Genomic DNA, 57,671 nt, shown 5'->3' with positions numbered 1-57,671 from the left:
TAGAGAGGTAGGTCATGGTAACTTAGCACAACGTGCTTTGAAAAACATGATCCCTGCAGATTGTCCTTATACTATTCGTTTAGTATCTGAGGTATTAGAGTCTAACGGTTCTTCTTCTATGGCTACTGTATGTGCTGGTACTCTAGCATTAATGGATGCAGGTATTCAAATTGAAAAACCAGTTTCAGGTATTGCAATGGGACTTATCTCTGATGCAAAAACTGGACGTTGGGCTGTATTGTCTGATATCTTAGGTGATGAGGATCACTTAGGAGATATGGACTTTAAAGTTACTGGTACTAAAGATGGTATCACTGCATGTCAAATGGATATTAAGATCGAAGGATTAGCTTATGATATCATGGAGCAAGCGTTAAAACAAGCTCATGATGGTCGTATGCATATCTTAGGATTATTACAAGAGACTATCGCTGTGCCTAATCCTACTGTTAAACCTAAAGCTCCTAAGATTGTTACTGTTACAATTCCTAAAGATTTTATCGGTGCAGTTATCGGACCAGGTGGTAAAAATATCCAAGCGCTTCAAGCAGAAACTGGTACTACTATCGTTATTAACGAAGAAGGTGATTATGGTATCATCGAAGTATTAGGTACTGATCAAGCAGGTATGGATAGAGCATTAGCTGCTATTAGTAATACTACTTTCTCTCCAGTAGAAGGTGAGACTTACCATGTTAAAGTGGTTAAGATGCTTGACTTCGGTGCAGTAGTAGAATTTGTACCAGGTAAAGAAACTTTACTTCACGTATCTGAATTAGATTGGAAACGTATTGAGAATGTATCTGACGTTCTTAAAATGGGAGATGAATTAGATGTTAAGTATTTAGGTATAGACCCTAAAACTAAAAAAGCTAAAGTATCTCGTAAAGCTTTAATGCCACGTCCTCCTAGAGAAGAGAAAAAAGACGCGGCTCCAAAACAAGAAAATAAATAAGAGTAATTCTTTTTATTATATAAAGGACATCTAGTAATAGGTGTCCTTTTTTTGTATTCATTTTTATGAGATAGCTAGTCTGTGGGGGACTATATTAGATATATGTTAGTATATTCCGCTTCTTATTTTCATATCTATATTGTAAATTGCTGATTATTGTCATTGTGACAGTTGTGTTTTTGCGTTTAATAATGGTGTTTTTTGGTTAAGTCATTAATTTGTATTATATTAGCAATTAACGTTAATAGGGGGTGGCGTGCTTATATATTTCTAGCACGTGTATTCAACTCCTATCCAAATTCAAGTTTGATATACTTGACCTTATTTTCAGCATATAATTATGCTGCCTAATGTACATCGCTTATTAGATGTATCTATTATAGAATACGAACATGTGGTATTCTATCTCGGCTGAGCAATCAGTGATAATCATTTTATTAATTTCTTCACTTTATAGTGAGGACAAATTCGTTATGTAGTTATGTTAAATTTAAAAGTTGGAATTATTGGTGCTGGTCCGAGTGGATTAGCCATGTTACGTGCGTTCGAGTCAGAACAAAAAAAAGGTAACCCTATTCCAGAGATTAAATGTTATGAAAAACAAGATAATTGGGGAGGAATGTGGAACTATACTTGGCGTACAGGTGTAGGGAAATATGGTGAACCAATACACGGGAGTATGTATAAATACTTATGGTCTAATGGGCCTAAAGAGTGTTTAGAGTTCTCTGATTATACTTTTATGGAGCATTTTAAACAGCCTATATCTTCATACCCACCGAGAGAGGTGTTATTCGATTATATCCAAGGGCGTATTAAGCAGAGTAATGCAAGAGATTTTATCAAGTTTAATACTGTGGCTAGATGGGTAGATTACCTAGAAGATAAGAAGCAGTTTAGAGTAATATTCGATGACTTAGTAAAGAATGAAACTTTTGAGGAGTACTTCGATTACTTAGTTGTGGGAACGGGACACTTCTCAACGCCAAATATGCCTTATTTTAAGGGAATAGATAGTTTCCCTGGGACTGTGATGCATGCACACGATTTTAGAGGCGCAGATCAGTTTATAGATAAAGATATTTTATTAATAGGAAGTAGTTATTCTGCTGAGGATATCGGTGTACAATGTTTTAAACACGGTAGTAAATCAGTTACTATTTCGTATAGAACCAATCCTATTGGGGCTAAATGGCCTAAGGGGATTGAGGAGAAACCCATTGTAACCCATTTCGAGGATAATGTGGCTCACTTTAAAGATGGCTCTAAGAAGGAATATGACGCAGTAATTCTGTGTACGGGGTACCAACATAAGTTCCCGTTCTTGCCAGATAATTTAAGGTTAAAGACAAAGAATAACTTATATCCAGATAATCTGTATAAAGGAGTTGTGTTCAATGAGAATGAACGACTAATCTTTTTAGGAATGCAAGATCAATATTATACGTTCAATATGTTCGATACGCAAGCTTGGTTTGCTAGAGATTATATGTTAGGGCGTATCACTTTACCTAACAAAGAAACTAGGGATAAGGATATCGCTAAGTGGGTAGAATTAGAAAAAAGATCTGTAACAGGAGAGGAACATGTGGATTTTCAAACTGATTATATCAAGGAATTGATAGAGCTGACAGATTATCCTACTTTTGATCTAGATAGAGTGGCAGAGATGTTTAAAAGTTGGTTAAATGATAAAGAAACTAATATTCTAAATTATAGAGATAAAGTATATACTTCTGTGATGACAGGTGTCACTGCAGAAGAGCATCATACACCATGGATGAAGGAGCTAGATGATAGCTTAGAAAGGTATCTGGATGAGGTAGAGGTAGATGAGTTAGAATTAAGTAAAGAGAATTACTACTAAGATAAAAGAGTTATATTTTTTATAAAATAAAGTTAGCGCTACAGGATTTTGATTTTGTGGCGCTTTTTTTGTGTAGATAATATGAGGTTAAAAAATATTTTTAAAAATGTTGTAACCTTTTAGTAATAGTGTACGTATAACTAATGTGTGAAGAGCACATCATAGCAAAAATAAGGATAGAAATAATATGAGACAACTTAAAATTACCAAGCAGGTAACGAATCGTGAGACCGCTTCTCTAGATAAGTACTTGCAAGAAATTGGTAAAGTAGATTTAATTACTGCGGATGAGGAAGTAGAGTTAGCGCAACGAATCAAAGCAGGAGATCAAAGAGCACTAGAGAAATTAACGAAAGCAAACTTACGTTTCGTAGTATCGGTGGCAAAGCAATATCAAAACCAAGGATTGACATTACCCGATTTAATTAATGAAGGAAACTTAGGTCTGATCAAAGCTGCACAGCGTTTTGATGAGACACGAGGATTCAAATTCATTTCTTATGCAGTATGGTGGATTCGTCAGTCTATTTTATCAGCTTTAGCAGAACAATCTCGTATCGTACGTTTACCATTGAATAAGATCGGTTCTATTAATAAAATTAATAAGATGTATGCTTTATTAGAGCAATCTAATGAACGTCCACCTTCAGCAGAAGAAATCGCTGTAGAACTTGATATGACTGTAAATGATGTAAAAGAGAGTATGAAAAACTCTGGTCGTCATTTATCAATGGATGCTCCGTTAGTAGAAGGAGAAGATTCTAACTTATACGATGTATTGCGTTCAGGTGAGTCTCCTAATCCAGATAGAGAGCTTATTCATGAGTCTCTTAGAACAGAAATCGAGAGAGCATTAGAGACTTTGACTCCTAGAGAAGCTGACGTTGTACGTTTATACTTCGGTTTAGGTGATCAACATCCTATGACATTAGAAGAAATAGGAGAAACATTCGATCTTACTAGAGAGCGTGTTAGACAGATTAAAGAGAAAGCTATTCGTAGATTAAAACATACGTCTAGAAGTAAAATTCTTAAGACATACTTAGGATAATATAGATTAGAAGCGTTACTATTTAGGTAACGCTTTTTTTTATACCTTAGGTTAGCGTATATTTGTATTGTGAGAAAGTTTTTGTTTATAATCATATCCTTATTAGTATTTAGACCAGTAGTGCCGTTGGTAGACTACCTGGTAGACTATGATTATATCGCTACTTTTTTATGTGTGAATCAAGACAAGCCTGAGATGCATTGTAATGGACAGTGTTATCTAATGCAAGAATTAGCTAAGATAGCTAAGGAAGAGCAAAAGAAAGATGCTGTTAAGCAGGTATATACTATTGCTTTTGTTTTGATGTATGTTGATTATAAATCTGAACTACCTACTCCTAATTTTGATATAAAAGGAGTACATAAGGTTTATGATAGATATAATAATTTGTATTCCTCTTTATTTAGCCGTCAGGATCTACGTCCTCCCCTCGTTTAATTAGTATTTATAATGTGATTATTTGATCGTCTATCTATAGTAGTGCGGTCAGTGAGCTTATGTATAATATTAATTAAAGATTCTTATGTCTACTAAGATTATAAAATCCTTTCCAATCAGTTATTTTACACAGGATCAGTCTTCATTTTTTATTAAGTCAATAAGTGCCTTAGGCAATGCTTATCCTTTGTTAAAAGATAGTTTTAGGGCTAACTTTTACATGATTGTCTTTGTGTATAGAGGGAGTTATGCTATTAAGATTAATGGAGTTGACTATGTAGATTATCAGTCAAGTGTTTACTTTATTAAACCAGGTGATATTGTACAGATGCAGTTCAATACTGAATGTACAGGTATGTTCATCGGTTTTGAGGATTCTTTTTTTTCTCAACGCTATCATGAGAATATCTTGCGTTATTTTGATTTCTTTCAATTAGATAGTGCCTCTCAGCAGATAGTGAGTGAGAGTGTGCGTACTAAGGTTGTGTTATTGGTAGATATGATGCTGGGTGAGTACAGTACAGATAGAGTGTATCGAATGAAGGTTTTACGCTCTTACTTAAATATATTGCTATGTGAGTTACAGAGTGTTGATGAAGGAGATCAGCATTTTTCGATAGAGTATAATAAGGCTGGTTATAACGATCGTATTCTCGCTTTTATGGATTTGGTCGAAGTTCACTTTAAAGAGGCTAAAACACCTTCTTTTTACGCCGAGAAGCTATGTGTGACTCCTAACTATCTCAATAAACTTTGCAAACAAGAGCGAGGGATAACTGCAGGACAATTAGTTCGTCAACGCATTGTGGTAGAAGCAAAGAGATTGTTGCAGTTTAGCACATTTAATGTCAATGAGATTGCGCAGGAATTGTGCTTTGATAGTACGTCTTACTTTGTTACATTCTTTAAAAAACAAGAAGGGATTACACCAGATCATTACCGCAAGTCATTTTCTTGAATATAGGCATAAAAAAACGAGACTTAATAGTCTCGTTTTTTATTTCTTAGTGTTGGTACACTACATATTTTGTATCACCTTCAGTTTCTACTTTAGTAAGATTGTGAGAAGCAAGTCCTTTCATTGCTTTATCCCATTTCTTACCACTTAAAGAAGCTTGTTCTTTTAGAGAACCTAATTCTACTTTATTGTCATTGTTTTCTAATATCTGAATAATGATTTTCTCTTCATCTGATAATTCTACTGAAGGAGCTGTTTTCTCTGGTCTCATTTGAGGGAAGAATAGCACCTCTTGGATAGAAGGATTATTGGTTAAGAACATAATTAAACGGTCCATACCGATACCTAATCCTGATGTAGGAGGCATACCATACTCTAATGCACGTAAGAAGTCTTGGTCGATAAACATCGCTTCATCATCTCCACGATCAGCTAAAGCCATTTGAGCTTCGAAGCGCTCTCTTTGGTCAATAGGGTCATTAAGCTCAGAGTAAGCATTCGCAATCTCTTTACCACAAACCATTAGCTCAAAACGCTCTGTCAATTCTGGATTATCTCTATGAGCTTTTGTCAATGGAGACATTTCTTTTGGATAGTCAGTAATGTATGTTGGTTGGATATAGTTTCCTTCACATTTCTCTCCAAAGATTTCGTCGATAAGTTTTCCTTTACCCATTGTTTCATCTACTGGAATACCCATGCCTAAAGCAGCTTGACGAATCTCATCTTCTGATTTACCAGTGATATCAAATCCTGTAAACTCTTTAATAGAGTCAGCCATCGTGATACGTTTGTAAGGAGCTTTAAAGTCGATTTCGTGTTCTCCGAAAGTAGCTTTAGTAGTTCCATTAACAGCGATAGCACAGAATTCTAATAAACGCTCTGTAAACTCCATCATCCAGTTATAGTCTTTATAAGCTACATAGATCTCCATAGCAGTAAACTCAGGGTTATGTGTTCTGTCCATACCTTCGTTACGGAAGTTTTTAGAGAACTCATACACACCATCAAAACCACCAACGATTAAACGTTTTAAGTACAATTCATTAGCGATTCTCAAGTATAGAGGAATGTCTAATGCATTGTGGTGAGTGATGAATGGACGAGCAGAAGCTCCACCAGGGATAGACTGTAATACAGGAGTTTCTACTTCCATATAACCAGCTTCGTTGAAGAACTGACGCATAGCGTTGAATAACTTCGTACGTTTAATGAAGATATCTTTATTTATTGGATTTACCACTAAATCAACATAACGCATTCTGTAACGCAATTCTGGATCTGTAAAAGCGTCAAATGTATTTCCTTCTGCATCTGTTTTTGGTAATGGAAGTGGGCGTAAAGATTTACTTAATAGTTGTAATCCTTGTACACGTACTGTTTTTTCTCCTACTTGTGTAGTGAATAACTCTCCTTCGATACCAACGAAGTCACCTAAGTCAATAAGTTTTTTGTAAATCTCATTGTAAAGAGTCTTGTCCTCTCCTGGACATAACTCATCACGATTGATATATAACTGAATCTTCCCTTCGCTATCTTGAATAGTTGCAAAAGAAGCTTTTCCTTGAATTCTTGAAGACATTAATCTACCAGCCACGATAACCTTCTTACCTTCTTCAAAATCGTTCTTTATCTCCTTCGATGTATGGTCTACTGGAAATAGATTAGCAGGATAGGGATTCACACCAAGCTCTTGTAACTTGCTCAGCTTTTCTCTTCTGATGATTTCTTGTTCTGAAAGTTGCATAATAACTGTAAATTAATTTAAAAGGCAAATATAGTTAATCTTTGAAAATGCGACAATTAGTATTCGCTATAAAACGACTTAATTTGCAATACTTTGTAATAAAACGAGGTAGGTCTCATCATTTTAACTTCATTAACGAGGGAGTTGACTAAAAAATGCCGAAATTTGTATCAGACAAAATTATTTAGCCATGAGTTTAGGAAGAGTATTATTATCTATTTTTTTACCACCTTTAGCCGTTTTAGACAAGGGATGTGGATCTATTTTGATAGTGACACTGTTGACTATCGCAGGTTGGGTACCAGGGGTTATTGCGGCATTAGTCATACTAAATAATCCTAAATACAATAAATAACAAACAACACAATGAATAAACAAGTAAAGCTTATTGATTTAGGCGAGAAAGATTATAAAGATACTTGGGATTACCAAGAAGAGATATTCCAATCTATTTTAGATGTCAAAATTAGAAATAGAAGAGAAGAGCGTACAGACGATACAGATAACTATTTACTATTCGTAGAACATCCACATGTTTACACATTAGGAAAAAGTGGAGATGTACACAATATGCTTTTAAACGATGAACAGTTAAAGGCAAAAGGTGCTACATTCTATAAGATTAATAGGGGAGGAGACATTACTTATCACGGACCTGGTCAGGTAGTAGGATATCCTATTTTAGACTTAGAGAACTTCTTCACAGATATACATAAATATTTGCGTTTATTAGAAGAGACTATCATTTTAGTTTTAAAAGATTACGGAATAGAGTCTGGTAGAAGTGAAGGAGAGACAGGAGTATGGTTAGGCGTAGGAACACCTTTTGCACGTAAGATATGCGCGATGGGAGTAAGAGCCTCACGTTGGGTAACGATGCACGGTTTTGCCTTAAACGTAAACTCGGATTTAGGTTACTTTGACAATATTATCCCTTGTGGTATTCGTGGTAAAGGAGTTACTTCTCTGAATGTAGAACTAGGTGTAGAGCAGGTAGATGAAGATGAGGTAAGAGCTAAGATTATCCAATATTTCTCAGAATTATTCGAAGCAGAAGTTATTGAACAATAAGCAATATACGTCCCAAGAGCCTTCGCTGTTGGGATTTTTTTTATCTTTGTACAAACAACACAATTATATGAAAAATACGATTATAGCACCTTCAGTATTAGCAGCAGACTTTGCTAATCTTCAGAGAGATATTGAAATGGTGAACAACAGTCAGGCAGATTGGTTCCATATTGATATTATGGATGGAGTATTTGTGCCAAATATTTCTTTTGGAATGCCAGTATTAGCTGCTATTAATAAGCATGCTAAGAAGACATTAGACGTTCACTTAATGATAGTAGACCCTGATCGTTATATTAAGACGTTTAAGGAGCTAGGAGCAGATATCTTGACTGTGCATTATGAAGCGTGTACACACCTACACCGTACGGTACAAGCTATTAAAGCTGAAGGTATGAAAGCTGGAGTAGCACTTAACCCTCATACGCCTGTAAGTGTATTAGAAGACATCATTCAAGACTTAGATTTAGTACTTATCATGAGTGTTAACCCTGGTTTTGGAGGACAGAGCTTTATTGAGAACACGTATGAAAAAGTGTGTAAACTAAAAGCAATGATAGAGGCTAAAGGAGCGAAGGTAATGATAGAGATAGATGGAGGAGTTAATAATAAAAATGCAAAAGCTTTAGTAGATGCTGGAGTAGATGCATTAGTAGCAGGTAACTTTGTGTTCAGTGCTGCTGATCCTATCGCAACTATTGCAGACTTAAAAGAAATTACTTCTAAGTAAGAAGTTTAATTAAGAGATATAAAAAAGGCTTAGTGTACTGAATACACTAAGCCTTTTTTTGTTATTATTGGTAAGGTAAAAAATAAGAGGCTGTCTTTTTGGACAGCCTCTTATATAATATTGAAATAAGATAAGGTATTACATCATACCTGGCATACCACCACCCATAGGCATAGCAGCAGCGCTGTCATCTTTAATGTCTACTAATGCACACTCAGTGATTAAGATCATACCAGCTACAGAAGCAGCATTTTCTAAAGCTACTCTAGTTACTTTCTTAGGATCGATTACACCAGCGTTAAGCATATCTACATACTCGTTCGTTTTAGCATTGTATCCGAAGTTTTCTTTTCCTTCTAATACTTTAGAAACAACTACAGAACCTTCTAATCCAGCATTCTCAACAATAGTTCTCAATGGAGCTTCTACTGCTTTAGCAATGATAGCGATACCTGTTTCTTCGTCAGCATTCTCTGCTTTAATGTCAACTAAAGTATTTTTAGCTCTTAATAAAGCTACACCACCACCAGCTACGATACCTTCTTCTACAGCAGCTCTAGTAGCGTGAAGAGCGTCATCTACGCGATCTTTCTTCTCTTTCATCTCTACTTCAGATGGAGCACCTACGTATAATACAGCTACACCACCAGCTAACTTAGCTAAGCGCTCTTGTAACTTCTCTCTGTCATAGTCAGAAGTAGTAGTTTCCATTTGAGCTTTGATTTGGTTGATTCTGTTTTTGATCATTTCAGCCTCACCATCACCACTAACGATAGTCGTATTATCTTTATCGATGCTAACTCTCTTACAAGTACCTAGCATTTCTAAAGTAGTATTCTCTAATGTATACCCTTGCTCTTCAGAGATAACCACACCACCTGTTAAGATAGCGATATCTTCTAACATAGCTTTTCTTCTATCTCCGAATCCAGGAGCTTTAACAGCAGCGATTTTTAACGCTCCTCTTAATTTGTTTACTACTAATGTAGATAACGCCTCTCCATCCACATCTTCAGCGATGATTAATAGAGGTTTTCCTGATTGAGCGATTGGCTCTAATACTGGTAAAAGTTCTTTAAGAGAAGATACTTTCTTGTCGTATAATAAGATATATGGAGTATCTAATTCTACTTCCATTTTCTCAGAGTTTGTAACGAAGTATGGAGATAAGTACCCTCTGTCAAACTGCATTCCTTCTACTACATCTACATAAGTCTCAGTTCCTTTAGCTTCTTCTACAGTGATAACACCTTCTTTACCTACTTTTTCGAATGCTTGAGCGATTAACTCACCGATGAAGTCATCGTTATTAGCAGAGATAGATGCTACTTGTTTGATTTTATCCATAGAACCACCTACTTCTTGAGATTGTTTTCTCAAGTCTTCTACGATGATTTCTACAGCTTTATCTATACCACGTTTTAAGTCCATTGGGTTTGCACCAGCAGCTACGTTCTTAAGTCCTTCTTTTACGATAGCTTGAGCTAATACAGTAGCAGTAGTCGTACCGTCACCAGCTAAGTCATTCGTTTTAGAAGCAACCTCTTTCACCATCTGAGCACCCATGTTCTCTAATGTGTTCTCTAACTCAACTTCTTTAGCTACAGAAACACCATCTTTAGTTACTGTAGGCGCACCAAATGATTTACCGATGATTACGTTTCTTCCTTTTGGTCCTAATGTTACTTTTACTGCGTTTGCTAAAGCGTCTACTCCGCGTTTTAAACCTTCGCGAGCTTCGATGTCGAATTTAATATCTTTTGCCATTTTATTCTTTTGGATTTAGTTGTTAATGATTCAATTTTAAACGATTGCTAAAATGTCGTCCTCTCTCATGATTAGATAGTCTGTACCTTCTAATTTTAGTTCAGTACCAGCGTATTTACCGTATAGTACAGTATCTCCTACTTTTACTGTCATTTCATGATCTTTAGTACCATTTCCTACAGCTACTACAGTACCTCTTTGTGGTTTTTCTTTTGCTGTATCAGGGATGAATAATCCTGAAGCAGTTTTAGTTTCAGCTGGTAATGGTTCGATAAGAACTCTGTCTGCAAGTGGTTTAATATTTACTGCCATAGTTTTATAGTTTATGAAATTGAATTATTATTTTTAATTATTATAGATAATCAAAAGGCATAAAGTGTGCCAAAGCTAAAAAGTGACAATATAGGCAAAAAAAAATGCCAGCTTGACAGCCGGCATTTCGTGTATTGTTTAAAGCTAAAATTATTCAGCTTGATTTTGAGTCTCTTGAGTTGGAGTAGTCTCTTCTGTTGTCACAGGAGCCTCTTGCGTAGCAGGCGCTTCTGGTGTCAGATTTTGAGTAGGTACTACTGCGTTTGGATCTAATAATTTAGAATCTCCAGCAGCTCCACCACTGAAACTAGTAGATGATAACAGAATTAAGATGATTAATGCTGCACCTAATGTCCAAGTACTTTTATCTAAGAAATCATTTGTGTTTTTAACTCCTCCAGCTACAGTAGACCCACCGAAAGAAGAATCTAATCCTCCACCTTTAGGATTCTGTACCATAATTACTACGATTAGTAAAAAACATACAATTGCGATTAAGATTAAAAATATTGTAAATGTGTTCATGGTGTTAACTATTATGTTGTTGTAACGCTTTTATATCTAATATTTGGTTTGCAAAGAAACTACTTTTTTCTGGATATTTCAAAATTAATATTTCATAAGCTTGTATTGCTTTCTGATATTTCTTTTGTTCTAAGTAGATTTTTGCCAACGTTTCTGTCATTAAACTACTGTTCTCTTGTACCGAAGTGTCAATGTTTGCAGGGGTTACGGTTGGTTTCTTAGTAGGAACTATCTTGGGGTTAGTTTCTATAAATTTATCTATTAATTCTATTTTTTTTTGTTTTTCGATATCTGATTTTTGTTCTAAATCTGTTAAAATAGAATCATTTTCTCTGTCTATCGGCTTTATTTTAGATAATTGTAACCACTCTTGGAAAGACAATTTCTCGTTTTCTGAGAAGTTTAATGGTTTTCCTATTTCTAATTTCTCTTCTAGCTTTTCTATTTCTTGCTGTACAGTTTCTCTTTCTTCTAGCGTAGTGACGATAGGATCCTCTGTGATGACCTCTTCAGGCTCTATAACGACTTCTGTAGGTGTTTCTTCTACAGGATCTTGTATTTCTTCCTTATCGTCTGTCTCGTGGAAGGTGATAGACTGTAGCAAGCTCTTAATAGCCGTAGAGGTTAGCTTAGGTTCTGGAGCCTCTTGTTGAGGTTCTTCTTCTGTTGGTATTTCAGCCTCCTCAGCAGCTGCAGGCTCTGTTATCTCTATCGCGATAGGAGTATACGTAGCGAACTCTGGAGAAACGATGAAATCAAAAAGAATATCTCTGTCTAGCGTATGTGCAGCAGTCTTCTTTAACTCTAAGTTATATTCTGTACTTTCTTGTACATATAAGCTCTTCAAATAAAGACTTCTCACAGACTGGAAGTACGGATACTTCTCTATGAGTTGCTTTAGCTGAGGACTGTCACTCTCTTGGATTTGCTGAGGTTGACGAAGCAATATGTCTAATTCGTTTAGAGTCAAGATATTTATTTTTATATAATTACCACTTAGCTAATGATTCATTGAACACATCCTGTGTGATACGCTCATAGATAGTCTCGATAGCTGTGTTAAGACTAGCCCCTGCCAGCTGTACGTTCGCATCATAGTCATAGTAGAATGAGAATCTCTTTTCGAAGTCGTCATCAGGTTTCTTCTTGTTGAAGAAACGCACATTCACAGACACATATAGTCTGTTCTGAGCCGCTCTTTGATCAGCTGTAGCAGTCATCGGACTGATACGGTATTCTACGATTTCTCCCTCATAGACTAAGTCAGCATCAGCATTAGTAAGACTTAAACTAGTTTGGTTTTGGATAAGATCTTGTAAGGACATTGTGAAGGTACGCTCTATACCAGGCTCTACTAAAGGAGCATTATTCTGGAATGAGTTGACCTGAAATGAACTAGCATCTATCTTACCTGTTCCCGTAAAGTTATAATATTTACAGCTAGTAAAAAATAAAGATATAAATATTAGAGCAAATAATTGTTTGATTCTCATGTCTATAAGTCGTATTGTTTTATTTTTCTATACAATGTTCTCTCTGAGATGTTTAATTCTTTAGCAGCAGCCTTTCTCTTGCCGTTATGTCTCTCTAGTGCTAGTTTGATTAGCTTTATCTCCTGATTTGCTAAGTTTAGAGGTTCATCATCTACTGTCTCTGCCTCTAGATAGTTAGAAGTATCTTCATCCTCATCTACTGTCTCGTGAAAACCTAGATTAGCATTAGGAGATACCGGAGTATCCATAGCGATGATATCTAGATTAGTACTAGGTGGAGCCATCAGTTCTGGTAGCTCAGTCTTCTTCGTACCATAGATTTTTTGGATAAGAGATTTATTGGTTTCGGATACTGTCCCTTTATCGTGTTGCAGTAGCTCTAGTGTTAGCTTCTTTAGATCAGTTAAGTCACTCTTCATGTCGAATAGGACTTTGTACAGTATCTCTCGTTCATTGCTGAAGTCAGACTCTGCCTTTGGCCCATTCACGATAGAAGGCAACTGTCTGTCATGGTTAGGTAAATACCCTTGAAGTACAGGTAGAGAAATATCTCTATTGGTCTCTAATACCGATATCTGTTCTGCCACGTTTCTTAACTGACGGATATTACCATTCCAGCTATAGCGCATAAGGTATGCAGCTGCAGCAGGCTCTAGCTTTATCGGAGGCATCTTATACTTATGTGAGAAGTCAGAAGCAAACTTTCTGAACAGTAGGTGGATATCTTCGCCTCGCTCGCGTAGAGGAGGTAAGGTGATCTCTACCGTACTCAGTCTGTAGTATAGGTCTTCTCTAAACTTGCCCTTATTGATAGCATCCATCATATTGACATTAGTCGCAGCGATGATGCGTATATCTGTTTTTTGGACTTTAGAAGAACCTACTTTTATAAACTCTCCATTCTCTAACACACGCAATAGTCTTACCTGAGTAGTCAGAGGTAGTTCTCCCACTTCATCTAAGAAGATTGTACCGCCATCTGCCTCTTCGAAGTAACCTTCACGAGTGCTTATAGCACCCGTAAAAGCCCCTTTTTCGTGTCCGAATAACTCACTGTCTATCGTCCCTTCTGGGATAGCACCACAGTTCACCGCGATGAACTTACCGTGCTTTCGATGAGACATAGAATGTATAATCTTAGGAATACTTTCTTTACCCACACCACTCTCTCCAGTGACTAAGACTGAGATATCAGTAGGAGCTACTTGTATAGCTTTTTCCAATGCACGGTTTAGTTTGACATCGTTACCGATAATTTCGAAGCGTTGTTTTATGACTTGAAGGTTTTCCATTCTTATATTTTAAATATTGCTATTTACTATCCTTGCATAGGAGAGTATCCTACCGCTTTACCGATTAATGTAGCAGAAGTACAGTCAGCGATCTCTACCATCACGAAGTCTCCTACGTTATAGTGCTCCTTAGGGAATACTACTGTAGTGTTCTGAGAGTTACGCCCAGACCACTCGTCTTCATTACGCTTAGATGTTTTCTCGATAAGCACTTCTACTGTTTGACCTACGAAGCGTTTTGTACGCTCAAGGCTGATTTTGTTTTGTACAGCGATGATCTCTGTAAGACGGCGTTTTTTAACCTCTTCTGGCACATCATCCTCTAACTTACGAGCAGCTAATGTACCTGGTCTCTCAGAGTAGGCGAACATAAATCCGAAGTCATATCTCACGTGCTCCATTAGTGATAATGTATCCTGGTGATCCTCTTCAGTCTCTGTAGGGAATCCAGTGATCATATCTTGTGATAACGAGATATCTGGTATCAATGCATAGATCTTATCTACTAGTTCGATGTATTCTTCTCTAGTATGCTGACGGTTCATCTCCTGTAAGATACGTGTACTTCCAGACTGTACTGGTAAGTGGATATACTTACAGATGTTCTCATGTCTAGCGATAGACTCTATCACCTCGATATGCATATCTTGAGGATTAGAAGTAGAGAAACGGAAACGCATCTTAGGGAATGTAGTAGCACACTGATCTAATAACTGAGCGAAATCTACAGCTGTCGCTTTCTGCATATCGCTAGCTTTATCGAAGTCTTTTTTAAGACCTCCACCATACCATAGGTAGCTATCTACGTTCTGACCTAGTAATGTGATTTCTTTAAAACCTCTCTCTTGTAAGTCTGTGATTTCTTCTATGATACTCTGTGGGTCACGGCTACGCTCACGACCTCTAGTGAATGGTACCACGCAGAATGTACACATATTATCACATCCTCTAGTGATAGATACGAATGCTGTCACCCCATTACTCTGTAGACGCACTGGAGAGATATCACCATAAGTCTCATCTTTAGATAAGATCACGTTGATCGCATCTCTACCTTCTTCTACGTCTTTAAGTAAGTTAGGAAGATCTTTATAAGCATCAGGACCTACTACCATGTCCACGATTTTTTCTTCTTCTAAGAACTTTGCTTTAAGACGCTCAGCCATACACCCTAGAACACCTACCTTCATACCAGGGTTCTTTCTTTTTACTTGGTTGTATTGGTCTAAACGTTTGCGAACAGTTTGTTCTGCTTTATCTCTGATCGAACAAGTGTTTACTAACACTAAGTCCGCTTCTTCTAAGTTGTCTGTTGTATTATACCCTTCGTTAGATAGGATAGATGCTACAATCTCACTGTCAGAGAAATTCATTTGACAACCGTAGCTTTCGATAAATAGCTTCTTGTTGTTGTCTTGTTTTTGTTCTAAATGTAAGCTTGTACCTTGTTTATTTTCGTCAATTACCTTTTCCATAAGATACTTTAAGGATGTTTTACTTTAAGGGACAAAGATACTTTTTTTTGTCTAACTGACAAGATGACAGTGTTAGTTTTAAAGTTTTTTTGTACCCCATTTTATTTAACGCTATAGAATACCTTTTTTGCTCATAATCTTTGAGTTGTAATTCTAAGTTGTTGAGTTGATTATTACAGAATGGATACTAATGAACTGATTTGGCGTTTATGGCTCTATAATCCCTTTTTGACCTCGTATGCACTTTTGTTTTGATTTTATTTTGTTGATATTCAGTGTGTAGTGTTGTTTTGGTTTATTTTCGTTCGGAAGCTGTTCGGAGATAGTCAGTGTTTACTTGGGATGAGAGGTGTTTTCTAAAAGCGAACCCTATCTCTACCCGAACCATCTACTACCAAAATAAAATGGAATACAAGGAAATTTCTAATAATGATACGATGAATAGTGGGGCATATATATAAAACTATAAATATTAAACAAAACATATAAACCTCAGTTCAATTAAAAAGATTTTATGCACGATTCTAAAATAATGTTGTTTTTAAATGATATAAATATGTGTACTTCGCTTGCACTTCTTAGGGGATTCCTAGGAGTTTTCTAGGGCTTTCCTTGCCCAGAAGGCATCTTTGTCGAAGAAAGGTGCAAGAAACCCTCAAGTAATCCCCTAGTAGATCAGAACGAAAATATCTTTAGTTAACTAGTATATGCTGATGAGCTAAAAATAGTTTTTTACGTACACGCCTTTAAAAAACACTAAGTCGTTGTATTTATAATGTTTAAACTAATACTGTTTTTGCTTATTAAGTAATTATTTAAAACAATTGATTAATAGAACTAAGGTTATAAATAAAAAGTGATTTTAAAAAAATGGAAATTGTTTAGTTGTTAAACAGAACATTCACTATTGACTTTTTTACTTCTAAAGGTTTAGAAAACTTTAAGCATTGTGCGAAATAAAAGAGGTATAAAAGCATTGAGAGAGGTAAAAATTAAAAAATTTAGAGAATTGTTATTAAATTGTGTAATTTCTTGATTTTGTTTGTAAAAAAAATCAATATATCGGTTTATTACTAGAATGTTGGTTTATTTTACGAATAACTAGGTAATTATTACAATTTTTATATGCTGGCATATTAGTTAAAAGAAGCATTAATAAGTAGTGGCACGGATATATTCAAAAAAATCATATATTTTTGCTTCACAAAATAATGAAGTATGGCAAAGAATTTAGTGATTGTTGAGTCACCTGCAAAGGCAAAAACCATTGAAAAATTTTTAGGACAGGATTATCAGGTAGAGTCTAGCTATGGACATATAGCGGATCTGCCTTCTAAAGAAATAGGAGTAGATGTAGAGAATAACTTTAAGCCTAAATATGAGGTATCGAGTGATAAGAAGGCGGTAGTTAAGAAGTTAAAGGATCTTGCGAAGAAAGCTGAAATGGTTTGGTTAGCATCCGATGAGGACCGCGAGGGAGAGGCTATTGCATGGCACTTAGCGGAAGAACTAAATTTAAAGAGTAATAATACAAAGCGTATTGTATTCCACGAGATTACAAAAAATGCTATTTTAAAAGCGATAGATAACCCGCGTCAGATAGACTATAATCTAGTGAATGCACAACAGGCTCGTCGTGTACTAGATAGATTAGTGGGGTATGAATTGTCTCCAGTACTGTGGAAAAAAGTAAAAGGAGGATTATCTGCTGGACGTGTACAGTCTGTGGCTGTACGTCTTATCGTAGAGAGAGAAAGAGAGATTAATGACTTTAAGGTAGAGTCATCTTACCATATATCAGCAGAGTTTAAGACTGCTGAAGGAAAAACATTAAAAGCTAAACTGCCTAAGAACTTTGCAACTGAGAAAGAGGCAAGAGACTTTTTAGCAGTTAATATTGGAGCAGCGTACAGAGTAGCAGATTTAGAGACTAAACCTGCTAAGAAATCACCTGCAGCTCCATTCACCACTTCTACACTACAACAGGAAGCGGCTAGAAAGCTTCACTACTCAGTAGGTCAGACGATGATGTTAGCGCAGCGTTTATACGAGAGCGGACTGATCACGTATATGAGAACGGATAGTGTGAACTTATCTAAAGAGGCAATGAGTGCAGCAGCAGCTGAAATCACGAAGTCTTACGGAGCAGAATATTCTAAACCACGTACTTATACGACTAAGAGCAAAGGAGCTCAAGAGGCGCACGAGGCTATCCGTCCGACGAATATGGCTCTGCACAGTGCTCCTGTAGATAGAGATCAGGCTCGTCTATATGATCTGATCTGGAAGCGTACTTTGGCATCTCAGATGAGTGATGCTCAGTTAGAGAGAACGAATGTGCGTATAGAAGCAAATAAGTTTAAAGAGTTATTTGTGGCTACGGGTGAGGTATTGCTTTTTGAAGGATTCTTAAAAGTGTACTTAGAAGGGCATGATGATGAGGATGAAGAAGTAGAAGGAATCTTACCAGCATTGAGAATTGGAGAAGGATTAGAACAAAATGCGTTAGTAGCTACTCAACGTTTTACTAAGCCTGCTGCTAGATATACAGAAGCGTCATTAGTGAAGAAGTTAGAGGAGCTAGGTATCGGTCGTCCGTCTACTTATGCACCTACTATTTCTACTATTATCGCTAGAACGTATGTCGAAAAAGGAGAGACTGAAGGTAAAGAGCGCAACTATAAGATGATGATGCTTAGAGGTGCTGAGGTGAAAGAGAAGGTGCTGACAGAGAAGACAGGATCTGATAAAGGGAAGTTAGTACCTACAGATATCGGTATGATCGTGAATGACTTCTTAGTGAAGAACTTTAAGACGATCTTAGATTATAACTTCACTGCTAAGGTAGAAGAGGACTTCGATGAGATCGCGGCTGGTAATGAGGATTGGGCTAAGATGATGAGAGAGTTCTACGATCACTTCCACCCAACAGTGAAAGATGTAGAAGAGAACGCAGAGCGCGAGTCTGGAGAGCGTATATTAGGTATCGACCCTAAGAGTGGACGTACAGTATTAGTGCGTTTAGCTAAGTTTGGTCCTGTGGCGCAGATCGGTAATCCTGAGGATGAAGAGAAGCAATATGCTAGCCTTACTGCTGAGCAGAATATCGGTACGATTACATTAGAAGAAGCACTAGCATTATTCCTATTGCCAAAGGTATTAGGAGAATATAAAGGAGAAGAAGTAGAGGTAAACAATGGTAGATTTGGTCCTTATGTGAGAGTAGGTAAGTCATTTATCTCTCTGCCTAAAGGAGAAGAACCTGCTGATGTGACGCTAGATAGAGCATTAGAATTAATCAAAGAGAAAGAGCAAGCAGATGCTCCTATCGCTACATACCAAGGGCTGCCTGTGCAGAAAGGTGTGGGACGCTTCGGACCATACTTAAAGTGGAATGGTATTTTTATCAACGTGAATAAGAAGTATAACTTCGACAATCTATCTCAAGCGGATATCAACGAGCTAATCGAAGATAAGATTCAGAAAGAGAAGGATAAGGTAATTCACGATTGGGCAGAAGAAGGTATCCGAGTAGAGAAAGCAAGATGGGGTCGTTCTGTAATCTTAAAAGGAAAAACGAAGATAGAGCTAGGTAAGGATGTGGATGCTGCAGCGTTATCTCTAGATGAGGTAAAGGCAATGATCGAAGCAAAAGCGCCTGCTAAAAAGACAGCTGCTAAGAAAACGACAGCTAAAAAAGCAACTACTACTGCTAAGAAAACAGCAACTAAGAAGACGACTAAAAAATAAGAAAGAATGATCTACGAACTGCTAAGACCGATAAATAACGAATTAATCACTTATATAGATGGTTTACAGAGTCAGTGTATAGGGAAGAAAGTAACGTTCTTCTCTGGTGGTTCTTTTGAGAATGAAGGTCGATATAATATTGCTATTATAGGTATTAGCGATAATCGAGGTAATGGTGAAGGAGTGAGTATAGTAGATATCACTAAAATAAGAAAGGCTTGGTATTCGTTATATCCTGGTAACTGGGGTGTGAATATTATAGACTTAGGAGATGTAGTAGCGGGTGAGAGATTAGAAGATACTTATTATTTAGTGAAGAATCTAGTAGCTGATCTAGTGAGACAAGGGGTAATCCCTATATTCGTAGGAGGGTCTCAGGATATGACCTATGCGATGTATAGAGCATATGATGCGCTAGAGCAGTCTGTGAATCTAGTGTCTATAGATGCTAAGTTAGACCTTTCTAAGACAGAAGGTGATGTGGCAAATAGTTATCTGACGCGTATTATACTAGAAGAGCCTACGAATCTGTTTAATTTTTCTAATATTGGGTATCAGACTTACTTCAATGCACAAGAAGAAATAGACTTAATTGCAAGTTTATATTTTGAGGCGTATAGAGTAGGAGAAATATCTGGTAATATAAAATTAGCTGAGCCAGTACTTAGAGATGCTGATATCGTAAGTATCGATATGACTTCTGTTAAGTCTGCTGATTCTGGTAATTTTGAGTTCTTTAATCCGAATGGATTTGATGGAAGAGAGATATGTGCCTTAGCTAGATATAGTGGGTTAAGTGATAGAGTTTCATCTTTTGGAATATTTAATTATAATAATAATAAAAATGAAACGTTATTAATAGCACAAATCCTTTGGTATTTTGTGGAAGGTGTTAATTATAGATCGAATGAATACCCTTTTGTCAGTAAGGCTAGTTATATGAAGTATATCGTGCCGATAGAAGGATATGACGACTTGATATTCTATAAGAGTGATATCTCTGAACGCTGGTGGATAGAGGCTTCTATAGAAACGATGGATGCCGAAAGAAAAGTGTTGTTGCCTTGTAGTTATGAGGATTATGAGCTGGCTATAAGCCAAGTTATACCTGAAAGATGGTGGCGAACAATAAAAAAAAGTGTAGTATAAAAATTAATTTAACAAAAATAAATAATTAAGTTAAATTAATTTTTAGCTTTGTTTTGTGAAATAAAAAGAAAAAAAATTACTTGTAAGTATTTTATAGTAGTACATAAAAACCTAAAATTATATGAAGAAGATCATTACGTTAGGAGCAGTTTTAGCTTTGATGACCAGTTGTGGAACTGGAGATCGAGGTGAATTGATGCATGGTGAGGCTGGAAAAAGATGGAGCAGTGAGAAACCACAAGGGATGTCACTTATTCCAGGAGGTACTTTTACCATGGGTCAAGCCAATGAGGATTTCTTAGGAGCCCAAGATGCACCAACAAAAACAGTTACTATCGGTTCATTTTATATGGATGAAACTGAAATTTCGAATAACCAATACCGTAAATTCGTAGAATGGGTAAAGGATTCAGTTGTTCGAACTAAATTAGCTATTGCAGCTGATGAAATGGGTGTGGCTAAAGAATCAGGTGGTATCGGTGCGTATGCATTCTTAGATGCCGAAGAGGATTTAGAAAGAATGACCCCATACCAACGATATATGTATGAGAACTATTACAGCCTTCAGGTGAGTGATGATATCTACTCTGGACGTCGTTTAAATAAAAAAGTTCCTTTAGTGAAAGATACTAGAAAGTATCCAGACGCTAACTATGTGGAAGTAATGGATTCATTATATATCCCAGCTAGTGAGACGTATAATGGTATGACTACTTTCGATAACTCTAAGTTGAAGTTTAAATATTCTTATGTAGATGTAGATGCAGCTACTAGAGATAGATCAACAGAAAATAGAGGGAAGAGAAATAGACACTTAAAAACGGAGACGCTATTAATCTATCCTGATACAACACGTTGGATTAAAGAATTCCAATATTCTTATAACGAACCAATGCACAATGATTACTTCTGGCACGAAGCTTTTGGTGATTATCCTGTAGTAGGGGTAAACTGGCACCAAGCTAAAGCATTCGCTGCATGGAGATCAATGTATAAAAACATTTATCTGAAAGATAATAAGATGACTCTTGAGATCAATGAATTCCGTTTGCCAATGGAAAGTGAGTGGGAGTACGCTGCTAGAGGTGGTCTAGAAGGAGCTATGTATCCTTGGGGTGGACCTTATGCAACGGATGAGAAAGGATGCTTTATGGCAAACTTTAAACCAACTCGTTTTGATTATGCAGCAGATGGAGCTCTTTATACAGCTAATGTTCGTTCTTACCCTCCTAATGGATATAACTTATACAATATGGCAGGTAACGTAGCAGAGTGGACTAGCTCTACTTATGATGCTTCTAGTTACGATCACATGTCAGCTTTAAAGCCTAGAAATAGACCTAGCGAAAGCCCACTAAAAGTAGTAAGAGGTGGTTCTTGGAGAGACCCAGCATATTTCTTACAAGTTGCTACTCGTGATTCTGAGTACGCAGATTCAGCAAGAAGTTACATTGGATTTAGAACAGTACAATCTGTGTCAGGTTCTTTATCACGTGTTAACCAAGCAAAAATGGCTCGTTAATAATCAAACAAAAAAATAAAAGAAGAAAAAGGCTATGGCAATATCTAAAAAAGTGATGAACTTCTGTTATGGAATGGGAGCTTCAGTAGTAATCATCGGTGCATTATTTAAAATTACGCACATGGAATTTGGACCTTTTAATGGTAACAATATGTTAACTGCAGGTCTATTAGTAGAGGCGTTTATTTTTGCAATCTCTGCATTCGAGCCAGTTGATGAGGAATTAGATTGGGCAAAGGTATATCCAGAATTAAAAGATGGGAAAGCTAGAGAAGTAAAAGTGGCTAAACAAGCTGTTGTAGAGCCTCAAGATACAGAAGGGATGCTTTCTAAAAAATTAGATCAGATGTTGAAGGATGCTAAAATTGATGGAGAGTTAATGAATAGCTTAGGAAATAGTATTCGTAACTTCGAGGCTGCTTCTAGAGAGATGGGGCCTTCTGTGAATTCTGTTGCTTCAACACAAAAATATGCGCAAGAAATGACATTAGCTGCTCAACAGTTAGAGTCTCTAAATAAAGCTTATAAAGTACAATTAGAAAGCGCAACAGCGAATGCTGAAATCAATAAGGCAGTAGCTGAAAACAATGCTCAGTTAAAAGAGCAAATGCAAGCATTAACAAACAATTTAGCGTCATTAAACAACGTTTATGGTGGAATGCTTTCTGCTATGGGTGGTGGAAGAAATGCTAATTAGTTTATAATTTTTAAAATATTATAAGGTAATGGCTAAACAAAAACTGACCCCAAGACAAAAGATGATTAACCTGATGTATCTGGTGTTTATCGCGATGATGGCACTTCAGGTATCTACAGAGGTTTTATCAGCTTTTGGTGTAGTGAACGAGAAGTTCGAGGCAGCTAATGAAGGTGCAAAAGCAAATAATGAAGGTTTGCTAGGGGCTTTAGAGAAGAAAGCTGAGGAAAACCCAGCTCAATTCGCTGACCCTGCAAAAAAAGCAAAGCAAGTAGAGAAAATTACGCAAGAGTTCTATGACTTCGTGGGTAAATATAAAACTCTAATTACTAGCGAATTTGAAGGAGAACGCACAGAGAATGGTAAGTTACCTGCTGAGCGTATGAATAAATCTGATATTATCAATGATGCTTGGTTCACAGGTGATAATTATTCAGCAGAAGGACAGGCTTTTATCGATGGTATTAATAAGTACAAAAAAGCACTTCTTGATATCTTAGAAAAAGATGCTAAGTTCCAACCTATCGTATTAGATATAAATAGTAAATTTAATCTAAACGATGTTAAAGATAGCCAAGGAAAAGATAGAGCTTATTTAAATTATAACTTCTATGGTTTCCCAGCTATTGCTTCTTTGACTAAGTTATCAACAATGCAAAACGATGCAAAAATAGTTGAGGCAGAGATTTATAACAGCTTAATGGGTAATACACTTAGTAAAGCTGCATCTATGAAGAACTATCAAGCAATCGTAGTAGCTGATAAATCTACTCTTTTTGCTGGTGAAACTTATAAAGGTAAAGTTGTCTTAGGTCGTTATGACAAATCAACTGTTCCTACTAAAGTAGTTGTTAATGGTCAAAACATTGATTTATCTAAATCATTAGTTGATGGACAAGTTAACTTAGGGTTTACTGTTGGTAACGTAGGTGAGCACCAAATCGGAGGTAAGTTTACTTTCGTAGAGGATGGTCAGCCAGTAGAGATTGATATTAAAGGTAGTTATGTAGTAGTACCTAAACCGAACTCAGCTAATATATCTGCTGATAAGATGAACGTAGTATATCGTGGTGTTTCTAACCCTATGACTATTTCGTTTGCTGGTATCGCTAATGATAAAGTACAAGCTTCTGCTCCAGGACTTACAAGTCAAGGAGGTGGTAAATATACACTAAGACCACAATCAGGAAGAGAAGTAGTTATTAATGTAACAGGGACTTTACCTGATGGACAAAAAGTATCTGATAGAAAAGTTTTCCGTATTAAAGATATTCCTTCTCCAAGAGGAACAGTACGTGGGGAGTTCAATGCTAAGGGACCTAAGTCTAACTTAGAGATTGTGACTATCGGTGCTAAATTAGAAGACTTTGACTTTGATTTAAATCTTACAGTTACTAGTTTTGTATTGCAAATACCTGGACAACCTAGTATCGTTGTTCCTGGAAATAGAATGAATGAAAGAGCAAAAGCGGCTATTCGTAGAGCTCAGTTAGGTGACGTGGTAGTAATTTCGGATATTAAAGTGCGTTTAGAAGGTGCAGGAGACTATGCATTGAAAAAAACATCACCATGTACGTTTGAGATTATGTAATTTCACTTAAATTTATAAGAAGAAAATTTTGAAGAATATGAACTTGAAGAATTTTTCACTATATATAGTGTTTACGCTGTTTTCAATAGCATCATTCGCTCAGACGAATCTATTGAATGCAAAATCTGCTGCTGATATTGGTATTATGCCAATCTCGGAGATTCTAATCAAAGCAGAAGGACCAATACCTTACGGACACGTTCGTGAGAAAGATATCTTATTCGGTATTAAAGTATGGGAGAATATTTCATTAGCTGAGAAAGCGAATGAGATGTATCTATATCCTATTGATGAGTATTCATCTGAAGGAAGAAAACCTCTGTTCCAAGTTTTAATCGATGGTATTAAATCTGGAGAGATTACTGAAGTGTATGATAATAGTGATTTTAAAAATCAACGTACATTAAAAGATATTCAAGACTCTTTCGTGAGAGTTGATACTACAGATGCTGGTATCGAGTATTACAATGCTGGAGAAGCTATTCCTGAGGAATATATTCAGAAAATAGAGTTAAGACCTTCTGACGTTAAAGAGTATCACATCATGGGTATGTGGTATTTCGATAGAAATGAAGGACAGCTAAAATATAGATTATTAGGTATTGCTCCAGTAGTAGCAGACTTGTATACTAAAGGATCAGCTAATGAGAACTATGTAGAGTTATTCTGGATATTCTTTGCTGATGCTCGTAATACATTGTTCCAAAACTATGCATTCAATGCTAAGAACCCACTTAATCCTATCAACTTTGACCATTTGTTAAACTCGAGAAGATTCAGTGCTACTATTTATAAAGCAGATAACCAATACGGTAATCGTAAAATTGATGATTACATCAAGAGTAATGATTTAAAACGTTTATTTGAGGCAGAAAGAATTAAAGAATTGATTCGAAACCTTGAAGATGATATGTGGAATTACTAATTTTGTAGTTTCTAATTTATTAAGCTCTTATCTATTAGAATAGATAAGAGCTTTTTTAATGGCTTTAAGTATGGTAGATTATATTGTAGTAGGTACGGGTTTGGCAGGAATCTGTTTTACAGAAAAACTAGCTAGTGAAGGAAAGACCTTTGTGGTGATAGACAATGAGAAGCGCTCATCTTCACTAATGGCCGGTGGAATGTATAACCCTGTTGTATTAAAGCGTTTCACGGATGTGTGGAAAGTAGGAGAACAATTAGATATTGCTTTGCCTTTTTATGCAGCATTAGAAAGAAAGTTAGGAGAGAAGTTTATCTTTGAAATGCCTTTGTACAGAAGATTGTTATCTGTTGAGGAGCAGAATAATTGGTTCCATGCAGCTGATAAACCTAATTTAGAAAAGTATTTATCGCCTAAGTTAGTTCGTAATGAAATTAATGGAGTGAAGTCTCCTTTTGGTTTTGGTGAAGTGAATTATACAGGTTATGTCGAAACTAAAACCTTGATTAAGGCTTATAGAGCTTATTTGAACGAAATCAAGAGTTATAGACAAGAGGATTTTGATTACGATTGTTTAAGTTATACAGAGGATGAAGTTAGCTATAAGGATATAGTGGCTAAGCATATTGTTTTTGCAGAAGGTTTTGGGATGTTACAGAATCCATTCTTTAAAGATTTGCCTTTAGATGGTACTAAAGGTGAGGTGCTTTTGGTGAAGATTCCAAATCTTAATATAGATATTATATTGAAGGCAAATGTATTTTTAATCCCAGTAGGTAATGATCTATATAAAGTAGGTGCTACTTATGATTGGGAAGATAAAACAGATACGACTACAGAAGAAGGGTTAAGAGAGTTATTAGAAGGATTGAGAGATGTTGTTGACTTAGACTTTGAAGTAGTAGCTCATAATGCTGGTGTGCGTCCTACTGTAAAAGATCGTCGTCCATTGTTAGGAAGAAGTCGAGAGTCTGCGAGAATCCATGTGTTGAATGGATTGGGAACTAGAGGGGTGTTATTAGGCCCTTTCTTAGCAGAGAAATTATATAATAATATAGAAAAGGCTATGGAGCTAGAGGAGAATATCTCTATTCATAGATATAAGAAGTTTAAATTTTAGTACAATCTAAGTATGTTAAATATACACAATCTATCAGTTTCTTTTTCTGGTGAGTATTTATTTGAGAATGTGACATTCCGCATCGGTGCAGGTGACCGTGTGGGGTTAGTTGGGAAGAATGGAGCTGGTAAGTCCACTATGTTGAAATTATTATCAGGAGATTTAGAGCCTGATACTGGAAGTATGGCTGTTGAAAAAGACCTCCGTATCGGATTCTTAAGACAGGATATTGATTTTATACCTGGTAGGACTGTACTAGACGAAGCTTATCAAGCTTTCGTAGAAATCAAGAAGGTAGAAGCAGATCTTGAAAAGGTTAATATTGAATTAAATGAACGTACAGACTATGAGTCTGAAAGTTATAGTGAGTTAATCGAAAAGTTAAGTGATTTGACGCACCGCTTTGAGATTATCGGAGGATATAATTATGTTGGTAACACAGAACGTATCTTATTAGGACTTGGTTTTAAACGTGAGGATTTTAATAATCAGACAGATACTTTCTCTGGAGGATGGCGTATGCGTATCGAGCTAGCGAAATTGTTATTACAAGATAACGATTTGTTACTTCTGGATGAGCCAACGAACCACTTGGATATCGAGAGTATCATTTGGTTAGAACAATTCTTAAAGTCGTATGCTGGTGCAGTAGTGATTATTTCGCACGATAAGATGTTCTTAGACAACGTAACGAATCGTACGATAGAAATATCACTAGGGAAGATATATGACTTTAATAAGCCTTATTCACAGTATTTAGTATTGCGTGAAGAGCTTCGTGAGATGCAGTTAGCTTCTCAAAAGAATCAGGCGAAGAAGATTGAGGAGACAGAGAAACTTATCGAGAAGTTTAGATATAAAGCGACGAAGGCTTCTATGGCACAATCTCTTATCAAGAAATTGGATAAAGTAGAGCGTATCGAAGTAGATGAGGATGATAATGCGGTGATGAATATCTCTTTCCCTGTGAGTATAGATCCAGGTAAAGTAGTTTTGGAAATTGATAAAGTAACGAAGCGTTATGGTGATAAAGTGATCTTTAAAGATATTGATCTTTTAATTGAACGTGGTACTAAGGTAGCCTTTGTAGGACAGAATGGTCAAGGTAAATCTACGTTGATCAAAGCTATAATGGAGGAGTTTGAATACGAGGGTACTATTAAGCTAGGACACAATGTTCAATTAGGATACTTCGCTCAGAATCAGGCAGACTACTTAGATGGTGAGAAAACGGTATTAGACACAATGTTAGACGCGGCTACTGATAGTAATCGTGTGAAAGTACGTGATATGCTAGGGTCTTTCTTATTTAGAGGGGACGATGTTGAGAAGAAGGTGAAAGTACTGTCAGGAGGAGAGCGTAACAGACTTGCGTTGTGTAAAATGTTACTTCTTCCTATCAACGTATTGCTGATGGATGAGCCGACGAACCACTTGGATATTAAGTCTAAAAACGTATTGAAGAAAGCTCTAGAGAACTTTAAGGGAACTTTACTGTTAGTATCTCACGACCGTGACTTTTTACAAGGGTTAACGCAGTTGGTTTATGAGTTTAAGGATCAGAAGATAAAACAATACTTAGGTGATATCAATTACTTCTTAGAAGAGCGCAATGCACAGAATATGCGTGAAATCGAGAAAGTAACTGTTGCTCCAGTAGCTAAAGCAGTAGTGGTGGAGGAGAAAAAAGCACCTGCTTTATCTTATGAAGAACAAAAGAAGCAAAAGACACTTCAAAATAGATTGAGCAAGATTGAGAATGAAATAGCTGAACTTGAAAAAAAGGTAGCTAAGGATGATGAACGTCTAGCTGTGGACTATGAAAAACTAATGGCTGACTCTAATTTCTTTAGTGACTATGAGAAGAAAAAGAATAAGATTGATGATTTGATGATTGAGTGGGAAGAAATCCACGAACAATTACAATAGATAATAAAAAAGGGATTACATTAAGTAATCCCTTTTTTTATAAAATAGGCGTAATAAAGTTATATTATTTCAAGAAAAAACCACTTCAAGTGATTGAAGTGGCTTTTACTTAGTAGCGGGAACAGGACTCGAACCTGTGACCTTCGGGTTATGAGCCCGACGAGCTGCCTACTGCTCTATCCCGCGCTATTGTGGTACAAATGTACAACCAATATTCGGGTTGACAAAATCAGACAATTGAGTAAAACAGTGTTTATTGGCTTTAATGTTAAATGTTTTTCACTGCTAGGAGTCTTTTTTACTTAATTATTATTGATAATATATTTTATAGAAGTAATATTACTAGAAGGTTATATTCTTTTTAAGAAAGTTGTTTGATAGGTGTGTAAGTGTTAATTAAAAAAGAGGTGATTCATTTATTTTGTGAATATTTTAGTATTTTTGACTGTGTTAGTCAGGGTAATAATAGTACTTATTCTGTTTCTGAGACTTATTATGAATTAATACTTCCCTATTATATGAAGAATATTGAGAAAACATTTCAAATTATTAGTTACCTACAGTACCCTTTTCTATTAATAGCTTTATTCTATAGCTTTAAACCGATCTATGATAGAATAGCTTTCGGTAATATGGATACTTATTTATCGTGTATGAATAATGCATTGATGTTTATAGGAATTGGGGTCAGCTTTTCGGCATTGCAGGATTCGACCAAGACGCAGAATAATTTCTCTAAACGTATATGGCAGGACAAGAAGAAAGGTGTAATAGCCTTATATATTATAACGCTAATGGCTGTGCTTTCTTTTATTGGAGGTGGAGTAGGATACTATTTTGCTGTTTCTAGTGTTTTAGAAGAGATAGCAGTTGGTTTACTTGTATTAGGTATTGGTTTGCTTGGATTGCTAAGTGTTGCTATAAATATGTACAAGTACCAACAGAGTATCATCAAATAAAAAAGCCACTTCGTTAGAAATGGCTTTTACTTAGTAGCGGGAACAGGACTCGAACCTGTGACCTTCGGGTTATGAGCCCGACGAGCTGCCTACTGCTCTATCCCGCGTTATTGTGGTGCAAATATAGAACTAATATTTGGAACTCACAAATGAGTCCCTAAAATAATTCGCTCTTTTTTACTTTTATTTTGATTATAAGCCTTGTGTATACTCAGAATGAGCTAATTCTAAAGCCTCAATGTCATTGTTACATAAGTGTTTAAGGAGATGATTTAGTTTTTCTTCTGACCAATCATAAATTTTTAAATCCAATAACTTTTTTATTATTTCTTCGGAGAAACGCTGTTTTATTGGCTTTGCAGGGTTACCAGCTACGATAGTATACGGTTCGACATCCTTTATAACGACAGCACCCGAGGCGATAATAGCTCCCTCTCCTATAGTGATACCAGGCATGATCATAGATCGCATACCTAACCATGCGCCATCGCCTATCGTAGTGTCTCCTTTTGCCTGATACGCTTCTTGTATCACATCTAGATAAGGGTATAGACTAAACCAATCTGTGCGATGCGTATTATTCCCTCCCATTAAGATAACGACTTCCGCCGCTATACAGACATGAGATCCTATGTATAGCTGATCTATATGCCATAGTGGTTCCCAGGCTTGTAGACTGTATTCGTCCCCGTATAGATAACGTACTACACTATCTTCAAAGCTGCCTGTCCAGGCATTGCTGTAATAACTTGTTGTTCCCTTGATATGTATATTAGGATTCTTGACTGTTTCGTGTAGGTATTCTACTTTAGACCAATGTTTTTTGTTCTCTTCTATCATTTGTTCTCTTCTATTTTTAAGTATATAACCTCAGATAGGTTAATTGTTTATTTATATTTCAAAAGCTAAATATATATAAAGTGTTGTTATAAATAATATTTAATTTTTCCTATGTCATTGATATAAGCTACCTTTGCTACCGAAAAAATTAAATAATATGACGCATAAAGCTGGTTACGTTAACATTATTGGTAATCCAAATGTAGGTAAATCAACACTAATGAATGCTTTAGTAGGAGAGAGATTGTCTATCATCACTTCTAAAGCACAGACTACTAGACATAGAATATTAGGAATCGTAAATGGAGATGATTATCAGATCGTTTTCTCAGATACTCCTGGTATTATTAAGCCTGCATACGAATTACAAGAATCAATGATGGATTTCGTTAAATCTGCTTTTGAGGATGCGGACGTATTGATTTATATGGTAGAGATAGGGGAGAGAGAGTTAAAAGACGAAGCGTTCTTCGCTAGAATTAACAACTCTAAAGTACCTGTAATGTTGCTTCTAAATAAGATAGACAAATCTAATCAAGAACAACTAGAGGAACAAGTAACCCTATGGAGTGAGAAGGTTCCTAATGCTGAGATATTCCCAATATCTGCTTTAGAGAAGTTTAATACGCAGGCTGTATATGATCGTATCATAGAATTATTGCCAGTATCTCCACCGTATTTCCCTAAAGATGCCCTAACAGATAAGTCAGAACGTTTCTTCGTGAACGAGATTATTCGTGAGAAGATTTTGCTTAACTATGATAAGGAGGTGCCTTATGCTGTAGAGGTAGAGACAGAGGAGTTTAAAGAAGAAGAGAATATCATTCGTATCAAAGCTGTTATTATGGTAGAGCGCGATAGTCAGAAGGGGATTATCATCGGACATAAAGGTGCTGCTTTAAAGAAAGTAGGGATAACAGCTAGAGAAGAGATGGAACAATTCTTTATGAAGAAAGTTCACTTAGAACTATTCGTAAAGGTGAATAAAGATTGGAGATCGAGCGATTATCAACTACGTCGTTTTGGATATAATCAAAAGAAATAAGGAATAATAAAATAATCATTAAAATATCGCATTGAAATACTAACTTTGCGACATATTTAAAATATTTATGAGTAATATAGTAGCCATAGTTGGTAGACCAAACGTAGGGAAGTCAACTTTTTTTAATCGATTGATTCAAAGAAGAGATGCCATCGTAGATTCGGTTAGTGGAGTGACACGTGATAGAAACTACGGCAAGTCAGAGTGGAATGGAAGAGAGTTCTCAGTGATTGACACTGGAGGATATATAAAAGGATCTGACGATGTTTTTGAAGGTGAGATTAGACGTCAAGTATCTTTAGCTATTGAAGAGTGTGATGTAGTAATATTTGTAGTAGATGTAGAAGAGGGTATCACACCTATGGATGCTGAAGTAGCTCGTTTATTGCGCAAGGAGACTAAACCTGTGTTCGTAGCTGTTAATAAAGTGGACAGCTCGAAGCGTATGGATGATACATTCGAGTTCTATAACCTAGGTTTAGGAGAGATATACCCTATCGCAGGGATGAGTGGAAGTGGTACTGGAGATCTATTAGATGCTGTAGTAGCTGCATTGCCAGAAGAAGAAGTAAGAGAGACAGAAGAAGAAGAGTTACCACGTTTTTGTGTTGTAGGTCGTCCTAATGCTGGTAAATCTAGTTTTATCAATGCACTTATTGGTGAAGATCGTTATATCGTTACAGATATTGCTGGTACTACACGTGATGCTATTGATACGCGTTTTACACAGTTTGGTTTTGACTTTAACTTAGTGGATACTGCGGGTATCCGTAGAAAATCAAAAGTAAAAGAAGACTTAGAGTTCTACTCAGTGATGAGATCTGTGAGAGCTATCGAGCACAGTGATGTATGTATCCTTATGGTAGATGCTACACGCGGGTTCGAAGGACAGGATCAGAATATATTCTGGTTAGCAGAGAAGAATAGAAAAGGGGTTGTTATCCTTGTAAACAAATGGGATTTAGTAGAGAAAGATACTATGACTACTAAACAGTTTGAAGATAGAATCCGTCAAGAGATCGCGCCATTTACAGATGTGCCTATTATCTTTACCTCTACAGTGACTAAACAGCGTTTATTAAAAGCGTTAGAGACTGCTGTGGAAGTATATGAAAATAGAAAAGCAAGAATTTCGACTTCTAAATTTAATGAAGCGATGTTGCCTATCGTAGAGAATACGCCACCTCCTGCAATTAAAGGAAAATATATCAAGATAAAATACTGTATGCAATTGCCTACAGCTACACCTCAATTCGTATTTTTTGCTAACTTGCCACAATATATCAAAGACCCTTACAAACGATATATTGAGAATAAGTTAAGAGAAATGTACAACTTCAGTGGTGTGCCTATCGATATTTATTTCCGTCAGAAATAGTAAGTAATATATTCTATATATACTAGCGGTCTTTGTGTAATAACATTGACCGCTTTTTTTATGAGAAACTTATTGACGTTACTACTATTAATCTCCTGTGTGAATATGTACTCACAGAGCACTGTGAATATTACTGGGACAGTAGTAGATAGTTTAAAACAACCGATAGAAGCGGTGACGGTATATCTATCGAAAGAGAAAGACTCTACGCTAGTGGAGTACACCATGACGGATATCAAAGGTAACTTTAAGCTTGCCTTCAGTAAGCTATCTGATCCTTCAGTGCTCAAACTTTCTATGGTGGGGTACCAAGATTATGCTAAGAAGTTTGAAAAAGGGGTGCAAGAGAATATAGACCTTAAAACACTTATCCTTAAAGAATATGGCAATCAACTAGACGAAGTATTGATTGTGGCTGATGCTCCTCCTATTCGAATGAAGAAGGATACCTTAGAGTTTAACGCCGCTTCGTTTAAGGTAAGACCTGATGCTAATCTTGAAGAGCTTTTAAAGAATCTACCAGGGGTGCAGCTAGATGAGAATAAAAAGATCACGGTCAATGGTAAGCCTGTCAATGAAATCTTAGTCAATGGCAAACCTTTCTTTAACGAAGATGGAGCAGTAGCACTAGAGAACTTACCTGCTGAGATTATCAAGAAAGTACAGGTCACTGAAAAAAAGACTAAGAAAGAAAAATTCACAGGTGAACGCAGTAGAACAGATGATGCGAGTATCAATATCACGATAGACGAAGATAAGAATAAAGGGCACTTTGGGCGAGTATCTGGCGGATATGGAACAGATGAGCACTATGAAGCAGGAATGTTCTTAAATACCTTTAATAAGCGTAGAAAGATTAGTCTGATCGGATCTGCTAATAATATCAATGCTGTTGGATTCTCTATGGACAAGGTGTTTGATAATATGCGTACGGGGCGCTCTAGAGGAGGGCTTACAGAATCGCGTATGTTGGGACTAAACTTTGTAGAGGATGTATCTGATAAGCTCAAGGTTAATGGTAGTTATGATTATAACTTTGCAGAGACAGAACAAGCTAATAAGTCGTCTAGTACTAAGTTTTTGCCTTCAGGGCAGTTTAGCACAGATTCTAATTCTTCTTCATTAGGAGGGAATGAAGGGCATAGAGGGAATGTATCTGTAGATTATATGGGAGAAAAAGACGCTTTCTATTTTAGCCCTCATTTTAGTACAGATCACACCTATTCGACTAGTGAGAGTAATCAAATTTCTTATGACGAGCATGGAGAAAAACTGAATAGTAGCAATGCTCATTCATCATCTAGAGGGAATTCTGATAGCTTTGGTTCGTCTGCACAATATACACGCAAGTTTAAAAAAGAAGGACAATATTTAAGCATCGGTTTTAATAACAGTAATAGGAGTGCTACGAATAATGCATTGAGCGAGTCTCTGACGCAGTTTTTTCAATCAGATACAGAAAACGATTGGCGTAGACAGTATAGAAAGAATTATACGACTACGGATAGTTATGGTCTATCTGTAGAGTTCACACAGCCTATCACAGATTCATTAAGAGTATCTGTAGGGGTGGACTGGAGTAGAGATCAGAGCATTAATGATCTACAAGTATTTAACTATAATGAGACAGAACAGGGGTATACTGATGTCAATGTATTGGAGACAAATAGATATACGGATATTGGGAATAAGGTATCTCCTTATGTAAACTTTGCGTTGAATAAGAATAAGTACAATATTAATATTTCGACAAGGACTCAGATTGTTAAGAATACGGCTACAGCTCTTTATAATGCGAAGTGGTATAGCCTAGATAAACACTATATCGACCCGAATATTAATGCAATGATTAATTATAGACTGACGAAGGATAAGAGTCTATTCGGTATCTATCGATATAATGTCAATTATCAAAGTGCAAGCCAGTTACTTGACATCACAGATATCTCTAACCCATTAACGACTACGATCGGTAACCCTGATCTAAAGCCTACTGGGCAGCATAACGTTAATTTGAGCTACCGTTCGTATGACTTTCAGACTCGTGCTGGATATAGTATTTCGGCTAATGCAGGAATATTTGATAATAGTATAGTAGGATCTGTAATCTATGATGAGGATAAGAAGGCTATCTCTACGTATAAGAATATACAGGGGAACTATCAATGGGGAGTTACGGCTGACTGGTTTAAGAATAGTAAATGGGGTGAGCATGCGCTGAGATACGGTATTATGTTTAGATATAATCAGACCATTAATAACGGGTATATAGATGGAGAGACTTATACGGCTAGAGGGAATACGATGGGACCACGTGTGTATCTAACCTATGATTACGGAGAATGGGTGTCTATAAAACCATCGTATAACTATAATTATAATACAACGAGTTATACTAATTTCTCTGTGGATAAAGCTTCTAACTTTACGCATAGATTTAATATACAGACTACAACGTATTGGCCGAAGAAGGTTATATTTGGTAATGACTTTGCTTATAATTATAATTCACAGATTGCTAAAGGGTTTAAGAAGGATTTCTATATGTGGAATATTAGCCTAGCGTATGATTTCTATAAAGACAAATTCAGTGCTAAGGTGAAAGTGTATGATGTATTAAATCAGAATACAAGTAGTACACGTACGATAGACCCAATGCAGATAGTGGATTCTGAGAGTTTAGTACTGAAGCGATATGTGATGTTCTCCCTGACTTATAAGCTTAATGAGTTCGCAGGAACTAAAAAAGGAGGGAATAGAGGAAGAGGAGGAGTCTCTAGACCGATGCGTGTGATGAGTTATTAAAAACAGTACATAAATAAAATACAAGAAAATATAATAAAGGCAAGTAGAGTATAGCTAGAATAAGTGTTATACTCGACTTGCCTTTTTGATTTGTGCGGACTGAGTCCCTAGTGAGTCCGTTATGAGTCCGTACTGACTCCGTTTTATCTAGTGAAATAATGGAGTCAGTATGGAGGTGTAAAGTAGTTGTGTTTTAATGAAAGCAAGCGAGAGTGCATAAAAAAAGCAGGTAATGTAGAAGCGACTAGCACTTACTATATTACCTGCTTATATGTTTAGAATGACGTATGTCTACCAGCTACCGCTAGATCCTCCTCCGGAGAATCCACCGCCGCCAAAGCCTCCACCGAAGCCTCCACCGAAGCCTCCGCCACCGCCTCCACTTCCGAAGCCACCACCGCCACCGAAGCTTCCACCGCCTCCGCCACCACGGCCAAGACTGCTTAATACCAGGATATCTAGTAGGCTACTTCCAAAGTCACGTGAGCGATGATTACCTCCGCCTCTTCCATTGTTATCTTTCTTACCGAATACGATAGTCAGTACGATGATCAGTATGATGATTCCTAAACACGCTAGACCACCGATACTATTATCCCCATCTGTTCTAACAGTCTTGTCTGCCTTATAGGTACCAGTCAATAGCTCGAAGATAGCATCTGTCCCTTTGTCTAATCCTGCGTAATAATCATTGCGCTTAAACTCTGGGATAATGATATTACGGATAATCTCTCCTCCTTGTCCAGCTGTGATAAGGTGTTCTACTCCGTAACCAGGGTAGATACCGATCTGACGTTCTTTTGCCGCCATTAGGATAACGATACCATTGTCCTTTCCTTTCTGTCCGATGCCCCATTCTTGTCCCCATTTAGGTCCTAATATACCAATATTTTCTCCTTTTAGAGAAGGAATGGTAATCAGTACTATCTGAGTAGAAGTAGAATCACTATAAGCAATGAGTTTGCGCTCTAATTGCTTCATTTGATTCTCTTCTAGTATGGTAGCATAGTCGTATACAGAAGTTTGGAAAGAAGGTTTCTTTGGAACGTCTAATTGAGCATAAGTTACCTGCGATAATAATAGAATTATAATCAGGGTTATAAAATGATATGCTTTTAATAATAGCTTGATCATTGATTTATGCTTTTGAAATTTCGTTTGATAATTCGTTCTTATTTTCTTCTAGAGAAGGGAAGTGTACTTTTAGTTGACTTCCTGCTTTTAGAATACCGTAGATTAATCCTTCTTTGAACAGACCTTGTCTGAAGTGATTAATGACTAGTTCTTTGGTTCCTTCCCAGAAGTTGTCTGATTTAACTTTATGGTCTATTCCTTGATCACCTAGTATCACGAATGCTTTAGAGTTAATACAGATGTAAAACAGCACACCATTTCTAGCAGCTGTCTTATCTATGCCTAATTCGAAGAAGACCTCCTGAGCTCTTTCAAAAGGATCTTTCTTAGAAGTCGTTTCGATATGAACCCTAATCTCTCCAGAAGTATTCTTCTCTGCTTGAGTAATAGCAAGAACAATTTCTTCTTCATCCGTTTTGGTTAAAAACTCTCTTAGTCTATCCATTATCTAGTTTTTTAGAATTTTACTTCAGGTGCTTTCTCTGCTCCAGCTTCTGCTTGGAAGTGCGCTCTAGGTTGGTATTTTCCTAAAAAATAAGTTTGTGGTTCTCCACCAATATAAGTGTTGTATGCTTTTACAGTCTGATTAAAACGACTGCGTTGAGTAAAGATCTGATTCTCTGTACTAGCTAGTTCATCCTGTAGTTTTAAGAAGTTTTGATTTGTTTTTAGATCAGGGTATTTCTCTACAGTTACTAATAGTCTTCCTAAAGCACTAGATACACCAGATTGAGCTTGTTGGAATTCTTGGAATTGTTCAGGAGTTACATTAGATGGATCTATATTAATAGAAGTAGCTTTTGCGCGCGCATTTACTACAGCTTCTAATGTTGATTTTTCGAAATCTGCAGCCCCTTTTACAGTGTTTACTAAGTTTCCGATAAGGTCATTTCTACGTTGGTAAGCCCCTTGTACATCTGCCCATGAGGTATTAACTTCTTGGTCAAATGCTAATGCTTTGTTGCGTACACTCATTGAATACATAAAGAATCCTCCGATTAATACTACAAGTACGATGATAATTGGTAAAGCTTTTTTCATTTTGATTTTATTGTTATTTAGAGTTCATTTTTAATATTCAGTAGCGCTGTTTTAATTCCTTCTAGTTTCTGTATGATTTCGAAGTTATCCATAATGTCTTTTGCATTCTTCTTCATGTGTTCTTTAGCACCATCTAGTGTGAATCCTCTTTCTTTCACTAAGTGATAGATGAGTTGAAGATTTTGCACATCCTGAGGTGTGAACATTCGATTTCCCTTTGCGTTCTTTCTAGGTTTGATAATGTCAAATTCTTTCTCCCAGAATCGCAATAACGAAGCATTTACATCAAATGCCTTGGCAAGTTCGCCAATGCTATAGTATCGTTTATCAGGTAAGTTTAATTCCATTAGTCAAGTGATTGGTTTTCTTGGTTAGCTTCTTGTGATAGAAGTTCAAATTCTTTAGCAGAGATTTCTCCGTAGTAGTAATTCAGTGGATTGACTACATTCCCTTGGTAGTGTACCTCATAGTGTAAGTGAGGACCAGAGCTACGCCCAGTACTACCTACATATCCTATGATATCTCCACGTTTAACAGATTGTCCAGCTCGAGCTTGGTACTTGCTTAAGTGAGCATATCTAGTAAGATATCCGTATCCGTGATCTATTTCGATTAGGTTACCATACCCAGATAGTTCATTGTTAGCACGGATTACTTTACCGTCTCCAGTAGCGTATATCGGAGTACCCACCTCTGCAGAGAAGTCCATACCAGCGTGGAACTTCTTGATTTTAGTAAAAGGGTCACTACGATATCCGTATCCGGACGCCATTCTCTTTAGATCTTCATTCTTCACTGGCTGTATCGCTGGGATAGAAGATAAGAATTCTTCTTTCTTCTTGGCTAGTGCGATGATGTCATCTAAAGATTGGGACTGTATGGCTACCTGTTTCAGTAGTTGATCCATCTTCACATTCGTTTCTGTCAATAGCTTTTCGTTGTTAAGCCCTACGAATGATCTATATCTGTTAATACCTCCTAGACCAGACTTGCGTTGTTCATCAGGGATAGGCGCGGTATTAAAGTAAGCTCTATAAATATCGTTATCTCGCACCTCTAATTCGTCTAGTACCTCTGTGATCAGGTCAAGTTTCTTGTTAAGAAGAGTATAGTTAGTTTTGAATTCTGCTATTTCTCTAGCTTGTTTCTTTTCTTTAGGAGTTTGTAAGATGTCACTATTAATTAAAAAGATTAATCCAAGCACTCCAAAAATAGCTGCTGTGAGTAAAAACAAGAGTATATTACCTATCTGTCTAAACTTTTTAGGGCGTATTTTAAGGAACGCTAATTTTTCAGGGTCGTAATAATATTTTACCTTAGCCATATTTTTAAAAAAACACTATTTTTGCACTATCTTTTTTGTATCTTATAAAAAGTGCTGTCATTGGTTAGCTAACAAATTTAAAAAATGTTTTCGTTATAATGATAGTTTAAGTGCCAAAGAGAATAAAATAAAAGCTAGTTATTCGTTAATTTATAATATGTTTAACAACTAACCGAATAACTTAATAATAAGAATATAAAAGAATAAATTAGTTTCCAAAGGATATGAAATCACAAGAAATTCGTCAGAAGTTTTTAAACTTTTTTGAAGAAAGAGGTCACATGGTTGTACCTTCTGCGCCGATCGTTCTTAAAGACGATCCAACTTTAATGTTTAATAACTCTGGGATGGCCCAGTTTAAAGAGTATTTCTTAGGAAACGCCAAGCCTAAAAGTAACCGTATCACTGATACACAGAAGTGTCTTCGTGTGTCTGGTAAGCACAATGACTTAGAAGAGGTAGGTATCGATACATACCACCACACGATGTTCGAGATGCTAGGGAACTGGAGTTTCGGAGATTACTTTAAGAAAGAAGCTATCAATTGGGCTTGGGAATTATTGACTGAAGTTTATAACATCCCTAAAGATATTTTATACGTTACTGTATTTGAAGGTAGCGAAGAGGAGAACGTTCCTTTTGACCAAGAAGCTTATGATATCTGGAGTACCCTAATTGATAAGGATCGTATCCTGATGGGGAATAAGAAAGATAACTTCTGGGAAATGGGAGACCAAGGACCATGTGGACCATGTACTGAGATTCACGTAGATATCCGTAGTGCTGAGGAGAAGGCAAAGATAGCAGGTAGAGAATTAGTGAATGGTGATCACCCACAGGTAGTAGAGATCTGGAATAACGTATTTATGGAGTTTAACCGTAAAGCGGATGGTTCTTTAGAGAAGTTACCTGCTCAGCACGTAGATACAGGTATGGGATTTGAGCGTCTATGTATGGTGCTTCAAGGAGTACAGTCTAACTATGACACAGATGTATTCTCTCCACTTATCGCTAAAGTATCTGAGCTAACAGGTGGTAAATACACAATGAAAGCAAAAGATGATGAGGAAGAGAAGATTAATATTGCTATCCGTGTTATCGTTGACCACGTAAGAGCAGTTGCCTTTGCTATTGCAGATGGACAGTTGCCTTCTAACAATGGTGCAGGGTATGTGATCCGTCGTATCTTACGTCGTGCTATTCGCTATGCATTTACGTTCTTAGATAAGAAAGAACCATTTATCTACGAATTAGTAGAGGTGTTAAGTGCACAGATGGGAGCATTCTTCCCAGAAATCACTAGTCAAAAAGAATTAGTGAAAAACGTGATTAAAGAAGAAGAAACTTCTTTCTTAAGAACGTTAGAGCAAGGGTTACATTTATTAGACAATGTGATCAAACAAACAGAAGGAAAAGTAGTATCAGGAGTGAAGGCTTTTGAACTATACGATACGTTTGGTTTCCCTATTGACTTGACAGCGCTTATTCTTAGAGAGAAAGGATATGAACTAGACGAAGCTGGATTTGACGCAGCAATGTTAGAACAAAAAACACGTTCTCGTGCAGCTTCAGAAGTATCTACAGATGACTGGACTGTATTAGTATCAGGTAATGTAGAGCAGTTCGTAGGATACGATCAGTTAGAGAATGAAGTGAAGATCACTCGTTATAGAAAGATTGATAGTAAAAAAGATGGTAAGTTATTCCAAATCGTATTAGACGCTACACCATTCTATCCAGAAGGAGGAGGACAGGTAGGAGATACTGGAGTATTAGTATCTGCTAATGACACGATTGAAGTAATCGACACAAAAAAAGAGAATAACTTAATATTACATATCGTAAGAGAGCTTCCTGCTAATGTAGAAGGAACTTTAGTAGCGAAGGTAGATATAGATGCTCGTAAGCAATCTATGGCTAACCACTCTGCTACTCACTTACTACACCAAGCATTGCGTACTATCTTAGGTACTCACGTAGAACAAAAAGGTTCGTTAGTAGCTCCTACGCACTTGCGCTTTGACTTCTCTCACTTCTCTAAAGTGACAGAAGAAGAGTTAGCACAAGTAGAGGCATTTGTGAATGATAGAATTCACGATCACTTGCCATTAGTAGAGCGCAGAAGTATCCCTATGGCTCAGGCTATCGCTGAGGGTGCTATGGCATTATTCGGTGAGAAGTATGGTGATGAGGTACGTGCTATTAAGTTCGGAGAGAGTATGGAGCTATGTGGAGGTACTCACGTAGGGAATACTAGTGATATCTGGCAGTTCAAGATCGTAAGTGAAGGTGCTGTAGCTGCGGGTATTCGTCGTATTGAGGCGATTACGAATAAAGCTGCTCGTCAGTTCTACGCTGAACAAGAGTTGACTCTTAAAGAGATCAAAATGGTATTAAAGAATCCACAAGATACTCTAAAAGCTGTAGGTGCTCTTCAAGATGAGAATGCTAAGCTTAAAAAGCAAGTAGAGCAACTATTAAAAGAGAAAGCGAAGAACTTAAAAGGAGACTTAAAAGGTCAAATCCAAGAAGTGAACGGTATTGCTTTCTTAGCTGTAGAAGTGGACTTAGATGCTTCAGGAGCGAAAGACTTAGCGTATGAGTTAGGTAATGAGTTCTCTAATCTATATGTACTGTTCGGTAGTGTAGCTAATGATAAGCCAATGCTGACTTGTTATGTATCTAAAGATATAGTAGAAAGCAAAGGTCTTAATGCTGGTACTATCGTACGTGAGTTAGGTAAACACATCCAAGGTGGTGGTGGTGGACAAGCATTCTTCGCTACAGCAGGAGGTAAGAACCCAGCTGGTATGGCAGAAGCTATTGCTCACGCAAAAGATTATTTGAAATAGTATTATATTTGTAGTAATAATAGATAAAAAAGATTCTCATATGAGAATCTTTTTTTATACAACCTTAAATCTATAGAAAACGTTTAAACGAGAATAAATTATACAAAACAGAGCAAGATTAGTGATTAAAGCACACTATAGTGTGGTTTTAGAGCTAATTGAAGCTATGTAAAGTAGAATTTATTCGCAGTAAATGGTGGCTGTGGATTTAAGGTGCATTAATAAATTTAGGAGGATGAAGTTTAGTACAGTAGTACCTACTAAGGTAGCCAAGGATAGAATTAAGTACGAGCATAAGATCTTATCTATGGGGTCTTGCTTTGCTGTGAATATTAGTGATAAGTTAAAGGAGTATCAGTTCCAGAGTGTGGTGAACCCATTCGGTATTCTGTTTCATCCTATTGCGATAGAGCGTGTATTAGCGTATGCTGTAAATGGACATGAGTTTACTAGCGCAGATGTATTCTGTCATAACGAGGTGTGGAGTAGCTTTATAGCACATTCTGATTTGAATGAATTAGAAGAAGAAGATATTGTGACGAAGCTGAATGTAAAGTTGTTTGACTTACAAGTAGCGTTAAAAGAAAGTGCCTTTATGTATATCACTTTAGGGACGGCTTGGGTATATGAGCATACCGAGAGTGGAATGGTTGTTGCTAATTGTCATAAGGTACCACAGCACAATTTCAAAAAGAGATTATTAAGCTATGAAGAAATAAAGGCTAGTCTGTCTAAAATCATTAAATTAGTACAAGCTATTAACCCTGATATACAGATTGTGTTTACAGTATCTCCAGTGAGACATTTTAAAGATGGTATAGTAGAGAATCAGAGAAGTAAGTCAGCATTATTTACTGCCTTACACGATGTATTAGATGCACAAAAAGATGAGCAGGGAGCAGAGATTAGTTACTTCCCTTCTTATGAGATTGTGATGGATGAGTTAAGAGATTATCGCTTCTATAAGGCTGATATGTTACATCCAAATGAGTTGGCGATAGACTATATCTGGGAACGCTTTGTGACGACATGGATTCATCCTGATATGTATCCGATCATGCATAAAGTAGATGAGGTACAAAAAGGACTTAACCATAGACCTTTTAACCCTACTGCAGAGCAACACATGGTTTTCTTAGATACGTTGGTAGCCAAGATAGATTACTTATTAGAGAAATATCCATTTATGAACTTTAGATAGTTATGAGAAAGTTATTGCGCGTACTCTTCGGTATATTTATAGTGCTCTTCTTTATGTTTGCAGGAGTTGTTTTGTATAACAGTTTTGTGAAAGAGAGTAAAGATGATATGCAATACAATACAGCTCTAATCCAAGAGCAGTTAAAAAATGTGAGTAAACTAGTCGTGACAGAAGCTACCTTCTCACAAGTGATGACGTATAAGGATCAGCAGAAGTACTTTTTAAATATGCTTTCTTTTGACAAGAAGGCTGTTGTTATTATTAATGCTAAGGCTACTGTAGCGTATGATTTGAGTCAACTGCAATATCAGATCGATGAGAAGAATAAGGTAGTGCAATTAATATATATCCCAGAAGCGGAAGTAAATATATATCCTGACTATAAAATACTAGATGTAGAACAGAGTACTTTCAACCCTTTTAAAGGGGATGACTACAATAAGATTAATGCGAAAGTGAAGAAAGACTTAGAAGATAAAATAGAAAAGTCCACTTTAAAATCGAATGCTGAGAATCGACTTATCAGTGAACTTTCTAAAATATTAATAGTTACCAATACTCTAGGTTGGAAATTAGAGTATCAGGGCAACGTTATTCAAAGTGATAAAGACTTGGTATTAGATATGGCTTTATAAGCTTTTTAGAATAATATCTATACCGTCTTTGATTAAATGAGCTACTTCAGGTCTGTTTGTTTGAACAGATTTAAGGTGGCTCATTGCTTTTTCAGCTAATGCTGTATTTGAAGCTTTTTTAGCAAGTTCTAGTATTTCTACTGTAAGTAACCAATCAGAAGAGTAGTCGTTGATTAGAACGTCTAGTACGTTGTTTAAATCAGTTGTTTTATTCTCTTCTCTCATGGCTCTAACTTCTTGGTAGAAGTTTTCGAGCTTTATTTTACTCTCGTCTCTTTTTGCTTTGATTGTTTGGCTAGAAGGAACGTGATTGATTAGATCAAAACTGTGGTAGTCTGCAGGTCCTGAGAAAGCAGATATGACATGAGCACCAACAGCCATATCATAAGTACCCCATTCTGGTTGGAATAGTACTTCGTCATTGTGCTTCACTGTACAATCACTAAAACTAATCAGAATAATCTTTCCATGTATATTACGAATACCTGTAATATTAGTTCCAGACACAGTGATACCTCCTTCGAACTCTAAGGTTACTGGCTTGCCTTCATATAAGTTGTAAGCTTTAAGGTCTCTAGGACTCATGTCTTCTATAGCAAGGTTGATTCCCTTTAAACGACCTAGTGCAGTACCAAATCCGTGTGGATGTGTCTCTGTACCATGTCCTACTAGTTCTTTCTCTCTATACGCTAGAGCAGTGTTTCCTGTTGTCTGTACATAAGCAGGTTTGCCTTCGTGTTCGATTACACGTGTGAATACACCTGATATCTGTAGACCTGTATTCAGTTCTATCGTACCTAAGGCTTTAGAGTCTATTAGTTTGTTTATTCCCATTAAGCCTCCTTTTCTTAAAGCCATCTTATTCGCAAACTCTTCTAATACTTCACTTAGGTAAGCAAAGTCAGGAGTCACGTATAGCTGAGGTTGAGGTTTAGTGATATCAAAGCCTTGGTATGCAGCTTCTATGCTGTAAGGAAGCTTCTTTACATTATCAGTCATACACCACGCACTCTCTCCAATAGAAGATAATAAGCCTGCTCCGTATATCTTAGGGTTATCCGTAGTACCGATTAGTCCATACTCTACTGTCCACCAGTGTAGGTTACGGATAAGTGCCATCTCAGAAGGTTCTTCTGTTATGCCTTGCAGGTAATCCACTTGCTCTTCTGCTTTTTTGATTTCTTCTGGGTCTACACCTTCAGCCTCTTTCAAAATAGACAGTAAGCGGATAGCCTCATATATCTCATAGTCTCTACCTGAAGAAATAGCCTTACAGCCTATCTCTCCGAAACGTCTTAGATATTCAGCATACTCTGGATTAGCGATAATAGGAGCATGTCCTGCACCTTCGTGTATAATGTCTGGTGCAGGTGTGTATTCTATATTCTCTAGTTGTCTAATATCTGATGCAATAACAAGTACTTTATACGCCTGAAACTCCATAAAGGCATTCGGTGGTATAAAGCCATCTACTGCTACAGCAGCCCAACCAATTTCCTTTAATATTCTATTCATTCCATACATACTAGGAATGCTTTCTATAGAAATACCTGTTTTAGCTAGACCGTCAAGATATGATTCGTGAGCAACTTTAGATAGATAATCAACATTTTTACGCATAACGTATCGCCACACAGCTTGATTAATAGGTGTATAATCCTGATAACTCTGTGGTTTGATAAATTGTTTTAAATGCTGTGGTAATCTTTCGATCAAGTCGTTACTTTCATATTCTTGTGTTTTCATAAATGAAATTTGTTATTGTTTGTCGTAAATATAATAAAAACAATGGATGATAGGTACTCAGAATACCTTATTGTTGTGTTTTTAGTCGAATCATTAAGATAATTCTTTAAGAAACTATAAAAGAACAGAGGCTCTCCTCTAAAGGAAAGCCTCTGTATATATCATTTGTTCAATGAATTATTTCTTCTCTAGAGTAGGAGGGAACTTGGTTAATATCTTTTCGATAAACTCATGTATTCTCTCTTCTTTTTTCTCTGGAGTAGGTGCATTGTCTAAGTACCCAGTCCCTATTCCTTGCCAAATTAAGGCTTTTTTCTTTGTATCAAGAACATCTATATAAAGCGTTCCTTCTATAGAAGTTGACACTGTCGTATTATTAGGTCCCCAATATGGTCCCCATCCCCAACCATAGTATCCGTAAGGAGAATAGAAGTTGTTATGGGTTGTCACATTGACTTGTTTTGATGCTTTAGTGAAAATATTAATAACAAAATCAGGATTGCTACTAGCTTTTGTAAAACCCTTCGCAGTAAGATTGTTATCAATAGCAGTTAGAATTCTCTTCTTGTCTAAGTCATTAATCTTTGTTTGATCAATACCTTCTTTAAAGAAAGCATACGTTTTGTATTGTTCGAAGTCCACAGCTTTGTCATAATCAGCTGTTACTTTAACGCTACTACATGATGCTATAAATAACATCAATAGAGCTAGAGGTAATAGTTTAATAGCTTTCATGAGTGAAATTGTTTTAATTGTTATTTCAATAAGTTTTCATCTACTATATTCGGAATAGTTACTTTTAGAAGTGGTTCTACTTCCATCGCTCTTTTTATTGCAAAAATAGCTTCGTCATTTCTAGCCCAGCTTCTTCTAGCGATTCCATTATTAACGTCCCAGAATAGCATTGACTCTAATCTTTTTTGTGCTTCAATAGTACCATCAAGTAACATACCAAAACCACCGTTGATTACTTCTCCCCATCCTACACCACCACCATTGTGGATAGATACCCAAGTAGCTCCTCTGAAGCTGTCTCCGATAACGTTATGGATAGCCATATCAGCTGTGAATTTAGAGCCATCATAGATATTAGATGTTTCTCTGTATGGAGAGTCTGTACCAGATACGTCATGGTGATCTCTTCCTAATACTACAGGACCTATTTTACCTGCTTTAATAGCATCGTTAAATGCTCTTGCTATATTAATACGTCCTTCTGCATCTGCATATAAGATACGAGCTTGTGACCCTACTACTAGTTTATTCTCTTGAGCTCCTTTTATCCAACGGATATTATCAGCCATCTGTTGTTGTATTTCTACAGGAGAGTTTTTAATCATCTCTTCTAATACCTCACAAGCGATCTCATCTGTTTTCGCTAGATCTTCTGGATTTCCAGATGTACATACCCATCTAAATGGCCCAAATCCGTAGTCAAAACACATCGGTCCCATAATGTCCTGTACATAACTAGGGTATCTAAAGTCGATATTATTAGCAGCCATAACATCAGCTCCTGCTCTAGAAGCTTCTAATAAGAAGGCATTTCCATAGTCAAAGAAATACGTTCCTTTAGCTGTATGTTTATTAATAGCAGCTGCTTGTCTTCTTAGAGACTCTTGTACTAGTTCTTTAAACTTAGCTGGGTTATTAGCCATTAAGTCATTTGCTTCTTCAAAAGCAACACCTACTGGGTAGTATCCACCTGCCCAAGGGTTGTGAAGAGAAGTCTGGTCAGAACCTAGGTCGATGTATAAATCTTGTTTATCAAACTCTTCCCATATATCTACTACGTTACCTTGGTATGCGATAGATACGATTTCTTTATTTTCTTGTGCTTTCTTAACGCGAACGACTAAAGCATTGATATCAGTTACTACTTCATCTACCCATCCTTGAGAATGTCTTGTATGTACTGCTTTAGGGTTTACCTCTGCACATACTGTAATACATCCAGCGATATTACCTGCTTTTGGTTGAGCACCACTCATCCCTCCAAGACCTGATGTTACAAATAACTTACCAGCTAATCCTTCTCCATTCTTAGCTATTTTTCTACCACCGTTTAGCACAGTGATTGTTGTCCCGTGTACGATACCTTGAGGACCTATATACATATAGCTACCCGCAGTCATCTGACCGTACTGTGTCACACCTAACGCATTGAACTTCTCCCAATCATCCGGTTTAGAGTAGTTAGGGATCATCATACCATTAGTCACCACTACACGAGGCGCATTTTTATGAGAAGGGAATAGTCCCATAGGATGACCAGAATACATTACTAATGTCTGCTCGTCAGTCATCTCTCCTAAATACTTCATCGTCAGTAAGTATTGAGCCCAGTTAGAGAACACAGCCCCGTTACCTCCGTAAGTAATTAACTCATGTGGATGTTGAGCTACAGCATAGTCAAGGTTGTTTTGGATCATCAGCATGATTGCCTTCGCTTGTAGACATTGTCCAGGATACTCATCTATCGGTCTAGCATACATCTTGTAGTCAGGGCGTAGACGGTACATATAGATTCTTCCGTACTTTTCAAGTTCTTCTTTGAACTCAGGGATAAGTGTGCTGTGATTCTCACTTGGGAAATAGCGTAGCGCATTCTTAAGAGCTAGTATTTTCTCATCATCTGATAAGATTTCTTTTCTCTTAGGAGCGTGGTTGATAGATAAATCATACTCTTTCTTAGGAGGTAACACAGTCGGTATCCCTTGTAAAATATGTTCTTGAAAAGTCATTTTTATATTTTTTTGTTTGTTATTAATTTTTATTTAAATACTAGTGAATTAGCCAAATCATTAACTATTTTTGCTACGTTGACGCTTTATTACACTAGCTGTAGTAAAACTGATGGGAAGATAGTAATAAACTTGGATAAAATTAATATCTCGATTATTAAAAAGTTCTAAAAAAAGCGAGTGGTAGTTGTTTGTAAATATTTAGTTCCTAAAGGATATCAAGGGATAACATTGTTTCCCTTTATTATTTTAAGATCGGCAGAATCTAAAGGAGATCGTTATTTGCTAAACCATGAGCGCATCCATCTAAGACAACAAGTAGAGCTGTTGATCGTGTTCTTTTATCTTTGGTATGTTTTAGATTTCGTATGGCGTTACTTTCAGACTAAGGATATGAAGAAGGCATATAGAAAGAACTTGTTTGAGAGAGAGGCGTATCAGTATGAACACAATCTAGAGTATTTAAAAACGAGAAGACTTTATTCATTCTTAAGAAATAGAAACAATGTTTGAGAACGAGAATGTATATAATGAACAATTAAAAGTAGAATTGCCTAGAGGGATTACTATTTTTGTCAAAAGAGAGGATTTATTGCATGAGGAAGTATCGGGTAATAAGTTTAGAAAATTAAAGTACAATATTTTAAAAGCACAAGAGTTAGGATATAGTAAGCTTTTGACATTCGGTGGCGCATATTCTAACCATATAGCGGCTACTGCAGCAGCAGGACGTATCTGTGGAGTAGAGACAATAGGCATTATTAGAGGTGAAGAGCTAGAGAATAACTACGCAGGTAATTCAACACTAACGAAGGCAGTTGAGGATGGAATGACATTAGGCTTTCTGACGCGTACGGATTATAGAAATAAAGGAGAGGTAGAGATCATCAATAGTTTAAAAGCTATTTATGGAGATTTTTACTTAGTACCAGAAGGAGGAACCAATGAAGAGGCGATAAAGGGGACTGAAGAAATATTAAAAGAAGGTGACGAGACCTTCGATTATATCTGTACAGCTGTAGGAACTGGGGGTACGATAGCAGGTATTATCAATAGTTCTCATCCAAATCAAACAATATTAGGCTTTCCTGCCCTTAAAGGAAGCTTTTTATATGAGGATATTCGTAAGTTTGTTACTAACAATAATTGGGACTTAGTCTTAGACTATCACTTCGGAGGATATGCTAAGTATAATGAGGAGTTATTGTCATTTCTAAGAGAACTCTATAAGCAAACAGGTGTTTTGTTTGACCCTATTTATAATGGTAAGATGATATACGGAGTGTTAGAAGAGATTAAGAAAGGAAGATTTAAGGATAATAGTAGAATACTTGTAATACACACTGGTGGCTTACAAGGTTGGAACGAAAAGATTAAAATTTAGCAATAGTAATGTATGTATAGAAGAATCATTTTTTTTATTTGTATGGTCTTTCTTGTTGGGTGTGCTAGCAAGAAAACTCCAATGCCTAAGAGTAAGGCTCTAACTACGAAGAGATATCCTGCTCCTACTGGGAAAAAAGTAAAAGAAAAAGAACTCGTGTCTAAGTCAGAGTATAGAGATAAGCTTCAGAAGAGTGAAGCAGATAGAAAAAAAGAAGAGAAGAAGAGAAGCTCTAGTGAGGTCTTAGAAGCTACGTCTAGACTGAGTGTGACTACTGATATGATACGTGACTATATCCTTACGTATAAAGATGCTGCACAAGATAATATGAAGGCATACGGAATCCCTGCTAGTATTAAGTTAGCACAAGGGGTATTAGAATCTGGATCAGGACAAGGTACGCTGAGTAGAAATGCGAATAACCACTTCGGTATTAAATGTCATCAAGGATGGGACGGTGAGTCTGTACGCCATACAGATGATGCCCCAGACGAATGCTTTAGAAAATATAGCAATCCTAACGAATCTTATACAGACCACTCTCTGTTCTTAACCAATAGAGGACGTTATAGTGATCTGTTCTTATTAGAAAAGGATGATTATGAAGGATGGGCAGTAGGACTAAAGAGTGCTGGGTATGCTACTGATCCTAGATATGCTGAGAAGTTGATCAGCCTTATCGAACGATATGAACTGTATAAATACGACGCTGAGGTACTGAACAAGACTGTGACCGGGCCAAGATCTAGAACGGTAGCGACAACAACTGATAAACCGAGCACAGTAACCGAAACTAAATCTACATCGAAGTCTACGAAAACTAGTACTAAGAGCAAAGGAACTGTACATGTAGTGAAAAAAGGAGATACATTATACTCTATCTCTAAGAGATATAATACGACTGTAGCACAGGTACAGAAAATGAATAAATTAACAGGAACAAACCTTTCAATAGGTCAAACTTTAAAAATAAAATAATATGTTATACCAAAGAAGTAGTAAGCTTTTTGCAGAAGCTGAGAAAGTGATACCAGGAGGAGTAAACTCTCCAGTACGTGCTTTTAAATCTGTCGGAGGAACTCCTATCTTCGTTAAAGAGGCTAAAGGAGCATATTTATACGATGAGGATGGTAATAAGCTTATAGATTATATTAACTCTTGGGGACCTATGATCTTAGGTCATGCTTATGAACCAGTAGTTAATGCTGTAGTCGAAAAAGCAAAATTAGGTACTTCTTTCGGGATGCCTACAGAGATAGAGACACAGATAGCAGAACTAGCTGTATCTATGGTGCCAAATATTGATAAGATACGCTTTGTGAATTCTGGTACAGAAGCTTGTATGAGTGCTATCAGATTAGCTAGAGGGTACACAGATAGAGATAAAATCATCAAGTTTAAAGGTTGTTATCACGGGCATTCAGATTCATTCTTGATTTCTGCAGGAAGTGGAGCTGTTACTTTCGGGTCTCCTAATAGTCCTGGTGTAACTGCTGGTACAGCAAAAGATACTTTATTAGCAGATTATAATAATCTAAGTAATGTAGAGTCTATCTTAGAAGCAAATAAAGGAGAAGTAGCAGCAATCATCATCGAGCCAGTAGCTGGTAATATGGGATGTGTGCCTCCAGCTAAAGGATTTTTAGAGGGATTAAGAACACTGTGTGATAAGCATGGTACACTATTGATCTTTGATGAGGTGATGACAGGATTCCGTCTAGCGAAAGGTGGAGCACAAGAATTATTCGGTGTGAATGCTGATATCGTTACTTTTGGTAAAGTAATTGGAGGAGGATTGCCTGTAGGGGCTTTTGCTTCTCGTAATGAAATCATGAATTACCTTGCACCAGTGGGGCCTGTATACCAAGCAGGAACACTATCTGGGAACCCATTAGCTATGGCTGCTGGTCTTACGATGTTACAAGAGATTAATAAAGATGCTGATCTATTTAAACGTCTTGAAGAAAAGACAGCTTATTTAGAAAAAGGTATGCGCAAGGTATTAACAGATAATAAAGTAGCTTATACGATTAACCGTGTAGGATCGATGATCTCTGTATTCTTTGACGAAAGAGAAGTAGTGGATTTCGAAACGGCAGGGTATGGTAATAACGATACGTTCAAGAAATTCTTCCATGGACTATTAGCAGAAGGAGTATATATTGCTCCATCATCGTATGAAACGTGGTTTATTACAGATGCATTGACTTACGAAGATTTAGATTACACGATTAATGCGGTGAACAAAATCTTCTCTTAAGCGATTTATTGCACTTTCAAAATACAGATCAATAACCTATTCTTTCGATAGAATAGGTTATTTTTTTACCTGCTATTTTGGGAGTTATCGCATAGTGGTCGCATAGTTATGGGATAGTGGTCGCATGTTTTTGCCTATTTTTTATGCGACCATTATGCGATCAAAGTGCCATCATTATTCTATCATAGGAAATTAGATCAATAAAAAAAGCAGAAACTTATTGAGTTTCTGCTTGTATTTATAATTTGTATAAGGTTGTTATATGTCTAGTTTTAATTGATCAGGTAGAAGTTTAAAAGACATTCTATGGTACTTACAAGGACCATATTTAGCAATAGCTTCCCTGTGTTCTTTAGTAGGATATCCTTTGTTTTTCTTCCAATTGTACATTGGGAACTCCTCGTGGATTTTATCCATATAATCATCTCGATACGTCTTCGCTAATATAGAAGCTGCCGCTAAGCTTAGATATTTCATATCCCCTTTGACTATACACTGATGAGGTAAGTCTGGTATAGGAGTAAACTTATTACCATCTATGATAAGAAACTCTGGTCTAGGGTCTAAGTCAAGTACAGAAAGAGTCATTGCCTTAATAGAAGCATGTAAGATGTTTAGTTCTTCGATCACATTTTCGTGTAGATGTGTTACTTTATAAGTTAATGCTTGATCTTCTATGATATCTCGGAGTTTGTATCGTATCTTAGAGGTGATTTTTTTAGAATCGTTTATTTCTTCATTGATAAAGTCTAGTGGGAGTATAACAGCTGCAGCCGTTACAGGGCCAGCGATACATCCTCTACCAGCTTCGTCAGTACCAGCTTCTAAGCTAAACTCTGAGAAATTTTTTAATAACATCTGAAGTTTCGTTTTTAATTATCGCAAATGTAAATAATATAAGCTGGATAGTTACAGAGAATCTTATGATAAATTTTATAGTTCTTAGTTCAATGTTTTGTTAAAAAATGGTTAGTTTATTAGTGAATTATTTTGGGTGACAAGGCGTATTTACTAGTATTGTAGGTTTTAATTGTTAAAAAAAATAAGTCAATTTTGTTTTTTTTAGCAATGAGTTAAAAAAACAATTGTTTTGATGTGCGTTGGTTGTTGTTTTATTTGATTTGTAATGTTTTTTATTTGTTAATATTTTAAATATTAAATAATGTATTATGAATAAGTATGGCTTGTATTGTTAATAATTGGTATTGAGGTTAGGTTATCTAATTACTTTTTTAGATTTGTGAACTAACTAATTCAATTTAATAATGATTTCTAAGTTAAGATGGACTTTAGCTCTGGTAGCAGGGCTAGCTGTGCAAACTTCTTTTGCACAAGAAAAGACTCTATCTGGAGTAGTATCAGAAGGAGGTCTTCCATTACCAGGTGTAAGCGTGGTAATCAAGGGAACTAACGAGGGTACTCAAACAGATCTAGATGGAAACTATTCTCTTAAGGTAAAACCTGGAGATGTATTAGTATATTCTTTTATCGGAATGAACGATAAGGAGTATAAAGTGTCTACAGCAAATAACTATAATGTTTCTTTAGAATCAGAAGATTCTGTTTTAGAAGAGGTTGTGGTGTTAGCTTACGGTCAGGTTAAAACTAAAAATGAAGTAACAGGTAATGCTGTAGCTATTAAAGGTGATGCTGTTTCAGCTACTCCTATGGCTTCTGCAGACCAAGCTTTACAAGGACGTGTAGCAGGTTTACAAATGTCTGCTTCATCTGGTTCTCCTGGAGCAAAACAAAATATTCGTATTCGTGGACGTAACTCTATGACTGCTACTAATGAGCCGTTATACGTTATCGATGGTGTACCTATGTATGATGGTGATTTCTCTGGAGGAAATCAAGGATCAGATTCACCTTCTACATCATTATCATTATTAGCAACGATTAACCCAGCAGATATTGAGTCTATGACTGTATTAAAAGATGCTGGTGCGACAGCAGTATATGGTGCTCGTGGTACAAATGGGGTAATCTTGATTACTACTAAAAGAGGTAAATCAGGAGCTACTAAATATAATTTAAGTGCACGTGTAGGATTCCAAAATAACGCTGTTAGAGGGCCTAAATTATTATCATCTAATCAAAAAGAAGAACTTTATTTAGATGGGTTATATAATACTTTCGGTGCTGAAAATGGATTTACTCGTGCAGAAGCTGGAGCTTGGGCATTAACACAGCCTAAACATGCTAATGCTGGTGGTTACAGTAATTGGATTGCTGCAGGTCGTCCTGATAATGATTGGGGTGAATATGTTAAGAATGCAGATGCGCCTTTAACTAGTATCAACTTCTCTGCTACAGGTGGTGGTGAGCGTAACAACTTCTACGCATCTATGTCACATGACAAAATGGAGAGTACTGTTATCGGATCTGATTTTAGACGTATCGGAGCTTCTTTAAGTTTTATGCAAAAATTAAGTGATAAAATCGAATTTAACACTAGTATTAAAGTTACAAATACTAAACAAAATGGTATTTCTGAAGGGGGATCATATTTCTCGAATCCTAACTATATTAAGTTAGTGATGAATCCATGGAACCCATTGTATAACGAAGATGGTAGTTACTATCTACCACCATCAGGATATCACAATGTTGTATATACTACAAAGCATAATCAAAATTTGAATGATGTTACTCGTGTAATTAATTCTAATTCTATTAGTTATGCTATTACGGATAACTTGAAGTTTACTTCTTCTATGGGTATTGATTATACATTAGCAGATTATTCTGAGTATAGAAACCCTATTCATGGTGATGGTAGAACTTATGATGGTACTGCTGCTAAATATGTTAGAAGAAACTTTAGTTATGTAGCTCAAAACGGATTAGACTATAGATTCTATTTAGGAGAGAACCATAAGTTCGATGCTAAAGTATTAGTAGAATATCAAAAATCTAAACGTAGTTTCTTACAAGGAACAGGACAGATTATCTTAGAAGGATTCAATTCTTTAGCTGCTGCGGCTGCTAATAGAGATGCTGGATATGATTTCTTAGATGATTCTAACTTAGGATATGTTGGTATCTTAAACTATAACTATCAAAATAGATTCTTAGTAGATGTAACAGGAAGACGTGAAGGTTCTTCTAAATTTACAGATAGAATAGGTTACTTCTATTCAGTTGGTGGTGCATGGAATATGCATATGGAAGAATGGATGCAAAATCAACAAACTATTTCGACATTACGTCTTAGAGGATCGTATGGTACGAATGGTAACTCTCAGATTAATCCTAATCAATATGTACGTCGTGCTGATATCGTATCTTATGATGGAGAGGCAGCACTTATTCCAACTCAGATTGGAGGACCTATTGGATGGGAGAAACAACAAAAAATGGACTTTGGTTTTACTTTAGGGTTGTTTAATGAGCGTATTACATTAGGAGCTGCTTATTTTGACAGTAAAACAAGTGACTTATTATACAATAGATCTCTTTCTAAAATGTCTGGTTTCACTAGCCAAATGATGAATATGGGAGCTATGAATAACCGTGGTATTGAAGTAGAGTTCAATGGGGAAGTTGTTAGATCTGATGATTTTAATGTTTCTGTTGGTTTTAACTTTGGTACAGTTCGTAATAGAATTACTGAGATGCCTGTTGTTGATGGAAAAGAATTAGAGGTTTATAAATCTTATAATGCTGATGTATCAGGACATGAAGTAGGAGAGTGGTATATGCCAACATGGGCTGGTGTTGACCCTGCTACAGGACAACCTATGTGGTTTGATAAAGACGGTAATGCTACTTCTGATTATTCTAAAGCAGAACATAGATTCCAAGGAGCGAGTGCTTTACCAAAATATACTGGAGGTGCTAACTTACACGTAGATTATAAAGGATTCTTCTTAGATGGTATGTTTACTTTCGCTGGAGGACATAAAGTATATGAGCAGTATGCATTTAAAACAGCTGGTACTACAAGTGCTTTAGTTTCTTCAAATGCGTCTGTAGAGATGTTAGATAGATGGCAAAAACCAGGTGATATTACTAACGTGCCAATCGTAGAGTATACTGCTACTGGAGGTAACAAGAGTTTCACAAGTCCATCTACTAGATTCTTACACGATGGAGATTATATTAGATTGCGTAATGTTACTTTAGGGTATAATTTCAACTCTGAATTTACAAGAGCTTTAAAAGTCGATGGTTTAAGTTTCTCAGTTATAGGAACGAACTTATGGACATGGGTTAAAGACAAAGGATTAAAATATGACCCAGAAGTAGATCCTTCAGGTTATGTTAGTGTAGCTACTCCGCCTGTAAAATCAGTAGTATTCTCTGTAAATGTTAAGTTTTAAAAAGTTATGAAAAAAATTATATTTTCAATATTATCTGTAGTTCTTTTATCTGCTGGAATGACTAGTTGTTCAGATGATAGATTAGACGCTACATTAGAAGGTGCTCGAGATATCGAATCTAAGCCACTAGTATCTGCTACTGACTTAAGAGCGGCAGTATCTGGTGCATATTATAGAATGGTAAATTATAATTACTACGGACGTGATATGGTTATCTTCAGTGAAGTACGTGGAGATAATGCATATGCGGCGGCTGGTTTTTCGAACCGTTTTCAAAATGTATCTAGTTTTACTTTGACTCCTACTCATGCTTTTCCATCAGATACATGGAAGAAGATCTATGAGGTAATTAGTTCTGCTAACTTAGCTATAGGTTCTAATATTACAATAGGTGATAAAACTGATATTAATCAAGGAAAAGCTGAAGCTTTAGCAATAAGAGCATTAGCTCATTTTGATCTATTGCGTTTATTTGGACAACAAAATGTTGACAATGCTGGATTAGCAGGATTAGGTGTACCTTATATTACGCAGTTTGGCGAATTAGATGCTAAAAATTACAAAAGACTTTCTGTTAGAGAAGTTAGAGATCTTATTTATAGAGATTTAGATGAGGCTTTGACTTTAGTAGATAAGAATGCAACTAAGAAAACACGTTTCAATGCACAATCAATTAATGGTGTGAAATCAAGAGTAGCATTGTTTTTTGGAGCATTTGATAGTGCAGATTATAACATTGCAATGGAAAGTGCTGAGAAAGCATTGAGTTTAGGTGGTGCTGTTGTTCAAAGAAGTGCTTATGTTGCTTCATTTAGAGCTGAAGAACCACAAAGTAACTCTATACTAGAATTAGCACAAGATAATATCAATAATCAAGGTATTAATGGATTATCATATATCTATTCTTATTTAGGATATGGAGATGTTGTAGGGATAGAAGAGAACTTAAAAGCTCTTTTTACAGACAAAACAGATATCCGTTCATCTGAAGAGATGCAAGGTGTAAATATGGTGAAAGGTAAAGCTGAGTACTACCGTAACTTTGGTAAGTATACAGCTGTAAGCTCTAACATCAAGGTTATGCGTTATGAGGAGCTAATTTATAACTACGCTGAGGCTGCAGTTCGTTCAAAATCAAATGTTACAAGAGCTTTAGAATTAGTTAATAAGGTTGCTGAAGAAAGATATGAAGGTAACCCTAAAGCTAAATTTGCTTCTTTAACATTAGAGGTTGTATTAGCAGAGAGACGTAAAGAATTAGTATTTGAAGGATTCCGTTTTGACGATCAAATGCGTAATAAAGAAGATCTAGGTGTAACACCTCAATCTAAGGATGGGGTTAAATATGGTGATGCTAAGTTAGCATTCCCTATCCCTCGTAGTGAGATCAATGATAGTAAAATCGATCAAAATAAAGGTTACTAATTAATTTGGTCATCTGAAAAATAAGGAAAAGGCTTTCGCATATGCGAAAGCCTTTTTTTCGTCATTACTATATTTGGTTAATATTTAGAGAAGAATTAGAAGTCAATAGATATGTTGTTTAAGTTTGATTATGTTATTATTAGAGAACCAGAGAAGTAATTAAGTCTGATTTAAAAAATATATAAGCCTATAAGAAATTTCTTATAGGC

47 protein-coding genes and 2 tRNA genes (1 of these 49 running past the window's edge) are annotated in these 57,671 nt (G+C 36.4%); 29 read left to right on the top strand and 20 right to left on the bottom strand.

Annotated features, from left to right (window positions below; all coding sequences use genetic code 11):
• From BK054_RS03375 to BK054_RS03355, 5 genes are all read left to right on the top strand, one after another.
• Positions 1-955: the 3' portion of a polyribonucleotide nucleotidyltransferase gene (locus BK054_RS03375; RefSeq protein WP_006259668.1), read on the top strand. It extends 1,202 nt beyond the left edge of the window; 955 of the gene's 2,157 nt are visible here — the last part of the coding sequence; its start codon lies off the left edge, out of view; the stop codon is at positions 953-955.
• Between the two features lie 481 nt (positions 956-1,436).
• Entirely contained in the window at positions 1,437-2,822 is a 1,386-nt protein-coding gene (locus tag BK054_RS03370) for an NAD(P)-binding domain-containing protein (RefSeq protein ID WP_006264639.1), read from the top strand.
• Between the two features lie 187 nt (positions 2,823-3,009).
• Entirely contained in the window at positions 3,010-3,873 is an 864-nt protein-coding gene (locus tag BK054_RS03365; RefSeq protein WP_002987652.1) for an RNA polymerase sigma factor RpoD/SigA, read from the top strand.
• A gap of 69 nt (positions 3,874-3,942) precedes the next feature.
• Complete coding sequence (locus BK054_RS03360) at positions 3,943-4,311, top strand: hypothetical protein (RefSeq protein WP_006264640.1); 369 nt, start codon at positions 3,943-3,945, stop codon at positions 4,309-4,311.
• A gap of 85 nt (positions 4,312-4,396) precedes the next feature.
• Positions 4,397-5,269, top strand: a complete 873-nt coding sequence (locus BK054_RS03355) for a helix-turn-helix domain-containing protein (RefSeq protein ID WP_071306904.1) — start codon at positions 4,397-4,399, stop codon at positions 5,267-5,269.
• A 46-nt stretch (positions 5,270-5,315) separates the two neighbouring features.
• On the opposite strand, the gene lysS is transcribed toward BK054_RS03355, so the two are convergent.
• Positions 5,316-7,016, bottom strand: coding sequence for a lysine--tRNA ligase (lysS, locus tag BK054_RS03350; protein ID WP_071306903.1), 1,701 nt, complete (start codon positions 7,014-7,016; stop codon positions 5,316-5,318).
• Positions 7,017-7,206: 190 nt separating this feature from the next.
• On the opposite strand from lysS, the gene BK054_RS18090 reads away from it, so the two are divergent.
• The 3 genes from BK054_RS18090 (at position 7,207) to rpe (ending at position 8,817) form a co-directional block, all read left to right on the top strand.
• Positions 7,207-7,371, top strand: a complete 165-nt coding sequence (locus BK054_RS18090; protein WP_006259663.1) for a YqaE/Pmp3 family membrane protein — start codon at positions 7,207-7,209, stop codon at positions 7,369-7,371.
• Positions 7,372-7,382: 11 nt separating this feature from the next.
• Positions 7,383-8,087 carry a lipoyl(octanoyl) transferase LipB gene (gene lipB, locus BK054_RS03345; RefSeq protein ID WP_006262179.1) on the top strand — a complete coding sequence of 235 codons (705 nt, stop codon included), beginning with the start codon at positions 7,383-7,385 and terminating at the stop codon, positions 8,085-8,087.
• Positions 8,088-8,154: 67 nt separating this feature from the next.
• On the top strand, positions 8,155-8,817 hold the full coding sequence (gene rpe, locus BK054_RS03340; RefSeq protein WP_071306902.1) for a ribulose-phosphate 3-epimerase: 663 nt from the start codon (positions 8,155-8,157) through the stop codon (positions 8,815-8,817).
• A gap of 138 nt (positions 8,818-8,955) precedes the next feature.
• Here the strand turns inward: rpe and groL are convergent, their stop codons facing one another.
• From groL to miaB, 7 genes are all read right to left on the bottom strand, one after another.
• A complete protein-coding gene (gene groL, locus BK054_RS03335) occupies positions 8,956-10,584 on the bottom strand; it encodes a chaperonin GroEL (protein WP_006259660.1) in 1,629 nt (542 codons plus the stop codon).
• A 36-nt stretch (positions 10,585-10,620) separates the two neighbouring features.
• Positions 10,621-10,896, bottom strand: coding sequence for a co-chaperone GroES (gene groES / locus BK054_RS03330; protein WP_006259659.1), 276 nt, complete (start codon positions 10,894-10,896; stop codon positions 10,621-10,623).
• 150 nt (positions 10,897-11,046) lie between these two features.
• Positions 11,047-11,421, bottom strand: coding sequence for a preprotein translocase subunit SecG (gene secG, locus BK054_RS03325; protein ID WP_006259658.1), 375 nt, complete (start codon positions 11,419-11,421; stop codon positions 11,047-11,049).
• Between the two features lie 4 nt (positions 11,422-11,425).
• Positions 11,426-12,391: a tetratricopeptide repeat protein gene (locus BK054_RS03320; protein WP_039328608.1), complete on the bottom strand. Its 966-nt coding sequence runs from the start codon at positions 12,389-12,391 to the stop codon at positions 11,426-11,428.
• A 19-nt stretch (positions 12,392-12,410) separates the two neighbouring features.
• Positions 12,411-12,914 carry an LptE family protein gene (locus BK054_RS03315; RefSeq protein WP_006259656.1) on the bottom strand — a complete coding sequence of 168 codons (504 nt, stop codon included), beginning with the start codon at positions 12,912-12,914 and terminating at the stop codon, positions 12,411-12,413.
• A gap of 2 nt (positions 12,915-12,916) precedes the next feature.
• The gene (locus BK054_RS03310; protein ID WP_006262175.1) at positions 12,917-14,206 is read right to left on the bottom strand and encodes a sigma-54 interaction domain-containing protein; all 1,290 of its coding nucleotides are present in this window, start codon (positions 14,204-14,206) and stop codon (positions 12,917-12,919) included.
• A 26-nt stretch (positions 14,207-14,232) separates the two neighbouring features.
• Positions 14,233-15,681, bottom strand: coding sequence for a tRNA (N6-isopentenyl adenosine(37)-C2)-methylthiotransferase MiaB (miaB, locus tag BK054_RS03305; RefSeq protein ID WP_006259654.1), 1,449 nt, complete (start codon positions 15,679-15,681; stop codon positions 14,233-14,235).
• Between the two features lie 1,218 nt (positions 15,682-16,899).
• Between miaB and topA the strand changes: the two genes are divergently transcribed.
• From topA to BK054_RS03265, 8 genes are all read left to right on the top strand, one after another.
• Complete coding sequence (gene topA / locus BK054_RS03300) at positions 16,900-19,431, top strand: type I DNA topoisomerase (protein ID WP_006259653.1); 2,532 nt, start codon at positions 16,900-16,902, stop codon at positions 19,429-19,431.
• Between the two features lie 6 nt (positions 19,432-19,437).
• Positions 19,438-20,580 carry a formimidoylglutamase gene (locus BK054_RS03295; RefSeq protein WP_006262173.1) on the top strand — a complete coding sequence of 381 codons (1,143 nt, stop codon included), beginning with the start codon at positions 19,438-19,440 and terminating at the stop codon, positions 20,578-20,580.
• 121 nt (positions 20,581-20,701) lie between these two features.
• Entirely contained in the window at positions 20,702-22,102 is a 1,401-nt protein-coding gene (gldK, locus tag BK054_RS03290; protein WP_006262172.1) for a gliding motility lipoprotein GldK, read from the top strand.
• A 34-nt stretch (positions 22,103-22,136) separates the two neighbouring features.
• Complete coding sequence (gene gldL, locus BK054_RS03285) at positions 22,137-22,799, top strand: gliding motility protein GldL (protein ID WP_006259650.1); 663 nt, start codon at positions 22,137-22,139, stop codon at positions 22,797-22,799.
• A 28-nt stretch (positions 22,800-22,827) separates the two neighbouring features.
• Complete coding sequence (gene gldM, locus BK054_RS03280) at positions 22,828-24,390, top strand: gliding motility protein GldM (RefSeq protein ID WP_006262171.1); 1,563 nt, start codon at positions 22,828-22,830, stop codon at positions 24,388-24,390.
• A 37-nt stretch (positions 24,391-24,427) separates the two neighbouring features.
• On the top strand, positions 24,428-25,315 hold the full coding sequence (gene gldN, locus BK054_RS03275) for a gliding motility protein GldN (protein WP_006262170.1): 888 nt from the start codon (positions 24,428-24,430) through the stop codon (positions 25,313-25,315).
• Positions 25,316-25,373: 58 nt separating this feature from the next.
• On the top strand, positions 25,374-26,435 hold the full coding sequence (locus BK054_RS03270) for an NAD(P)/FAD-dependent oxidoreductase (RefSeq protein ID WP_006259647.1): 1,062 nt from the start codon (positions 25,374-25,376) through the stop codon (positions 26,433-26,435).
• Between the two features lie 12 nt (positions 26,436-26,447).
• Complete coding sequence (locus BK054_RS03265; RefSeq protein WP_006264646.1) at positions 26,448-28,364, top strand: ABC-F family ATP-binding cassette domain-containing protein; 1,917 nt, start codon at positions 26,448-26,450, stop codon at positions 28,362-28,364.
• Between the two features lie 113 nt (positions 28,365-28,477).
• Here BK054_RS03265 and BK054_RS03260 read toward each other — a convergent pair.
• Positions 28,478-28,550: transfer RNA gene (locus tag BK054_RS03260), tRNA-Met, on the bottom strand.
• A gap of 332 nt (positions 28,551-28,882) precedes the next feature.
• Between BK054_RS03260 and BK054_RS03255 the strand changes: the two genes are divergently transcribed.
• Positions 28,883-29,323: a hypothetical protein gene (locus tag BK054_RS03255; protein WP_006264647.1), complete on the top strand. Its 441-nt coding sequence runs from the start codon at positions 28,883-28,885 to the stop codon at positions 29,321-29,323.
• A 34-nt stretch (positions 29,324-29,357) separates the two neighbouring features.
• Here BK054_RS03255 and BK054_RS03250 read toward each other — a convergent pair.
• A tRNA-Met gene (locus BK054_RS03250) sits at positions 29,358-29,430 on the bottom strand.
• 85 nt (positions 29,431-29,515) lie between these two features.
• Positions 29,516-30,163, bottom strand: a complete 648-nt coding sequence (locus BK054_RS03245; protein ID WP_071306901.1) for a CatB-related O-acetyltransferase — start codon at positions 30,161-30,163, stop codon at positions 29,516-29,518.
• A 157-nt stretch (positions 30,164-30,320) separates the two neighbouring features.
• On the opposite strand from BK054_RS03245, the gene era reads away from it, so the two are divergent.
• The 3 genes from era to BK054_RS03230 all read left to right on the top strand — a co-directional run bounded on the left by era (position 30,321) and on the right by BK054_RS03230 (position 35,391).
• On the top strand, positions 30,321-31,208 hold the full coding sequence (gene era, locus BK054_RS03240) for a GTPase Era (RefSeq protein ID WP_006259644.1): 888 nt from the start codon (positions 30,321-30,323) through the stop codon (positions 31,206-31,208).
• A gap of 67 nt (positions 31,209-31,275) precedes the next feature.
• A complete protein-coding gene (gene der, locus BK054_RS03235; RefSeq protein ID WP_006264649.1) occupies positions 31,276-32,586 on the top strand; it encodes a ribosome biogenesis GTPase Der in 1,311 nt (436 codons plus the stop codon).
• A 105-nt stretch (positions 32,587-32,691) separates the two neighbouring features.
• Positions 32,692-35,391 carry an outer membrane beta-barrel protein gene (locus BK054_RS03230; RefSeq protein WP_071307623.1) on the top strand — a complete coding sequence of 900 codons (2,700 nt, stop codon included), beginning with the start codon at positions 32,692-32,694 and terminating at the stop codon, positions 35,389-35,391.
• Positions 35,392-35,682: 291 nt separating this feature from the next.
• Here the strand turns inward: BK054_RS03230 and BK054_RS03225 are convergent, their stop codons facing one another.
• The 5 genes from BK054_RS03225 to BK054_RS03205 are packed head-to-tail and all read right to left on the bottom strand — an operon-like array spanning position 35,683 to position 38,890.
• Positions 35,683-36,525 (bottom strand): TPM domain-containing protein, encoded by an 843-nt coding sequence (locus BK054_RS03225; protein WP_071306900.1) that lies wholly within the window; start codon positions 36,523-36,525, stop codon positions 35,683-35,685.
• A 4-nt stretch (positions 36,526-36,529) separates the two neighbouring features.
• Positions 36,530-36,970, bottom strand: a complete 441-nt coding sequence (locus BK054_RS03220) for a TPM domain-containing protein (RefSeq protein WP_071306899.1) — start codon at positions 36,968-36,970, stop codon at positions 36,530-36,532.
• A gap of 11 nt (positions 36,971-36,981) precedes the next feature.
• Entirely contained in the window at positions 36,982-37,566 is a 585-nt protein-coding gene (locus BK054_RS03215) for a LemA family protein (RefSeq protein ID WP_006264653.1), read from the bottom strand.
• A gap of 17 nt (positions 37,567-37,583) precedes the next feature.
• Positions 37,584-37,913 (bottom strand): MerR family transcriptional regulator, encoded by a 330-nt coding sequence (locus tag BK054_RS03210; RefSeq protein WP_006259638.1) that lies wholly within the window; start codon positions 37,911-37,913, stop codon positions 37,584-37,586.
• The gene (locus BK054_RS03205; protein ID WP_006259637.1) at positions 37,913-38,890 is read right to left on the bottom strand and encodes a M23 family metallopeptidase; all 978 of its coding nucleotides are present in this window, start codon (positions 38,888-38,890) and stop codon (positions 37,913-37,915) included. The genes BK054_RS03210 and BK054_RS03205 overlap by 1 nt, the downstream gene beginning before the upstream one ends.
• Positions 38,891-39,114: 224 nt before the next feature.
• Between BK054_RS03205 and alaS the strand changes: the two genes are divergently transcribed.
• The 3 genes from alaS (at position 39,115) to BK054_RS03190 (ending at position 43,578) form a co-directional block, all read left to right on the top strand.
• Positions 39,115-41,742, top strand: a complete 2,628-nt coding sequence (gene alaS, locus BK054_RS03200; protein ID WP_071306898.1) for an alanine--tRNA ligase — start codon at positions 39,115-39,117, stop codon at positions 41,740-41,742.
• A gap of 235 nt (positions 41,743-41,977) precedes the next feature.
• Complete coding sequence (locus BK054_RS03195; protein WP_071306897.1) at positions 41,978-42,943, top strand: GSCFA domain-containing protein; 966 nt, start codon at positions 41,978-41,980, stop codon at positions 42,941-42,943.
• Positions 42,944-42,945: 2 nt separating this feature from the next.
• Complete coding sequence (locus BK054_RS03190; RefSeq protein WP_006266891.1) at positions 42,946-43,578, top strand: DUF4230 domain-containing protein; 633 nt, start codon at positions 42,946-42,948, stop codon at positions 43,576-43,578.
• On the opposite strand, the gene BK054_RS03185 is transcribed toward BK054_RS03190, so the two are convergent.
• The 3 genes from BK054_RS03185 to BK054_RS03175 form a co-directional block, all read right to left on the bottom strand.
• Positions 43,573-45,324, bottom strand: coding sequence for an aromatic amino acid hydroxylase (locus BK054_RS03185; protein WP_006266892.1), 1,752 nt, complete (start codon positions 45,322-45,324; stop codon positions 43,573-43,575). The two genes, BK054_RS03190 and BK054_RS03185, sit on opposite strands and share 6 nt — an antisense overlap.
• Before the next feature lie 177 nt (positions 45,325-45,501).
• Positions 45,502-46,059, bottom strand: a complete 558-nt coding sequence (locus BK054_RS03180) for a DUF4136 domain-containing protein (RefSeq protein ID WP_006262154.1) — start codon at positions 46,057-46,059, stop codon at positions 45,502-45,504.
• 20 nt (positions 46,060-46,079) lie between these two features.
• Positions 46,080-48,068, bottom strand: coding sequence for a urocanate hydratase (locus tag BK054_RS03175; protein ID WP_071306896.1), 1,989 nt, complete (start codon positions 48,066-48,068; stop codon positions 46,080-46,082).
• Between the two features lie 180 nt (positions 48,069-48,248).
• On the opposite strand from BK054_RS03175, the gene BK054_RS03170 reads away from it, so the two are divergent.
• The 4 genes from BK054_RS03170 to hemL all read left to right on the top strand — a co-directional run bounded on the left by BK054_RS03170 (position 48,249) and on the right by hemL (position 51,712).
• Positions 48,249-48,581 carry a hypothetical protein gene (locus BK054_RS03170; RefSeq protein ID WP_006264659.1) on the top strand — a complete coding sequence of 111 codons (333 nt, stop codon included), beginning with the start codon at positions 48,249-48,251 and terminating at the stop codon, positions 48,579-48,581.
• Positions 48,574-49,452, top strand: coding sequence for a 1-aminocyclopropane-1-carboxylate deaminase/D-cysteine desulfhydrase (locus BK054_RS03165; protein ID WP_006264660.1), 879 nt, complete (start codon positions 48,574-48,576; stop codon positions 49,450-49,452). The genes BK054_RS03170 and BK054_RS03165 overlap by 8 nt, the downstream gene beginning before the upstream one ends.
• 81 nt (positions 49,453-49,533) lie before the next feature.
• Positions 49,534-50,430: a glucosaminidase domain-containing protein gene (locus BK054_RS03160; protein ID WP_006266894.1), complete on the top strand. Its 897-nt coding sequence runs from the start codon at positions 49,534-49,536 to the stop codon at positions 50,428-50,430.
• A gap of 1 nt (position 50,431) precedes the next feature.
• Positions 50,432-51,712 (top strand): glutamate-1-semialdehyde 2,1-aminomutase, encoded by a 1,281-nt coding sequence (gene hemL / locus BK054_RS03155; protein WP_006266895.1) that lies wholly within the window; start codon positions 50,432-50,434, stop codon positions 51,710-51,712.
• Positions 51,713-51,970: 258 nt separating this feature from the next.
• Here hemL and BK054_RS03150 read toward each other — a convergent pair whose 3' ends face one another.
• Positions 51,971-52,570: a ribonuclease HII gene (locus BK054_RS03150; RefSeq protein WP_006264663.1), complete on the bottom strand. Its 600-nt coding sequence runs from the start codon at positions 52,568-52,570 to the stop codon at positions 51,971-51,973.
• A 407-nt stretch (positions 52,571-52,977) separates the two neighbouring features.
• Between BK054_RS03150 and BK054_RS03145 the strand changes: the two genes are divergently transcribed.
• Positions 52,978-56,037: a SusC/RagA family TonB-linked outer membrane protein gene (locus BK054_RS03145; protein WP_006266896.1), complete on the top strand. Its 3,060-nt coding sequence runs from the start codon at positions 52,978-52,980 to the stop codon at positions 56,035-56,037.
• A gap of 6 nt (positions 56,038-56,043) precedes the next feature.
• A complete protein-coding gene (locus tag BK054_RS03140) occupies positions 56,044-57,462 on the top strand; it encodes a RagB/SusD family nutrient uptake outer membrane protein (RefSeq protein ID WP_006266897.1) in 1,419 nt (472 codons plus the stop codon).
• Positions 57,463-57,671: the final 209 nt, after the last annotated feature.

Origin of the sequence: Myroides sp. ZB35 (genome assembly GCF_001865835.1) — a bacterium.
GTDB lineage: Bacteria > Bacteroidota > Bacteroidia > Flavobacteriales > Flavobacteriaceae > Flavobacterium > Flavobacterium odoratimimum.
This window is presented reverse-complemented; position numbering and strand designations above follow the sequence as displayed.

Bases quoted from the DNA above. Each gene is read 5' to 3' on its own strand.
- BK054_RS03370 (WP_006264639.1), top strand. From the start codon at position 1,437: ATGTTAAATTTAAAAGTTGGAATTATTGGTGCTGGTCCGAGTGGATTA.
- BK054_RS03365 (WP_002987652.1), top strand. From the start codon at position 3,010: ATGAGACAACTTAAAATTACCAAGCAGGTAACGAATCGTGAGACCGCT.
- BK054_RS03355 (WP_071306904.1), top strand. From the start codon at position 4,397: ATGTCTACTAAGATTATAAAATCCTTTCCAATCAGTTATTTTACACAG.
- lysS (WP_071306903.1), bottom strand. From the start codon at position 7,016: ATGCAACTTTCAGAACAAGAAATCATCAGAAGAGAAAAGCTGAGCAAG.
- BK054_RS18090 (WP_006259663.1), top strand. From the start codon at position 7,207: ATGAGTTTAGGAAGAGTATTATTATCTATTTTTTTACCACCTTTAGCC.
- lipB (WP_006262179.1), top strand. From the start codon at position 7,383: ATGAATAAACAAGTAAAGCTTATTGATTTAGGCGAGAAAGATTATAAA.
- rpe (WP_071306902.1), top strand. From the start codon at position 8,155: ATGAAAAATACGATTATAGCACCTTCAGTATTAGCAGCAGACTTTGCT.
- groL (WP_006259660.1), bottom strand. From the start codon at position 10,584: ATGGCAAAAGATATTAAATTCGACATCGAAGCTCGCGAAGGTTTAAAA.
- groES (WP_006259659.1), bottom strand. From the start codon at position 10,896: ATGGCAGTAAATATTAAACCACTTGCAGACAGAGTTCTTATCGAACCA.
- secG (WP_006259658.1), bottom strand. From the start codon at position 11,421: ATGAACACATTTACAATATTTTTAATCTTAATCGCAATTGTATGTTTT.
- BK054_RS03315 (WP_006259656.1), bottom strand. From the start codon at position 12,914: ATGAGAATCAAACAATTATTTGCTCTAATATTTATATCTTTATTTTTT.
- BK054_RS03310 (WP_006262175.1), bottom strand. From the start codon at position 14,206: ATGGAAAACCTTCAAGTCATAAAACAACGCTTCGAAATTATCGGTAAC.
- miaB (WP_006259654.1), bottom strand. From the start codon at position 15,681: ATGGAAAAGGTAATTGACGAAAATAAACAAGGTACAAGCTTACATTTA.
- topA (WP_006259653.1), top strand. From the start codon at position 16,900: ATGGCAAAGAATTTAGTGATTGTTGAGTCACCTGCAAAGGCAAAAACC.
- BK054_RS03295 (WP_006262173.1), top strand. From the start codon at position 19,438: ATGATCTACGAACTGCTAAGACCGATAAATAACGAATTAATCACTTAT.
- gldK (WP_006262172.1), top strand. From the start codon at position 20,702: ATGAAGAAGATCATTACGTTAGGAGCAGTTTTAGCTTTGATGACCAGT.
- gldL (WP_006259650.1), top strand. From the start codon at position 22,137: ATGGCAATATCTAAAAAAGTGATGAACTTCTGTTATGGAATGGGAGCT.
- gldM (WP_006262171.1), top strand. From the start codon at position 22,828: ATGGCTAAACAAAAACTGACCCCAAGACAAAAGATGATTAACCTGATG.
- gldN (WP_006262170.1), top strand. From the start codon at position 24,428: ATGAACTTGAAGAATTTTTCACTATATATAGTGTTTACGCTGTTTTCA.
- BK054_RS03270 (WP_006259647.1), top strand. From the start codon at position 25,374: ATGGCTTTAAGTATGGTAGATTATATTGTAGTAGGTACGGGTTTGGCA.
- BK054_RS03265 (WP_006264646.1), top strand. From the start codon at position 26,448: ATGTTAAATATACACAATCTATCAGTTTCTTTTTCTGGTGAGTATTTA.
- BK054_RS03255 (WP_006264647.1), top strand. From the start codon at position 28,883: ATGAAGAATATTGAGAAAACATTTCAAATTATTAGTTACCTACAGTAC.
- BK054_RS03245 (WP_071306901.1), bottom strand. From the start codon at position 30,163: ATGATAGAAGAGAACAAAAAACATTGGTCTAAAGTAGAATACCTACAC.
- era (WP_006259644.1), top strand. From the start codon at position 30,321: ATGACGCATAAAGCTGGTTACGTTAACATTATTGGTAATCCAAATGTA.
- der (WP_006264649.1), top strand. From the start codon at position 31,276: ATGAGTAATATAGTAGCCATAGTTGGTAGACCAAACGTAGGGAAGTCA.
- BK054_RS03230 (WP_071307623.1), top strand. From the start codon at position 32,692: ATGTACTCACAGAGCACTGTGAATATTACTGGGACAGTAGTAGATAGT.
- BK054_RS03225 (WP_071306900.1), bottom strand. From the start codon at position 36,525: ATGATCAAGCTATTATTAAAAGCATATCATTTTATAACCCTGATTATA.
- BK054_RS03220 (WP_071306899.1), bottom strand. From the start codon at position 36,970: ATGGATAGACTAAGAGAGTTTTTAACCAAAACGGATGAAGAAGAAATT.
- BK054_RS03215 (WP_006264653.1), bottom strand. From the start codon at position 37,566: ATGAAAAAAGCTTTACCAATTATCATCGTACTTGTAGTATTAATCGGA.
- BK054_RS03210 (WP_006259638.1), bottom strand. From the start codon at position 37,913: ATGGAATTAAACTTACCTGATAAACGATACTATAGCATTGGCGAACTT.
- BK054_RS03205 (WP_006259637.1), bottom strand. From the start codon at position 38,890: ATGGCTAAGGTAAAATATTATTACGACCCTGAAAAATTAGCGTTCCTT.
- alaS (WP_071306898.1), top strand. From the start codon at position 39,115: ATGAAATCACAAGAAATTCGTCAGAAGTTTTTAAACTTTTTTGAAGAA.
- BK054_RS03195 (WP_071306897.1), top strand. From the start codon at position 41,978: ATGAAGTTTAGTACAGTAGTACCTACTAAGGTAGCCAAGGATAGAATT.
- BK054_RS03190 (WP_006266891.1), top strand. From the start codon at position 42,946: ATGAGAAAGTTATTGCGCGTACTCTTCGGTATATTTATAGTGCTCTTC.
- BK054_RS03185 (WP_006266892.1), bottom strand. From the start codon at position 45,324: ATGAAAACACAAGAATATGAAAGTAACGACTTGATCGAAAGATTACCA.
- BK054_RS03180 (WP_006262154.1), bottom strand. From the start codon at position 46,059: ATGAAAGCTATTAAACTATTACCTCTAGCTCTATTGATGTTATTTATA.
- BK054_RS03175 (WP_071306896.1), bottom strand. From the start codon at position 48,068: ATGACTTTTCAAGAACATATTTTACAAGGGATACCGACTGTGTTACCT.
- BK054_RS03165 (WP_006264660.1), top strand. From the start codon at position 48,574: ATGTTTGAGAACGAGAATGTATATAATGAACAATTAAAAGTAGAATTG.
- BK054_RS03160 (WP_006266894.1), top strand. From the start codon at position 49,534: ATGCCTAAGAGTAAGGCTCTAACTACGAAGAGATATCCTGCTCCTACT.
- hemL (WP_006266895.1), top strand. From the start codon at position 50,432: ATGTTATACCAAAGAAGTAGTAAGCTTTTTGCAGAAGCTGAGAAAGTG.
- BK054_RS03150 (WP_006264663.1), bottom strand. From the start codon at position 52,570: ATGTTATTAAAAAATTTCTCAGAGTTTAGCTTAGAAGCTGGTACTGAC.
- BK054_RS03145 (WP_006266896.1), top strand. From the start codon at position 52,978: ATGATTTCTAAGTTAAGATGGACTTTAGCTCTGGTAGCAGGGCTAGCT.
- BK054_RS03140 (WP_006266897.1), top strand. From the start codon at position 56,044: ATGAAAAAAATTATATTTTCAATATTATCTGTAGTTCTTTTATCTGCT.